The sequence below is a fragment of the Streptomyces sp. NPDC002640 genome, from assembly GCF_053592575.1.
Genome location: NZ_JBSFVZ010000003.1, coordinates 324482 through 380594, shown reverse-complemented (window position 1 = coordinate 380594; position 56113 = coordinate 324482). Strand labels below are relative to the sequence as shown.

Annotated in this window: 51 protein-coding genes, 1 tRNA gene and 2 pseudogenes (1 of these 54 only partly in view); 29 read left to right on the top strand and 25 right to left on the bottom strand. The window is 72.5% G+C overall.

Annotated features, from left to right (window positions below):
* Nucleotides 1–581, top strand: partial view of a CAF17-like 4Fe-4S cluster assembly/insertion protein YgfZ gene (gene ygfZ / locus ACWD3O_RS06405; RefSeq protein ID WP_451408335.1) — the 3' portion only. 385 nt of this gene lie to the left of the window's left edge; only the last 581 of its 966 coding nucleotides appear in the window; its start codon lies off the left edge, out of view; the stop codon is at nucleotides 579–581.
* Between the two features lie 55 nt (nucleotides 582–636).
* Here the strand turns inward: ygfZ and dtd are convergent, their stop codons facing one another.
* Nucleotides 637–1062 carry a D-aminoacyl-tRNA deacylase gene (gene dtd, locus ACWD3O_RS06400; protein ID WP_451415011.1) on the bottom strand — a complete coding sequence of 142 codons (426 nt, stop codon included), beginning with the start codon at nucleotides 1060–1062 and terminating at the stop codon, nucleotides 637–639.
* Nucleotides 1063–1298: 236 nt separating this feature from the next.
* Here dtd and ACWD3O_RS06395 point away from each other — a divergent pair, with 236 nt between their 5' ends.
* A complete protein-coding gene (locus tag ACWD3O_RS06395; protein WP_451408994.1) occupies nucleotides 1299–1880 on the top strand; it encodes an RsiG family protein in 582 nt (193 codons plus the stop codon).
* Nucleotides 1881–1954: 74 nt separating this feature from the next.
* On the top strand, nucleotides 1955–2938 hold the full coding sequence (locus ACWD3O_RS06390; protein ID WP_451408995.1) for an asparaginase: 984 nt from the start codon (nucleotides 1955–1957) through the stop codon (nucleotides 2936–2938).
* 409 nt (nucleotides 2939–3347) lie between these two features.
* On the opposite strand, the gene ACWD3O_RS06385 is transcribed toward ACWD3O_RS06390, so the two are convergent.
* The gene (locus ACWD3O_RS06385; protein WP_451408337.1) at nucleotides 3348–3539 is read right to left on the bottom strand and encodes a hypothetical protein; all 192 of its coding nucleotides are present in this window, start codon (nucleotides 3537–3539) and stop codon (nucleotides 3348–3350) included.
* 171 nt (nucleotides 3540–3710) lie between these two features.
* On the opposite strand from ACWD3O_RS06385, the gene ACWD3O_RS06380 reads away from it, so the two are divergent.
* The 5 genes from ACWD3O_RS06380 (at nucleotide 3711) to ACWD3O_RS06360 (ending at nucleotide 7258) form a co-directional block, all read left to right on the top strand.
* Nucleotides 3711–4616, top strand: coding sequence for a winged helix-turn-helix domain-containing protein (locus tag ACWD3O_RS06380; RefSeq protein WP_451408996.1), 906 nt, complete (start codon nucleotides 3711–3713; stop codon nucleotides 4614–4616).
* Nucleotides 4616–5347, top strand: coding sequence for an HAD family hydrolase (locus ACWD3O_RS06375; RefSeq protein WP_451415010.1), 732 nt, complete (start codon nucleotides 4616–4618; stop codon nucleotides 5345–5347). Before ACWD3O_RS06380 ends, ACWD3O_RS06375 begins: the two co-directional genes overlap by 1 nt.
* A 56-nt stretch (nucleotides 5348–5403) precedes the next feature.
* Complete coding sequence (locus tag ACWD3O_RS06370) at nucleotides 5404–5937, top strand: helix-turn-helix domain-containing protein (protein ID WP_451415009.1); 534 nt, start codon at nucleotides 5404–5406, stop codon at nucleotides 5935–5937.
* 23 nt (nucleotides 5938–5960) lie between these two features.
* Nucleotides 5961–6644 (top strand): hypothetical protein, encoded by a 684-nt coding sequence (locus ACWD3O_RS06365; protein WP_451415008.1) that lies wholly within the window; start codon nucleotides 5961–5963, stop codon nucleotides 6642–6644.
* A gap of 257 nt (nucleotides 6645–6901) precedes the next feature.
* The gene (locus ACWD3O_RS06360) at nucleotides 6902–7258 is read left to right on the top strand and encodes a DUF2516 family protein (RefSeq protein WP_451408341.1); all 357 of its coding nucleotides are present in this window, start codon (nucleotides 6902–6904) and stop codon (nucleotides 7256–7258) included.
* A gap of 136 nt (nucleotides 7259–7394) precedes the next feature.
* On the opposite strand, the gene ACWD3O_RS06355 is transcribed toward ACWD3O_RS06360, so the two are convergent.
* A complete protein-coding gene (locus ACWD3O_RS06355; RefSeq protein ID WP_451415007.1) occupies nucleotides 7395–8843 on the bottom strand; it encodes a SpoIIE family protein phosphatase in 1449 nt (482 codons plus the stop codon).
* A 280-nt stretch (nucleotides 8844–9123) separates the two neighbouring features.
* Nucleotides 9124–10353 carry an NlpC/P60 family protein gene (locus tag ACWD3O_RS06350; protein WP_451415006.1) on the bottom strand — a complete coding sequence of 410 codons (1230 nt, stop codon included), beginning with the start codon at nucleotides 10351–10353 and terminating at the stop codon, nucleotides 9124–9126.
* A 772-nt stretch (nucleotides 10354–11125) separates the two neighbouring features.
* On the opposite strand from ACWD3O_RS06350, the gene ACWD3O_RS06345 reads away from it, so the two are divergent.
* Nucleotides 11126–12580, top strand: a complete 1455-nt coding sequence (locus ACWD3O_RS06345; protein WP_451415005.1) for an FG-GAP and VCBS repeat-containing protein — start codon at nucleotides 11126–11128, stop codon at nucleotides 12578–12580.
* Nucleotides 12581–12693: 113 nt separating this feature from the next.
* Here the strand turns inward: ACWD3O_RS06345 and ACWD3O_RS06340 are convergent, their stop codons facing one another.
* Entirely contained in the window at nucleotides 12694–13455 is a 762-nt protein-coding gene (locus ACWD3O_RS06340; RefSeq protein WP_451408354.1) for a phosphoglyceromutase, read from the bottom strand.
* Nucleotides 13456–13599: 144 nt separating this feature from the next.
* On the opposite strand from ACWD3O_RS06340, the gene ACWD3O_RS06335 reads away from it, so the two are divergent.
* Nucleotides 13600–14907, top strand: coding sequence for an MDR family MFS transporter (locus tag ACWD3O_RS06335; RefSeq protein ID WP_451415004.1), 1308 nt, complete (start codon nucleotides 13600–13602; stop codon nucleotides 14905–14907).
* Between the two features lie 656 nt (nucleotides 14908–15563).
* Here ACWD3O_RS06335 and ACWD3O_RS06330 read toward each other — a convergent pair.
* A complete protein-coding gene (locus ACWD3O_RS06330) occupies nucleotides 15564–16058 on the bottom strand; it encodes a DUF2199 domain-containing protein (protein ID WP_451408998.1) in 495 nt (164 codons plus the stop codon).
* A gap of 200 nt (nucleotides 16059–16258) precedes the next feature.
* Here ACWD3O_RS06330 and ACWD3O_RS06325 point away from each other — a divergent pair, with 200 nt between their 5' ends.
* A complete protein-coding gene (locus ACWD3O_RS06325) occupies nucleotides 16259–16921 on the top strand; it encodes an HD domain-containing protein (protein WP_451415003.1) in 663 nt (220 codons plus the stop codon).
* Between the two features lie 26 nt (nucleotides 16922–16947).
* On the opposite strand, the gene ACWD3O_RS06320 is transcribed toward ACWD3O_RS06325, so the two are convergent.
* Together ACWD3O_RS06320 and mshA are read right to left on the bottom strand one after the other, a co-directional pair.
* Complete coding sequence (locus ACWD3O_RS06320) at nucleotides 16948–17433, bottom strand: YbjN domain-containing protein (protein WP_451408357.1); 486 nt, start codon at nucleotides 17431–17433, stop codon at nucleotides 16948–16950.
* A complete protein-coding gene (mshA, locus tag ACWD3O_RS06315; RefSeq protein WP_451415002.1) occupies nucleotides 17426–18772 on the bottom strand; it encodes a D-inositol-3-phosphate glycosyltransferase in 1347 nt (448 codons plus the stop codon). The genes ACWD3O_RS06320 and mshA overlap by 8 nt, the downstream gene beginning before the upstream one ends.
* A 193-nt stretch (nucleotides 18773–18965) precedes the next feature.
* Here mshA and ACWD3O_RS06310 point away from each other — a divergent pair, with 193 nt between their 5' ends.
* From ACWD3O_RS06310 to ACWD3O_RS06300, 3 genes are all read left to right on the top strand, one after another.
* Nucleotides 18966–19817 carry a class I SAM-dependent methyltransferase gene (locus ACWD3O_RS06310; RefSeq protein ID WP_451415001.1) on the top strand — a complete coding sequence of 284 codons (852 nt, stop codon included), beginning with the start codon at nucleotides 18966–18968 and terminating at the stop codon, nucleotides 19815–19817.
* 449 nt (nucleotides 19818–20266) lie between these two features.
* On the top strand, nucleotides 20267–24139 hold the full coding sequence (locus ACWD3O_RS06305; protein ID WP_451415000.1) for a metallophosphoesterase: 3873 nt from the start codon (nucleotides 20267–20269) through the stop codon (nucleotides 24137–24139).
* A 404-nt stretch (nucleotides 24140–24543) separates the two neighbouring features.
* Nucleotides 24544–25710: a HupE/UreJ family protein gene (locus tag ACWD3O_RS06300; RefSeq protein WP_451414999.1), complete on the top strand. Its 1167-nt coding sequence runs from the start codon at nucleotides 24544–24546 to the stop codon at nucleotides 25708–25710.
* A gap of 65 nt (nucleotides 25711–25775) precedes the next feature.
* On the opposite strand, the gene ACWD3O_RS06295 is transcribed toward ACWD3O_RS06300, so the two are convergent.
* On the bottom strand, nucleotides 25776–25931 hold the full coding sequence (locus ACWD3O_RS06295) for a hypothetical protein (RefSeq protein ID WP_356130147.1): 156 nt from the start codon (nucleotides 25929–25931) through the stop codon (nucleotides 25776–25778).
* Between the two features lie 137 nt (nucleotides 25932–26068).
* Nucleotides 26069–26746: a phosphate signaling complex protein PhoU gene (gene phoU / locus ACWD3O_RS06290; protein WP_451408362.1), complete on the bottom strand. Its 678-nt coding sequence runs from the start codon at nucleotides 26744–26746 to the stop codon at nucleotides 26069–26071.
* 288 nt (nucleotides 26747–27034) lie between these two features.
* Here phoU and ACWD3O_RS06285 point away from each other — a divergent pair, with 288 nt between their 5' ends.
* The gene (locus tag ACWD3O_RS06285; protein WP_451414998.1) at nucleotides 27035–28330 is read left to right on the top strand and encodes a sensor histidine kinase; all 1296 of its coding nucleotides are present in this window, start codon (nucleotides 27035–27037) and stop codon (nucleotides 28328–28330) included.
* Nucleotides 28327–29007 carry a response regulator transcription factor gene (locus tag ACWD3O_RS06280; RefSeq protein WP_356130141.1) on the top strand — a complete coding sequence of 227 codons (681 nt, stop codon included), beginning with the start codon at nucleotides 28327–28329 and terminating at the stop codon, nucleotides 29005–29007. Before ACWD3O_RS06285 ends, ACWD3O_RS06280 begins: the two co-directional genes overlap by 4 nt.
* 100 nt (nucleotides 29008–29107) lie before the next feature.
* On the opposite strand, the gene ACWD3O_RS06275 is transcribed toward ACWD3O_RS06280, so the two are convergent.
* Nucleotides 29108–29725: a DUF461 domain-containing protein gene (locus ACWD3O_RS06275; RefSeq protein WP_451414997.1), complete on the bottom strand. Its 618-nt coding sequence runs from the start codon at nucleotides 29723–29725 to the stop codon at nucleotides 29108–29110.
* A 689-nt stretch (nucleotides 29726–30414) separates the two neighbouring features.
* Between ACWD3O_RS06275 and ACWD3O_RS06270 the strand changes: the two genes are divergently transcribed.
* From ACWD3O_RS06270 to ACWD3O_RS06245, 6 genes are all read left to right on the top strand, one after another.
* Nucleotides 30415–30897 (top strand): CarD family transcriptional regulator, encoded by a 483-nt coding sequence (locus ACWD3O_RS06270; RefSeq protein WP_003953493.1) that lies wholly within the window; start codon nucleotides 30415–30417, stop codon nucleotides 30895–30897.
* Nucleotides 30898–31188: 291 nt separating this feature from the next.
* Nucleotides 31189–31941 carry a 2-C-methyl-D-erythritol 4-phosphate cytidylyltransferase gene (ispD, locus tag ACWD3O_RS06265; protein WP_451415048.1) on the top strand — a complete coding sequence of 251 codons (753 nt, stop codon included), beginning with the start codon at nucleotides 31189–31191 and terminating at the stop codon, nucleotides 31939–31941.
* A complete protein-coding gene (ispF, locus tag ACWD3O_RS06260) occupies nucleotides 31931–32497 on the top strand; it encodes a 2-C-methyl-D-erythritol 2,4-cyclodiphosphate synthase (RefSeq protein ID WP_451414996.1) in 567 nt (188 codons plus the stop codon). Before ispD ends, ispF begins: the two co-directional genes overlap by 11 nt.
* 69 nt (nucleotides 32498–32566) lie before the next feature.
* Nucleotides 32567–33967: a cysteine--tRNA ligase gene (cysS, locus tag ACWD3O_RS06255; protein WP_451408366.1), complete on the top strand. Its 1401-nt coding sequence runs from the start codon at nucleotides 32567–32569 to the stop codon at nucleotides 33965–33967.
* A 112-nt stretch (nucleotides 33968–34079) separates the two neighbouring features.
* Complete coding sequence (gene rlmB, locus ACWD3O_RS06250; RefSeq protein ID WP_451408367.1) at nucleotides 34080–35021, top strand: 23S rRNA (guanosine(2251)-2'-O)-methyltransferase RlmB; 942 nt, start codon at nucleotides 34080–34082, stop codon at nucleotides 35019–35021.
* Between the two features lie 201 nt (nucleotides 35022–35222).
* Nucleotides 35223–37244, top strand: a complete 2022-nt coding sequence (locus ACWD3O_RS06245) for a DoxX family membrane protein (protein ID WP_451414995.1) — start codon at nucleotides 35223–35225, stop codon at nucleotides 37242–37244.
* A gap of 134 nt (nucleotides 37245–37378) precedes the next feature.
* Here ACWD3O_RS06245 and ACWD3O_RS06240 read toward each other — a convergent pair whose 3' ends face one another.
* From ACWD3O_RS06240 to ACWD3O_RS06225, 4 genes are all read right to left on the bottom strand, one after another.
* Entirely contained in the window at nucleotides 37379–38026 is a 648-nt protein-coding gene (locus tag ACWD3O_RS06240; protein ID WP_451414994.1) for a dihydrofolate reductase family protein, read from the bottom strand.
* A gap of 189 nt (nucleotides 38027–38215) precedes the next feature.
* Nucleotides 38216–38947, bottom strand: coding sequence for a nucleotidyltransferase family protein (locus ACWD3O_RS06235; protein WP_451408370.1), 732 nt, complete (start codon nucleotides 38945–38947; stop codon nucleotides 38216–38218).
* 80 nt (nucleotides 38948–39027) lie between these two features.
* Nucleotides 39028–39483, bottom strand: a complete 456-nt coding sequence (locus ACWD3O_RS06230) for a hypothetical protein (RefSeq protein ID WP_451408371.1) — start codon at nucleotides 39481–39483, stop codon at nucleotides 39028–39030.
* 276 nt (nucleotides 39484–39759) lie between these two features.
* Entirely contained in the window at nucleotides 39760–40872 is a 1113-nt protein-coding gene (locus ACWD3O_RS06225; protein WP_451408372.1) for an ABC transporter ATP-binding protein, read from the bottom strand.
* Between the two features lie 192 nt (nucleotides 40873–41064).
* On the opposite strand from ACWD3O_RS06225, the gene ACWD3O_RS06220 reads away from it, so the two are divergent.
* Nucleotides 41065–41141 (top strand) — tRNA-Thr (locus tag ACWD3O_RS06220).
* Nucleotides 41142–41218: 77 nt separating this feature from the next.
* Here the strand turns inward: ACWD3O_RS06220 and ACWD3O_RS06215 are convergent.
* From ACWD3O_RS06215 to ACWD3O_RS06205, 3 genes and pseudogenes are all read right to left on the bottom strand, one after another.
* Nucleotides 41219–41702, bottom strand: a pseudogene (locus tag ACWD3O_RS06215) (tyrosine-type recombinase/integrase); the annotation flags it as partial.
* Nucleotides 41703–41999: 297 nt separating this feature from the next.
* Entirely contained in the window at nucleotides 42000–42707 is a 708-nt protein-coding gene (locus tag ACWD3O_RS06210; protein ID WP_451414993.1) for an SMODS-associated NUDIX domain-containing protein, read from the bottom strand.
* 92 nt (nucleotides 42708–42799) lie between these two features.
* Nucleotides 42800–44275: a reverse transcriptase domain-containing protein gene (locus ACWD3O_RS06205; RefSeq protein WP_451414992.1), complete on the bottom strand. Its 1476-nt coding sequence runs from the start codon at nucleotides 44273–44275 to the stop codon at nucleotides 42800–42802.
* A gap of 682 nt (nucleotides 44276–44957) precedes the next feature.
* Between ACWD3O_RS06205 and ACWD3O_RS06200 the strand changes: the two genes are divergently transcribed.
* Complete coding sequence (locus ACWD3O_RS06200; protein ID WP_451414991.1) at nucleotides 44958–45428, top strand: hypothetical protein; 471 nt, start codon at nucleotides 44958–44960, stop codon at nucleotides 45426–45428.
* A 1126-nt stretch (nucleotides 45429–46554) separates the two neighbouring features.
* Here ACWD3O_RS06200 and ACWD3O_RS06195 read toward each other — a convergent pair.
* Nucleotides 46555–47118, bottom strand: coding sequence for a GNAT family N-acetyltransferase (locus tag ACWD3O_RS06195; protein WP_451415047.1), 564 nt, complete (start codon nucleotides 47116–47118; stop codon nucleotides 46555–46557).
* A 15-nt stretch (nucleotides 47119–47133) separates the two neighbouring features.
* Between ACWD3O_RS06195 and ACWD3O_RS06190 the strand changes: the two are divergent.
* Together ACWD3O_RS06190 and ACWD3O_RS06185 are read left to right on the top strand one after the other, a co-directional pair.
* A pseudogene (locus ACWD3O_RS06190) lies at nucleotides 47134–48222 on the top strand (tetratricopeptide repeat protein); the annotation flags it as partial.
* A 1-nt stretch (nucleotide 48223) separates the two neighbouring features.
* Nucleotides 48224–48751, top strand: a complete 528-nt coding sequence (locus ACWD3O_RS06185) for an NUDIX domain-containing protein (RefSeq protein WP_451414990.1) — start codon at nucleotides 48224–48226, stop codon at nucleotides 48749–48751.
* Between the two features lie 171 nt (nucleotides 48752–48922).
* Here the strand turns inward: ACWD3O_RS06185 and ACWD3O_RS06180 are convergent, their stop codons facing one another.
* The gene (locus ACWD3O_RS06180; RefSeq protein WP_451414989.1) at nucleotides 48923–49858 is read right to left on the bottom strand and encodes an oxygenase MpaB family protein; all 936 of its coding nucleotides are present in this window, start codon (nucleotides 49856–49858) and stop codon (nucleotides 48923–48925) included.
* A gap of 166 nt (nucleotides 49859–50024) precedes the next feature.
* On the opposite strand from ACWD3O_RS06180, the gene ACWD3O_RS06175 reads away from it, so the two are divergent.
* Both ACWD3O_RS06175 and ACWD3O_RS06170 read left to right on the top strand, forming a co-directional pair.
* Nucleotides 50025–50480, top strand: a complete 456-nt coding sequence (locus ACWD3O_RS06175) for an N-acetyltransferase family protein (RefSeq protein ID WP_451414988.1) — start codon at nucleotides 50025–50027, stop codon at nucleotides 50478–50480.
* 10 nt (nucleotides 50481–50490) lie between these two features.
* On the top strand, nucleotides 50491–50991 hold the full coding sequence (locus ACWD3O_RS06170) for an N-acetyltransferase family protein (protein WP_451414987.1): 501 nt from the start codon (nucleotides 50491–50493) through the stop codon (nucleotides 50989–50991).
* On the opposite strand, the gene ACWD3O_RS06165 is transcribed toward ACWD3O_RS06170, so the two are convergent.
* The 4 genes from ACWD3O_RS06165 to ACWD3O_RS06150 all read right to left on the bottom strand — a co-directional run bounded on the left by ACWD3O_RS06165 (nucleotide 50945) and on the right by ACWD3O_RS06150 (nucleotide 54668).
* Entirely contained in the window at nucleotides 50945–52165 is a 1221-nt protein-coding gene (locus ACWD3O_RS06165) for an FAD-dependent oxidoreductase (RefSeq protein ID WP_451414986.1), read from the bottom strand. The two genes, ACWD3O_RS06170 and ACWD3O_RS06165, sit on opposite strands and share 47 nt — an antisense overlap.
* 262 nt (nucleotides 52166–52427) lie before the next feature.
* Nucleotides 52428–52928 carry a hypothetical protein gene (locus ACWD3O_RS06160; protein ID WP_451414985.1) on the bottom strand — a complete coding sequence of 167 codons (501 nt, stop codon included), beginning with the start codon at nucleotides 52926–52928 and terminating at the stop codon, nucleotides 52428–52430.
* Nucleotides 52929–52940: 12 nt separating this feature from the next.
* On the bottom strand, nucleotides 52941–53975 hold the full coding sequence (locus tag ACWD3O_RS06155) for a GNAT family N-acetyltransferase (protein WP_451408385.1): 1035 nt from the start codon (nucleotides 53973–53975) through the stop codon (nucleotides 52941–52943).
* Nucleotides 53976–54092: 117 nt separating this feature from the next.
* Nucleotides 54093–54668 carry a TerD family protein gene (locus tag ACWD3O_RS06150; RefSeq protein ID WP_451408386.1) on the bottom strand — a complete coding sequence of 192 codons (576 nt, stop codon included), beginning with the start codon at nucleotides 54666–54668 and terminating at the stop codon, nucleotides 54093–54095.
* Between the two features lie 202 nt (nucleotides 54669–54870).
* Between ACWD3O_RS06150 and arfB the strand changes: the two genes are divergently transcribed.
* Nucleotides 54871–55305, top strand: coding sequence for an alternative ribosome rescue aminoacyl-tRNA hydrolase ArfB (gene arfB / locus ACWD3O_RS06145; protein WP_451414984.1), 435 nt, complete (start codon nucleotides 54871–54873; stop codon nucleotides 55303–55305).
* A 49-nt stretch (nucleotides 55306–55354) separates the two neighbouring features.
* On the opposite strand, the gene ACWD3O_RS06140 is transcribed toward arfB, so the two are convergent.
* Nucleotides 55355–55864, bottom strand: coding sequence for a flavin reductase family protein (locus ACWD3O_RS06140; RefSeq protein WP_451414983.1), 510 nt, complete (start codon nucleotides 55862–55864; stop codon nucleotides 55355–55357).
* Between the last annotated feature and the right edge of the window lie 249 nt (nucleotides 55865–56113).

Below are 56113 nucleotides of genomic sequence, written 5' to 3'. Positions count from 1 at the left end.
TCGCCGACCGCACCGGCGACCACGCTGTCGTGCACCTGCCGGCCGGGTCGATCGCGGCCACTCCGGAGGGCGTCGTCGCCCGGGAGACGCCCTACGGGCGGGACCTGTTCCTGCCGCGCGAGCGGCTGGAGGAGTTCGCCGAGGCCCACGGCCCGGCGGCGGGCCTCCTCGCCCTGGAGGCGCTGCGGGTGGAGGCCCACCGGCCGCGCCTGGGCTTCGAGACGGACCACCGCACCATCCCGCACGAGCTGGGCTGGCTGGAGAGCGCCGTGCACCTGCAGAAGGGGTGCTACCGGGGCCAGGAGACGGTCGCGCGCGTCCACAACCTGGGGAAGCCGCCGCGTCGGCTGGTCTTCCTGCACCTGGACGGCAGCGAGGTGCACCTGCCCCCGCCGGGGACCGCGATCCACAACGCGGACGACGGGCCGGACGGCCGGAAGCTGGGGTTTGTGACCACCTCGGTGCGCCACCACGAGCTGGGGCCGGTGGCGCTGGCCCTGGTGAAGCGCAACGTGCCCGTCGACGCCCGGCTGATGGCCGGTGACACGGCGGCGGCCCAGGAGGTCGTGGTCGAGCCGTAGGCGCCGCCGCGCGCGCCCGTGCCGCGCCCGTGCCCTTCGGGGCGCGGGCGCGGACTCACATCTCCAGCAGGACCGTGAAGGGGCCGTCGTTGGTGAGGGAGACCCGCATCTCGGCCCCGAAGCGGCCGGTGGCCACCGTGGCTCCCAGGGCGCGGAGCCGCGCGACGACCTCGTCGACCAGCGGCTCGGCCACCGGGCCGGGCGCCGCGGCGTTCCAGGTGGGCCGGCGACCCTTGCGGGCGTCCCCGTAAAGGGTGAACTGGCTGATCACCAGAAGCGGGGCGCCGACGTCGCTGCAGGACTTCTCCTCGTGCAGGATCCGCAGCGACCAGAGCTTGCGGGCCAGCTGGGCCGCCTTCTCCGGGGTGTCGTCGTGGGTCACCCCGACGAGGACGCACAGCCCCTCACCAGTGATCTCTCCGACCGTCTCGCCCTCGACGACGACGCTCGCGCCGTCCACCCGCTGCACCACCGCTCGCATGCGTCCCATCATGCCGTGCCGCCGAACGGTGGTTCCGCACGGCCCCCAGGGGCCCGGAGGGGATTGCGGCCCACCTCATCAGGGGACGATCGTGGACACTCGCGCACATTGCGGCCACCTGGGGTGGCACGATGCACGTGCACAGGCCGGTCGAGGGCGCCAAGGAGATGCTGGAGCAGATGAGGACACCGGGAACGCACATCGGAGGGCGGGCCGCCGCGCCGGACGGGCAGGCGATGGCCGGCCGCGCCTTCGCGCAGCGGTCGCCCTCGCACGACATGGCCGCCGCGGCGCCGGGGGCAGCGGCGCCGGGGGCCGCGGCCACGGGGACGGCGGCAGGCACCCCGGTCTCCGGGCTGCCGATGGCGGACATCCGCGCCCTGCGCCGCCGCACCCAGCGCCAGGAGGCCGACCTGAGCTACCTGCGGCGGCTGCTCCAGGGCCGCATCGACATCCTGCGCGCCGAACTGTCCCGCAGGGGACCGGCGGGGCAGAGCCCGGTCATGGAGCGGCTGCCGGAGATCCTCCGGGACGCCCCGGCCCGGCATCCGTCCTCGGCCCGGCACGTGACCCTCTCCGCCCCGCGGGACGAGGAGTGCCGCCGGCTGGCGGCCGGGATGCTGGACGAGGTGGGGCTCTCCGACCTGGCCGCGCGGACGGACGTGGAGCTGCGGGTGGCGCTGGCGCGCCTGGTGCGGCACGAGCGCGAGGTGTCCTCGCGGCGCCAGGAGCTCCAGCGGTCCGCCGACGCGTGCGGGGCGGAGCTCGCGCGCAGGTACCGTGAAGGAGAAGCACAGGTGGACGACCTGCTTCTCTGAGCACTCCCGAAAGGCCCCCGCACGTGTCCGAGCCGACCCGCGTCCCCGCCGCCGACCGCCCCTCCCGGGCCTCCCTGGCATCCAGGGCGGGCGCTCCCGCCCCCGTCACCGCCGCCGTCGAGGCGGTTCCGCTGGCCGAGGTGGTGCGCTCGGGGTTCGTGGAGGGGCGCCACCGCGGCCACCTGGTGCTGCTGGCCGCGGACGGCTCGGTGGAGTTCGCGCTGGGCGACCCCGCCACGGCGGTCTTCCCGCGGTCGTCCAACAAGCCGATGCAGGCCGCGGCGGTCCTGCGGGCCGGGCTGGCGCTCAAGGGCGAGCGGCTGGCGCTGGCCGCGGCCAGCCACTCCGGAGAAACGTTCCACCGCCGGCTGGTCGGCGAGATGCTGACCGAGTTCCGGCTCACCGAGGACCAGCTCCGGTGCCCGGCCGACCTGCCGCTCGACCCGGTCGAGGCCGAGGCCTACCTGGCCGCCGGCGGCGTCCGCGAGCGGATCGTCATGAACTGCTCCGGCAAGCACGCCGCCATGCTGGCCGCCTCCGCCCTCAACGGCTGGCCGCTGGAGAGCTACCTCGACCCGGAGCACCCGCTGCAGCGGCTGGTGCACACGGAGGTCGAGAAGGCGGCGGGCGAGCCGGTGGCCGCGGTCGGCACCGACGGCTGCGGGGCCCCGCTGATGGCGATCACCCTCACCGGGCTGGCGCGGGCCTTCCGCTCGTACGTGCTGGCGGAGCCGGGCAGCGTGGAGCGCCGGGTGGCGGACGCGATGCGGGCCCACCCGGAGTACGTGGCCGGAACCCGCCGCCCGGACACCTGGCTGATGCGTGAGGTGCCGGGGACGCTGTCGAAGATGGGCGCCGAGGCGGTGCAGGCCGTGGCCCTGCCCGACGGCCGGGCGCTGGCGTTCAAGGTCGAGGACGGCGCCACGCGTGCCCTCGGTCCGGTGCTGGCGCGTGCGCTGCGGCGGGCCGGGGTGGACTCCCCGGTGCTCGAGCGCATCGGCCACGCGCCGCTGCTGGGCGGCGGCCGCGAGGTCGGCGCGATCCGCGCCGCGTTCTGAACCTGGGCCTCCGGGCCACGGGGGCCGAGGGGTCGCAAGGGCCTTTGGGGCCGCTGGGGTCGCAGGGGCCGCAGGGGCCCCGCCCGGTCGGGCGGGCGCCCTGCCGTTGATGCTCCTGGTCGGGCTCCTTCCTGTACGTCGTGCCGCGGGTTCCGTCCGCCGGTCGTAAGGGTGGTGCGGGTGGTGCATCCGTAGCGTGCTCTTCAGTTGTGGTGGTGCCGCGCTCCCGGCTCCCCTCCGGAGAGGAGCGCTGTCCTTCCGTGCGTCGTGTCGCCAACCCCCTGGACGTTCGGCCAGGTTGGAAGAGTTGGCGACCAACTTATCTCTAGGTGTATCCATCTCGCCCTACGCGGTAACCACCATTACGTGAACTCCCGCGAAATGGCGCGAAGTTGTAGGCTTGGCCGGGTCAGACCGCCGGCGAGGTGACGGTCACGGCGAGCACCACCGCCCCCGCGGAGCTGCACGTCGGGCTGTTGGCCTTGTGGCCGACGGTGAGGAGCAGCAGTCCGACGAGTCCGGCCGTGCCGTACCTCATCTCGACGTACCGCTCGACCAGGACGAAGGTGACGGCGGCGGCGAGGGCGGCAAGGGCGGGCACGGTGCCTCCAAGGGGTCGTGGTAGCTGGGGTGTCCGGTCTGTGGTTCTCTCCCGGTGGTGGTAGTGCAGCCAACTCGGTCCAACTTTGCCAAGAGTCCAAGTTGGTTGCAGTTATGTCCAGTTGGCGGTTCGTGAAACCAACATCCGTCATCCGTGCTGAAGTTGTACCGTTTGGTCGTGACCCAGGAGAGCGTGGCAGTGACTGGCAGCAGGAGACTCTCGTCCCAGGAGATCGCCGAGGTACTGCGCGACCGCATCCAGGCGGGCGAGCTCAGGGCGGGTGACCGCCTGCCCACCCAGGCGGAGCTGGCCGAGGAGTTCGGCGTGGAGCGCGGCGCGGTGCGTCAGGCGCTGCGCACCCTGCAGGAGCTCGGCCTCCTGACCAATGTGAGCAAGGGCAGCCCGCCGCGGATCGCCGAGCGCCGCCCGGTCTCGGGCGAGCCGCGCCCGGCCATGGTCGGCCTGGCGCCCCGGCTGGTGCAGGCGTTCCAGGAGCCCGCGGTGCGGATCGACGCGGTGTGCCTGACCGCCGAGACGCTGATGCTGGCGCTCGCCGAGCCGCTGCGGATGGTCCACGAGGGCCGGGTCCGCCCGGAGTCGATCGACGTGCGGATCCTGGTGCCGTCGCGGAGCATCAACCTGGCCTTCCCCGTCCCGGTCGAGGGGCGCCGCAAGCGCGCCGACGGGGACGTCGAGCCGCCCGACCCGGTCCACGAGTGGTGGCTGGCGCAGCGCAACGCCCAGGGTCACGTCCTGCGCCACAACCTGCGGATGCTGCGCCACTCGCACGGCGTGGACGTCCGGGTGACCTTCCGGGCGCTGCCGTTCACCCCGCCGATGAAGCTGTACCTGCTCAACGGCTCCGAGGCGCTGATGGCCTACTACATGATCACGCGGCGCGAGGAGACGGTCGGTGAGAGCGAGGCCGTGGAGGTCTTCGACGGGATGAGCGCGGAGTCGCTGCTGTTCTCGTTCGAGCGCGCCGGCGCCTCGCGCGACGCGGCGTTCGTGGAACAGTCGCAGAAGTGGTTCGACGCCCTCTGGGAAACCATCACCAGTGACCTGACACTGTCCTGATGGCCCCTCATGTGATGACCGACGAGGCGGACCGCCTCGTCTCCCGCGCCCGTGTCGTGCTGCTCGCCCTGGACGGCCCCCTGTGCCGGCTGTTCCCGCCCGGGGGCGAGGAGGAGCGCCGGCTCGCCGACGAGCTGCTCGCCCTGGCCGACGCCTCGCCGGGGGCCGCACCGCTCCCGGAGGCCGTGCGGGCCGCGCGTGACCCCTACGCGGTGCTGGCCGCGCTGGCGGAGGGACGGGACGCGGACCTCGCGGCCGCCGTGCGCGAGCACCTCACCGCGGCCGAGCTGCGCGCCGTTCCGAAGGCCGTGCCCACCCCGTGGGCCGACCCCCTGGTGCGCACCTGGGCCGCGCTGGACGCGCGCACGGTCGTGGTGACCCGGCACGCCGCCGAGGTGGCGAGCCGCTACGTCGCCGGGCGCGGGCTGGCCGAGGCGCTGCCCCGCGTGTGCGGCCGGGGCACCGGGCACCGGGGCGAGTTCGCCCACACGCTGACGGGGGCGCTCGTCTCGCTGGGCGCCGCGCGCGAGGAGGCCCTGTTCGTGGGGGAGTCCCCGGCGCACCTGGAGGCGGCCCGCGCCGCGGACATCACCTTCCTCGGGCACGCGCGCGGCGACGCGGGGGAGCGGCTGCTGCGCGAGGCGGGCGCCGGCCACACGGTCGGATCGCTGAAGCTCGTGCTCCACGCCCTGCTCGCCCGCCGCGGAAGGCTCTGCGCGCCCCCCTGCTAGCAGGGTGCTTGCCAAAGGCGCTTGCAAAAGTTAGCGCACGGTGGCACCGTGTGGCCATGGCATCGCTCAACGTCGGTGGTCTCGGGGAGTACCTGCGCGAACAGCGGCGCGGCGCGCAGTTGTCGCTGCGTCAGCTCGCCGACGCCGCCGGGGTGTCGAACCCGTACCTGAGCCAGATCGAGCGCGGCCTGCGCAAGCCCAGCGCCGAGGTGCTGCAGCAGGTCGCCAAGGCCCTGCGGATCTCCGCCGAGACTCTTTACGTCCGGGCGGGCATTCTCGACGCCGAACGGGGCAGCGGCTTGGCGGACGACGGGACGAGCGGCCCGGACACCCGGGCCGTGATTCTCGACGACCCCGCGCTCACCGAACGTCAGAAGCAGGCGCTGCTCCAGATCTACGACGCGTTCCGCCACGAGAACGGCGCCGGCCGCCCCGCGAACGGCACCGGGACCGTGGCCGCTGCCGGAACCGGCACCGCTGCCGGCACGGGCACCGGGACCGGGACCGGCGGTGGCCGTCCGGCCGACGGCGAGTGCGCGCCAGACCCAGACCCGCAGGCCGACCGTCAGAAGCACCACCCGCAGCAGTAAAGCGATCCGGGAGGACCATCCTCATGGCCATCACCGACGACCTCCGCAAGACCCTGAGCGACCCCACCCCCCTCTACTTCGCCGCCGGAACGGCCGACCTGGCCCTGCGGCAGGCCCGGAAGGTGCCCGCCCTCGTCGAGCAGCTGCGGACCGAGGCCCCGGCCCGGATCGAGGCCGTGAAGGCCGCCGACACCAAGGCGGTGCAGGAGAAGGCCGTGGCCCGCGTCAAGGAGACCACCGAGGTCGTGCAGGCCAAGGTCTCCGAGGTCGTGGCCGGCCTCGAGCCCGACCTGAAGAAGCTCGGCGAGAGCGCGCAGGGCCTGGCGCTGCGCGGCGTGGGCCGGGCGCTGGAGTACGCGGTCAAGGCCCGCGAGACGTACGAGCGGGTGGCGGAGCACGGCGAGCAGGCGGTCCGCGTCTGGCGCGGCGAGGCGGCGGACGGCATCGTCGACGCCGCGGCGGCGGTCGAGCCGCGGGCCTCCCGCCCGGCCACCTCGGTCACCCCGGTGGCCGAGCCGCCCGCCCCGGCGGTGACGGAACCGGACGCGAAGGCCGCCGGGACCACCGCGGCCACGGAGGCCGGGGAGGCCGCCGGGCCGGAGGCCGGGGCCGCCGACGCGGCGCCCGGTGCGGGGGCGAAGAAGCCCGCCGCGAAGAAGGCCCCCGCGCGGCGGACCGCGAAGAAGGCCGCTCCGCCCGCCGAGTGAGCGCTCCCGGCCGCCCTGGCGCCGCCCCGTCGGCGCCGCCCTCTCCGCGCCGCTCCCTCCGCGCCGCCCTCCCGTACCGCCGGTGCCGGCCGGCGGTACGGTCGTCGGCGTGAGGGCCGGGCGGCCGGGGGTGCCCGGCCCACCGGCCGGGTAGGGGAGCACGGACAGCCGAGCGGGGCCATGGGCGGGGACGACGAGTACCGTGGCTGACAGGACCTCCCCCAGGACCCCTCCCGGGCCCGGGCGACCTGAGACTGGTGGTGGACGTTGTGCTGATGCAGGGCTTCAGCAACCTGATGTATCTGCTGAACCTGGCGCTGATCGTGTTCAGCGGGTTCGCGCTGGTGGACGCGGCGATCCGCCGTGAGGACGGCTACCGCGCCGCCGACAAGCAGACCAAGCCGTTCTGGCTGATCATCCTGGGGCTCGCCTTCCTGGTGAACCTGATCTTCCCGATCCTGTCGTTCCTGCCGATCATCGGCCTGATCGCGACGATCGTGTACGTCGTCGACGTGCGGCCCGCGCTGCGGAGCCTGCCGGGCGGCGGCAAGGGCCGCACCCGCGGCGGCTCCAGCAGCGACGGCCCGTACGGCCCGTACAACGGCGGCCGCTGACCGGCGCGCGCCACGCCCGTCGTCAGGCATCTCCGCCCGCTCGGGGCGCCGCTCAGGCGGCTCCCGGGCGGGCGGCGCCGTGCGTGGGGGCGGCGGGTGCGGCGGCGGGCACGGTGACCGCGGTGGCGGCGTCGGGTCAGCCGCGCTCGAGCAGCAGGACGGCCACGTCGTCGGTGAGCTCGCCCCCGTTGAGGGCCCGGACCTCCGAGAGCGTCTCGCGCAGCAGCGGCTCGCCACTCAGGCCCGCCGCCAGATGGTGGCGCACCAGGTCCGCCATGCCGTCCTCGCCGAGCCGCTCGCCCCGGCCGTTGCCCTGGCGGCCCTCGATCAGGCCGTCGGTGTAGAGCATCAGGCTCCAGGCGTCACCCAGCCACATCTCGGTGCGCGGCCAGCGCGCGTCCGTCAGCAGGCCCAGCGCCGGGCCGTTCTCCTCGTAGGGCAGCAGGTGCGCGCCCTCGCCCGGGCGGGCGATCAGCGGCGGCGGGTGCCCGGCGAGGCACACCCCCGCGCTGCGGCCGTCCGGGGCGATGTCGACCTGGCAGAGGGTCGCGAAGGTCTCCTCGCTGTGGCGCTCGTGCTCCAGCACCTTCTGCAGCGTGGTGAGCAGGTCGTCGCCGCTGAGCCCGGCGAGGGTCAGGGCGCGCCAGGCGATGCGGAGCTCGACGCCCAGTGCCGCCTCGTCGGGGCCGTGACCGGCGACGTCGCCGATCATCACGTGCACCGCCCCGTCCGGGGTGCGCACCGTGTCGTAGAAGTCGCCGCCCAGCAGCGCGCGGGAGCGGCCGGGGCGGTAGCGGGCCGCGAAGCGGAGCGGCGAGCCGTCCAGGATGGGCGTGGGCAGCAGGCCGCGCTCGAGGCGGGCGTTCTCCTGGGCGCGCAGCCGGGACTCGGTGAGCCGCCGCTCGGCGGTGTCGGAGCGCTTGCGCTCCACCGCGTAGCGGATGGCACGGCGCAGCAGCCGCCCGTCGAGCTCGTCGCGGACCAGGTAGTCCTGGGCGCCGACGCGCACCGCCTCGGGGCCGCGGCGCTCGGCGTCGCCGGAGCTGGTGAGGGCCAGCACCGCGTGCCGGGGCGCGATCCGCAGCACGTGCTTGAGCACGGCCAGCTCGTCCTCGGCCGCGCCGTCCTCCGACGGGGCGGTCCGGCCGGGGGCGGGGAGGTCGAGATCGAGCAGGATGCAGTTCACGTCGTCGGTGAGGAGACGCTCCGCCTCGGTGAGGTTACGGGCGGTGCGGACCCGCACGGGCCTGCCGTCCGATTCGCGCAGCTCGGTCACGACGGTCGAGCCGCCCGGTTCGGCCTCGATCAGCAGCAGCGTCAGCGGCGCCGGGACGGCCGCCTTCTCGGCGACCGGGGCGCTGGACGCGGGATTCTCCGGCGAGGCGTGCTCCTCCTGGTTCGGGCCGGCCCGGTGCGGGCCGTCGGCCGACGTGGTCGCCGGTGCCACGGAGGGGGCGGCGTCGGCCGTCTCCTGCGGGCGCGGGGCCTCCTGGGCGGGGGCGCCGTACATCCAGCCACCGGAGTCCGGTTCCTGGTCACGCTCCACGGGCGGGACTGCCCGGGGCCGCGGTATGGGCATCGGCATGGGTTCGGTTTCCTTCCCTCCCCCCGAGACGGCGGGAGTCGAGAGGGTTCGACGCCCACCGACTGGGGACCTTAGCGGCTCACAAGGGCACAACGGAATGCCGGACAGCCCTCGGTCAGGACTGTCCGGCAGAGTCAAATGCCGCGTTCAGGAGCGCTTTTGGACAGGTCGACGGCTTCGGAGGGGATGACGAACGTCACGCGCCCGCGGCCGCCGGGAGAGGGGGCGGGTGGAATGCGTCACTCCGTCCGCCGGTCCCGGAACGTGCCGTTCCGGTGCCTTAGTCCTTCTTCCCGCCCTTGTCGTTCTTCGCGTCGGCCCCGTCGCTGCCGCTGTTCCCGCCCTTGTCGTTCTTCCCGTCGCTCGCGCCGGCGGTGTCGGCCTTGACGCTGGGGCGCTGCGGGTCGGGGCGGACCACGCCCAGGATCGGCATCGTGCCGGCGCCGGCCACGGTCACCGAACGGCCGGGGCGCGGGGCGTGGATCATCAGGCCGTCGCCCACGTATATCGCGACGTGCGTGGCGTCGCTGTTGTAGATGATCAGGTCGCCCGGACGCATCTGCTGGACGGGCACCCGGTGCAGCTGGCGCCACTGCTCCTGCGAGGTCCGCGGGATCGGGTAGCCGGCCTTCGCCCAGGCCTGGGAGGTCAGGCCCGAGCAGTCGAACGAGTCGGGCCCCTCGGCGCCCCACACGTACGGCTTGCCGAGCTGCTCGGTGGCGTAGCCGATGGCGCGGCGGGCGGAGGCGGAGGTGGCGTCGTCCAGGCCGGTGAGTATGCCCGAACCGACCCAGTCGGCCTGGGCCTGGCGGGCGGCCTCGGCCTCCAGCTCGGCGAGCCGTTCCCGCTCCTCCTCCTCCAGCTCCGACTCGAGCTTCTCGGCCTCCGCGATCTGCTTCTCGATCTTCTCGCGGGCCTTGTCCTTGGCCTTGCGCTGCTTCTCGAGCTCCTTGAAGCGGGTGGACGCCGCCTGCTCCAGCTCCTTGAGCTCCGTCCGCGAGGCGGTGAGGTCGTCGAGCAGGTTCTTGGCGGCCTTCTCGCCCTCCTGGACGCGGCGGGCACCGTCGAGGAAGTCCTCGGGGTCGTCGCTCAGCCAGAGCTTCGCCTCCGGCGGCATGCCCGCCCCCCGGTACTGGGCGCGGGCGGCCGCCCCGGCGCGGCGGCGCAGGTCGTCCAGCCGCTCCTGGACGGCGTGGACCTGGCCGGCGATCTCGGCGATCCTCTTCGACTGCTGCTCGGCCTTCTCCTCCGCGGCGTTGTACGCCTCGGTGGCGCGGGCCGCGTCCCGGTAGAGGGCGTCGAGCCGGCCGCGGACCGTCTCGAGCTCGGCGTTGGACGCCGGGGCGGGTGCCGGTTCGGCGGGGGCGGACACCGAGGAGGGCGCATGGGTGCCCGCGAACGCCGTACCGGACGTGCCCAGTGCGGTGATGGCGCAGACCAGGGCCACCGCCGTGGCGATCAGTCTCCGGCGGCGCGGGCCGCTTCCGCCTCTTGCTCTGCTTGCTGCCATGGGTCGCCTCCCACCTGCCTTACCGTCGGTAACTTCGACTCTCCCGGGGGATGCTGCCATGCCCGGCGGGCAGAGCGACAGGGGTCGTACCCGGTTGCCCCGAGTCGCACCCGCCCGCCCGCCGCTCCGAGCGGCCGCATCCCGGCCGCCTTCCCGCACGGCCACTGCCCAGGGTGGCAGCCGTGCATGACGATCTCTCAGGGATGTGACGAACGACGCAGAACGATCGTTCCCGTGGCGCGCGTCCGATCGGGTGACGTTCGTTCAGGAAGCGGATCAGGCGGGACGACGCGCTGCCGGTGGTGCGCCACGCGTCCACCCGGTCCGACACGGAGGGGCGGCCACCGGTTGTACGCCGCGACGTCACTCAACGGTCGCCGCACCAGCACCGCACCAGCACCGCACCCGCGCCGCACCCGCGCCGCACCCGCACCCGCGCCGCACCCGCGCCGCACCCGCACCCGCGCCGCACCCGCACCCGCGCCGCGCCGCACCCGCGCCGCGCCGCACCCGCGCCGCGCCGCGCCGCACGGCGTGGCCCGCCCGTGCCCGGCGGACTTTCGGCGACGGAGGGCGAACCGTGGCCACGGCCGTACAACCCTGTGTGGCGCTCGCGCGTCGTAACACCCGACCTCAGCCCGCGCGTTGCCGCCCCTGTCGGCTCCACGCAGCACGCAGCACGCAGCACGCAGCACGCAGCACGCAGCACGCACCAAGCACCACGCACCGCACACCCCGCATCACGCACCCAGCCCCATCCGATGGAGTCCCTTTGCGCCCCTCCCGCTCCCTCGCCGTCGCGGCCGTCCTCGCGGCGGCGGTCACCGGCCCCTTCGTGATCGCCCAGCCCGCGCTGGCGGCCCCGGCCAAGCTGTCCGACGACTTCAACGGCGACGGCTACCGCGACCTCGTCCTGCTCGGCGGCCGGTACAAGACCGACTACCGGGTCGACGTCGTCTACGGCACGTCGAGCGGCCCGGGGACGCGCGTGCAGACCATCCACCAGAGCCAGGCCGCCATCCCCGGCACCGCGGAGGCGGAGGACTCCTTCGGGATGGCCGCCACCAGCGCCGACCTCGACCGCGACGGGTACGCGGACCTGATCGTCTCCTCCCCCTACGAGAGCGTCGGCGACATCCAGTACCGGGGCGGGCTCACCGTCGTCTGGGGCGGGGCCAAGGGCCTCGGCACCGGCACCGTCATCCACTCGCCCGTTCCCGCCGAGTACGAGGGCCAGGGCGACCGGTTCGGGGAGGACGTCGTGGCGGGCGACTTCGACGGCGACGGTGACCAGGACCTCGCGGCCACCAGCGCCAGCCAGGCCGGCGGTGTCGTGCTGCTCGAAGGCCCCTTCACCCGGACGGGCGGGTACCCGGAGTCCCAGACGCTCGGCTGGAACTACGACTACCTCGCCCCCGACAGGCTGGTGGCCGGCAAGGTCAACGCCGACGGCGCCACCGACCTCTACATCCTCGGCCAGGACCTCGGCGACTCGGACATGGACGTGCGGGCCTACTTCCACCGCGGCGGGGACACCTTCGCCACCCGGGCCGCCGCCGTCCGGATCCCGGACCCCAACCCGATGGAGCCGCAGGGCAACGGCCCCTACGGCATCGCCCTGGGCGACTTCGACAAGGACGGTTTCGGCGACCTGGCCGTCGGCCGCGGCGCCGAGGAGGAGGACTCCAACCGGGGCTACGTCGTGGTCCAGTACGGCGGCGCCAACGGCCCGAACACCGGGCGCAAGCCGGTGAAGTTCAGCCAGGCCACGGCCGGTGTCCCCGGAGCGTCCGAGAGCGACGACCTGTTCGGCTACTCCCTCGCCGCCGGCGACGTCAACGGCGACGGCTACGCGGACCTGGCCGTCGGCGCTCCCGGCGAGGACCTCGCGGACCGGCGCGACGGCGGCTCGGTCACCGTCCTGCTCGGCCGCGCCGGGGGCCTCTCCGGCACCGGCGCCAAGTCCTACGACCAGAACACGTCCGGTGTCGCCGGCGGCATCGAGGCCGACGACAACTTCGGCAACGACCTGCGGATGGCCGACTACACCCGCGACGGGCGCGCCGACCTGATGGTGGAGACCGACGAGTGGGCGGGTGACACCCTCGGCATGGCCCACCTGCTGAAGGGCTCCTCCACGGGCATCACCGGCACCGGCTCCAAGAGCTACACGGTCAGCTCCCTGAACCTCCCCTACGACACCGTCGGCGGCTGGTTCGCCAACTGACCCCAGGCCCCGCCCCGACGGTCGGCACCCGCCGGTCACGCCCGGTCGCACGCAAGAAATCGCCCCCTGCCCGCGGATGCGCCGCGGGCAGGGGGCGATTTCGTGGGCGGAAGTTACTTCTTCTTGCCCTGGTTCTTCACGGCCTCGATGGCCGCCTTCGCGGCGTCCGGGTCGAGGTACGTGCCGTGGGCGACCAGCGGCTTGAACTCGGCGTCGAGTTCGTAGGAGAGCGGGATGCCGGTGGGGATGTTGAGGCCGGCGATGTCGGCGTCGGAGATGCCGTCGAGGTGCTTCACCAGCGCACGCAGCGAGTTGCCGTGGGCGGCGACCAGGACGGTGCGGCCGGTCAGCAGGTCCGGGACGATGCTGTCGTACCAGTACGGCATCATCCGGTGGACGACGTCCTTCAGGCACTCGGTCTGCGGGCGCAGCTCCGGCGGGAGCGTCGCGTAGCGGGCGTCGTTGTACTGCGACCACTCGGCGTCGGCGTCGAGGACCGGCGGCGGGGTGTCGTAGGAGCGGCGCCACTGCATGAACTGCTCCTCGCCGAACTGCTCGAGGATCTCCGCCTTGTTCTTGCCCTGGAGGGCGCCGTAGTGGCGCTCGTTCAGCCGCCAGCTGCGGTGGACGGGGATCCAGTGCCGGTCGGCGGCGGTCAGGGAGAGCTGGGCGGTGCGGATGGCACGCTTCTGGAGGGACGTGTGCACGACGTCGGGGAGGAGCCCGGCGTCCTTCATCAGCTCACCGCCGCGGATCGCCTCCTTCTCGCCCTTGTCGGTCAGGTCCACGTCCACCCAGCCGGTGAACAGGTTCTTGGCGTTCCACTCGCTCTCGCCGTGGCGGAGGAGGATCAGCTTGTACGGTGCGTCGGCCATGGCACCCAGAGTAATCGGAGGTGTTCGAGCCCCGCGCGCCCCGTCCACAATGCGGTGGCTCCCTCGGCGACGGCGGGAGTAACATGCGGTGTCCCTCTGCGCCGCTTACACCGGCCGTTCGCCCGCCCCTTGCGGAGGCCCCCCTTGCTCCTCGCCTCGCTGATCCGCGCCCTGAGGGCGGCCGTCTCCGGGCTTCCCCGCGAGTTCTGGTGGCTGTGGACCAGTTCGCTGGTCAACCGCCTGGGCGCGTTCGTCGCCACCTTCATGGCGCTCTACCTGACGATGGACCGCGGCTACTCGGCCTCCTACGCCGGTCTGGTCGCCGCGCTGTACGGCCTGGGCGGCGTCATCTCCTCGGTGGGCGCCGGCGTGATGACCGACCGGCTGGGGCGCCGGCCCACCATGCTGATCGCGCAGCTCTCCACGGCGGTCTCGGTGGCGGCGCTCGGCTTCGTGGTCGACCCCGTGGCCATCGCGGCCGTGGCCTTCCTGGTGGGCATGGCGTCCAACGGCTCCCGGCCCGCCGTGCAGGCGATGATGGCGGACATCGTGCCGCCGCAGGACCGGGTGCGGGCGTTCTCCCTCAACTACTGGGCGATCAACCTGGGGTTCGCGGTCTCCGCGGTCGGCGCCGGGTTCGTCGCCGAGGTCAGCTACGTCGCCGGGTTCCTGATCGAGGCCGGGATGACGCTGGCCTGCGCGGTGCTGGTCTTCGTGAAGATCCCGGAGTCCCGGCCCGAGGCGCCGACGGCCCCGGCGGGCGGCGACGGCTCCGGCGCCGGCGCCGGCCCGGAGAAGGCGATCGGTCTCGGCACGGTGCTGCGGGACGGGCGCTTCATGTCGATGGTGGGGCTGTCGTTCCTGGTCGCGCTGATCTTCCAGCAGGGGTACGTGGCCCTGCCGGTGGCCATGGGGCAGCAGGGGTTCAGCCCGGCGGACTACGGCCTGGCCATCGCCGTCAACGGCGTGCTGATCGTCGCCGTGCAGATCCCCGTCACCGGGCTGCTCCAACGCCGGGACCCGCGGCGGCTGCTGGTGGTCTCCGCCCTCCTGGCGGGCTACGGCTTCGGACTGACCGCCTTCGCCGGATCGGTCGGCGTGCTGGCCCTCACCGTGTGCGTGTGGACCATCGCCGAGATCATCAACGCGCCCACCCAGTCGAGCCTGGTCGTCCGCCTCTCGCCGGTGCAGGGGCGCGGGCGGTACCAGGGGATGTACTCCGTGTCCTGGGCCCTGGCGGCGCTGGTCGCGCCGCTGGTCTCCGGCGTGGTCATCCACGCGTACGGCCCGGACCTGCTGTGGGCCGCGTGCGCGGTGATCGGCACGGTGGCGGCCGTCGGCTACGCGTTCCTGATGCGCACGCTGCCGCCCGATCCGGAGGCCGCGTCGCCGGTCGTCTCCGCCGGTACGCCCAAGCCGGTGGCGGAGGCCGCCGGGGGTGCGACGGCCTGAGCGGAGGCCTCAGCGGCCCCGGGGCAGGAGCCGTGTGGGCCCCGGCCCGGGCCAGGAGCCGTACCGGCCGGGACGGCTGTGCGGGCCGTGCGGCCCCGGGTTGGGGCAGGGCTGGCCGGGTCAGGGGCCTGCGGGCAGGAGCCGTGCTGGCTGTGCGGGCCGGGTCAGGGGCCGTGCGGGCCGGGTGGCCCGGCCAGGCACCGTGCGGGCCGGGGCAGTGGCCTGCGGGCCGTGCGGCCTGAAGCCGGAGCTCGTGCTGGCTGTGCGGGCCGGGGCAGAAGCCGTGCGGGCCGTGCGGCCCCGGGTTGGGGCAGGGCTGGCCGGGTCAGGGGCCTGCGGGCAGGAGCCGCGTTGGCTGAGCAGGCCGGGGCAGGCGCCCTGCGGGCTGGGCGGCCCGGCCAAGAGCCGCGCTGGCCGTGCGGCCCGGGGCAGCGGCCGTGCTGGCCGTGCGGGCCGGGGCAGGGGCCTGCGGGCCGTGTGGCCTGGAGCCGGAGCCGTGCTGGCCGTGCGGCCCGGGGCAGGCGCCGTGCGGTCCGGGCGGCCCGGCCAAGAGCCGTGCTGGCCGTGCGGGCCGGGGCAGGCGCCGTGCGGCCTGAGCCGGAGCCGCGCCGGCTGTGCGGGACAGGCCAAGAGCCCTGCGGGCGGTGCGGTCCGGGTCAGCGGTTGTGCGGGCCGGGTGACCCGCCCCGGCCGGGCGGGCCGTCCGTGCCGTGCAGGACCGCCTCCGCGATCTCCCGCACCCGCGCCAGCGTGATCCCCTCGCGCTGCTCCACCGCGAGCGGATGGTCCGTCGGCTCCAGCTCGACGAAGGGTCTTCGGCCCACCTCACGGGTGTGGACGTTGGTGCGGAGGTTGAGGGTGCTGGGGGAGTACAGGGGGAGCTCGGTGGTCAGCCAGCCGAAGTACGGCGGCTCCGCCTCCCGCCCGGGGGTCTCCCACAACTCGTCCGCCCGCCGGAAGTTCTGGGCGCTGAGTGAGACCCAGACACCCCACTCGAAGCTCTCGCCGGTCTCGCGGACCGGGATCTCGATCAGGCCCTTCACGAAGAAGTGCTCGCCCTTGATCACGCACTGGTCGGGGGAGAGGACGCTGTCCTCGCGGTCGGCGTAGCGCGGGTCCCAGACGTCGGGCGCCTCGGTGGAGTAACCCAGGGGGAGGCCCGCGTGGTGCTCCCCGCACCGCGAGCAGACGAAGCCGGGTTCCTCGTGGCCGGGTTCCTCGTGTGTCATGTCCCGAGGGTAGTGGCCCCCTCCGACGGTCACGACGGAACCGTCGGACACGGCCGTTTCCGCCACGCGTCCCCCACAATGTCGTCTCCGCCGCCACCCGGTCGGCGGGACAGGAGGTCCGCATGCGCCCCAACCCTGTGCCCGGCCACGCCCGGAGACCGGAGGCCACCGGTCCCGATCTCCTCGCGCGGGCCCTGCACGGCCCGTCCGACCCGCCCCTGCTCCCGCTGCCGGACCGTGCGGCCGGGCTGCTGACCGCCGTGGACTGCCCGCCGCGCCTGGCGGCTCACCTGCGCGCCGTGCACGACGTGGCACACCTGCTGGTGGACGGGCTGGTGGACGGACTGATGGACCGGCTGGAGCGCGACCGCCCCTCCGTGACCCTCGACCGGGAGGCGGTGCTGTTCGGGGCGGCCACGCACGACATCGGCAAGGTCCTCCACCCGGGCGAACTCACCGGCCCCGGCTCCGCCCACGAGGAGGCCGGCCGCGGCCTCCTCGTGGACCACGGCGTCCCGCCCCGCCTGGCCCGCTTCGCCGCCACCCACGCCTCGTGGTCCGACCCGGGTGTCGTCCTGGAGGACCTGGTCGTGTCCCTGGCCGACAAGGTGTGGAAGGGCAGGCGCGTCGCGGACCTCGAGGACCTGGTGGTGGTTCGGCTCGCCGCGGCGACCGGCCGCCCGGCCTGGGAGGAGTTCGCCGCACTCGACGACCTGCTGACCGCCCTCGGCGAGGACGCCGACGCCCGCCTGAGGTTCCAGGCGTCCTTCCCCGTCCACCCCTGAGCGACGGACCGCCGCTGCGAGGGCTGCTACTCATCCTCGATGAGGCGGGAGAAGGCCTCCAGGTTCCGGGTGGACTCGCCGCGGGAGACGCGCCAGGCGTACTCCTTGCGGATGGAGGAGGCGAAACCCAGCTCCAGCAGCGTGTTGAAGGCGCCGTCGGCCGCCTCCAGGACCTGGCCGAGGAGGCGGTCGAGCTCCTCCGCGGTGATGGAGGCCAGCGGCAGGCGCGCGGTGACGTACACGTCGCCGTGCGGGTCGACGGCGTAGGAGACGCCGTACAGCTTGAGGTTGCGCTCCAGGAGCCAGCGGTGGACGCCCGCCTCGTTCTCGTCCGGGTGACGGATGACGAAGGCGTTCAGGGAGAGCGAGTGGCGGCCCGCGATCAGGGAGACCGCCGTGGAGAGCTTTCTGGTGCCGGGGAGCGTGACGACGTACTTGCCCGGCCCCGGGGACTCCCAGTCCAGCTCGGCGTCCCGCAGGAACTCCTCGATCACCTCTCGCGCGTCAGCCATGGGCCGAGCGTACGCGACGGCGGTGGGCGTGCAGGGCGGCCGTGTACACCTCGGTGGTCGCCGCGGCGGCGCGGTCCCAGCCGAAGCCCTGGGCGTGGCGGGCGGCCTGCGCGCCGAGGCGGGCGGTGAGGGACGGGTCGTCGGCGAAGCGGAGCAGCACGCCCGCGTAGTCGGCGGGGTCGTGGCCGCGGACCAGGTAGCCGGTCTCGCCGTCGCGGACCGCCACCGGCAGCCCGCCCACCGCGGCGGCCAGCACCGGCGTGCCGGTGGCCTGCGCCTCGATGGCGACCAGGCCGAACGACTCGCTGTAGGACGGCATCACCAGCACGGAGGCCGCCCGGAACCAGTCCGCCAGCCGGTCCTGCCCCACCGGCGGGTGGAACCGCACCACGTCGCCGATGCCGAGCCGCGCCGACAGCTTCTGCAGCCGCTCCGGCTTGGCCAGCCCGCTGCCGCTGGGGCCGCCCACCACCGGCACCACCAGCCGGGACCGCAGCTCGGGCCGCCGCTCCAGCAGCACCGCCACCGCGCGCAGCAGCACGTCGGGGGCCTTCAGCGGCTGTATCCGCCCGGCGAAGAGGGGGATCAGGGCGTCCTGGGGGAGGCCCAGACGCGCGCGGGCCGCGGCCCGGCCGTCGGCCGGGCGGAAGCGGTCCAGGTTGACGCCGGGATGCACGATCTCGACCTTCGCGGGGTCGGCCTCGTAGTGGTGGACCAGGTCGGCGGCCTCGTCGGCGGTGTTGGCGATCAGCCGGTCCGCCGCGTCCACGATCTGGGTCTCGCCGATCACCCGGGCCGGCGGCTCGGGCGTGTCGCCCTCCGCGAGGGAGGCGTTCTTGACCTTGGCCATGGTGTGCATGGCGTGCACCAGCGGCACACCCCAGCGCTGCGCGGCCAGCCAGCCGACGTGGCCGGAGAGCCAGTAGTGCGAGTGCACCAGGTCGTAGTGGCCCGGCCGGTGGCCCGCCCAGGCCTGCATCACGCCGTGGGTGAAGGCGCAGAGCTGGGCCGGCAGCTCCTCCTTGGCCAGCCCCTCGTACGGCCCGGCGTCCACGTGGCGCACCAGGACGCCGGGGGCCAGTTCCACGGACGGGGGCAGGGAGGCGGCGGTGGCGCGGGTGAAGATCTCCACCTCCACGCCCTGCGCGGCGAGCCGGCGGGCGAGCTCCACGATGTAGACGTTCATGCCCCCCGCGTCGCCCGTACCGGGCTGGTGCAGCGGCGACGTGTGCACGGAGAGCATGGCGACGCGGCGCGGACGGCGCGGGCTCCCCGGCAGCCTCAACCGCGGCGGCGACGCCGGGGAGAGACGCCCGAGCCTGGTCACGTACTGGCTCACGTGGCAGTCCTCCATGGGTGTCGGGTGGGTGCGCGGCCTGGAACCCCTCCAGGGGCGGAAACACCGGAGGGGCGTGCGCCATTTCGACTTTGCCAAAACGTTACGCCGCGCGACCGTTCCGTCGCCGTGATGTGAACGGCGCCTCACGGGCCGCGCGGGGGCCCGCACCCCGCGCTTCCGTACCCTCGTATCCATGACGACCCGCCCCGCGACCCTTCCCCACCCGCGGTCCCGCCGGGGCGGGAGCACCGCCGTGGTGGGCACGGTGACGCGCGGGACGACCAACCCCAACCGGCTGCGCCGGATGGACCGCTGGATCGCCGCCACCCACGGGGCGGAGCTGCGCCGCGCGGAGCGTCCGGTCGCCGTGGACCTCGGCTACGGGGCCGCCCCGTGGACCGCGGTCGAACTGCTCGGCCGGCTGCGGACCGCCGCGCCGCGGACACGGGTGGTCGGCATCGAGATCGATCCCGCGCGGGTCGCCGCGGCCCGCCCCTACGAGCGGGAGGGGCTGGAGTTCCGGCACGGCGGCTTCGAGGTGCCGCTCGCTTCGCGGCCCCAGCTCATCAGGGCCGCGAACGTGCTGCGCCAGTACGACGAGGAGCAGGTCGCCGAGGTGTGGTCGCGGCTGTGCGCCCGCCTCGCGCCGGCCGGCCCGCACGGCTTGCGGGGCGGGCTGCTGGTCGAGGGCACCTGCGACGAGATCGGACGCCGCCACGTGTGGGTCGCCCTCGGTCCCGAGGGGCCGCGCACGGTCACCTTCGCGACGCGGCTGGGCTCGCTGGACCGGCCGTCCGACCTGGCCGAGAGGCTGCCCAAGGCGCTGATCCACCGGAACGTCCCGGGCGAGCCGGTGCACGCGTTCCTCCGCGACTTCGACCGGGCGTGGGCGGCCGCGGCGCCGTACGCGGCCTACGGGGCGCGGCAGCGGTGGATCCGCGCGGTGCGGGACCTCGGCGCCGACTGGCCGGTCGTCGACGGCCCCTCCCGCTGGCGCCAGGGCGAACTCACCCTCCCCTGGCCGGCCCTCGCCCCCCGCCGCTGACCGGACCCTCGCCCCGCCCGCCGCTGACCGGGCGTTCGCCCGCCGCTGACCGTGCGTTCCCCCGCCGCGGCCAACCGTGCCGCCCTGGCCGCGCGGCGAACGGTACGCCCCACCCCGGCAGGCCGACGGCACCGTATGCCGCGCGCCCGCAGGGGGGCGCCCCGCGTGACACCGCGCGGGGCGGAATGACGCGGGAGTGGTGAGTTCTGCCCTGTGTCGCCGTGTCATCGCGCTCCGTTCACCTCCCCTCCCCACCATCGGCATGGGCATGCTGCGCCCGCTCCCCCACAGCCGACCGCCGCGTGCCCTTCGACGTGGACGGACGAGGGAAGGGACGGCGGCCGATGCAGCCGACAGTGCCGCGGGCGCGGCGACGAAGAGCGGGGCAGGGGAGGAGGGCCGCGGCGACGGCCCTCGCCGTGCTACTGCTCGCCGGAGGGAACACCGCGGTGGCGTTCGCGGACGACGGTGACCGGGCGGCCGCGGGGGACCGGCCCACGCCCGACCCGGTGGACGCCACCAGCCTCCCGACGCTGACCCCCGCCGAGGGGGCCTACCTGGAGGGCACCGAGAAGGTCGCCGCCACCCCCACGCTGGCGGGCGACTCCGTCACCGGGCTCGCGGTCGACGGGGAGGCGATCGACGCGGACCGCACGGTCGGGACCTCCCGGCTCAGCTTCGACGTGGGCTCCAACTCCACCGAGGCCCGCTACGGCAACCACATCGTCGTCAACGGCGGCTTCCGGATCGACATCGGCGACCGCGTCGGCGAACGGGTCACCCTGGAGATCCCCGACGAGCACCTGGTCAAGGGCGAGAACAAGGTCGAGATCCTGGCCGGCACGGTGGAGAGCGCCTGCGGCGTCAACTACGACGACTTCGTCCTCTCCGACATCACCCTCGAACTGCTCGGCGAGGTCGCCGACGGCGAGGAGAACGAGTACACGTACTCCTTCGGCGACGGCAGCTGCGGCTCCAACACCTCGCTGCGCAAGCAGGCGGCGCTGACCTTCTTCGTGCTCGGCGAGCCCGGCGCCACCACCGGCCTCGCCGCCGGCCTGGACACCACGCGGCTGTCCAACGGCGAGCATGCGATCAGCGCGCGGACCACCTCGGGCAGGACGGTCACCCACCGGGTGACCGTCAACAACGCCCCGCCCGGCGCCCCCCGCGTCACCCCCGTGGACGGCACGCTGACCCGCCGCACCCAGAGCGTCTTCGCCGCCACCCCGGCCGGCGCCGAGGGCACCGGCACCACCGGGCTGACCGTCGACGGCAAGGCCCCCGCCACCCGGGCCACCCTGGGCAACGGCGCGGCGACGTTCTCCTTCGACGTCGGCTCCAACTCGCTGGACGACAAGTACGACAGCCACCTGCTGGTCAACGGCAAGCGGATCGACCTCGGCGGCACCTGGGTGAGCCGGCGCGTCGACATCGCGATCCCGGCCCGCCACCTGGTGCCCGGCGAGAACACCGTCACGGTGGTCGCCGGTCCGTACAAGGAGAGCTGCGGCGACAACCGCGACGACTTCGACATCGCCGGCGTCGCCCTCACCCTGGACGGCGCCACCGTCACCGGCCACGACATCGCCGACGGCTACGCGATGGGCGACGGCAGCTGCGGCTCCAGCACCACCCGCCTGCGCGAGGCCGACCTGCGCTTCACCGTCGACGCCCCCGCCGTGCACGTCCCGGAGACCCTGGGCCACGGCGACGCCACCCTGGCCTTCACCGTCGGCTCCAACTCCATCGAGGCCCGCTACGGCAACCACCTGCTGGTCAACGGCCAGAAGCGGGTCATCGAGAGCGACCTGGCGGGCGAGCGCGCGGAGCTGACCTTCCCCAACGAGTGGCTGGCGCCCGGCTGGAACACCGTCGACCTGGTCACCGGCACCTTCGCCACCTCCTGCGGCGACAACCGCGACGACTTCGCCGTCTCGGACATCACCCTCACCCCGGCCGCCGGCACCGCCGCCGGCCGCATGGTCAAGGGCTCCTACGGCCTGGGCGACGGCAACTGCGGCGACAACGTCAACCCGCTCACCGAGATCGACCTGCAGTTCTACGTCGACGCCCCGGCCCAGGGCCTGCGCGCCGACCTGGACACCACCACGCTCGACGACGGCCCGCACACCCTGGCCGCCGTGTCGAAGGCGGGGAAGACCGCCACCCGCACCCTGGTCACCGACAACTCCGCCCCGAAGGTCGCCACCAGCGTCCCCGCCGCCGGGCAGCGGCTCACCTCCGCGGTGACCCTGGACCTGCGGGTCGAGGACCTCTCCGGCGTCGTCGACGGCCCGCACGTCGAGCTGGACGGCAAGCGGATCGCCCTCGGCGACCCGGTCGGCCCCGGCCTGAAGGCGGGCGCCCACACCTTGACCGTCACCGCCACCGACGGCCTCGGCAACACCGGCGAGCGCACGGTCGCGTTCACCTCCGCCGGCATCCCCGACGTCCCCGCCGACCTGGCGCCGGCCTCCGGCTCCACCGACGAGGGCCGCACGGTCACCCTCTCCGCCAAGGTCGCCGAGCCCGACGGCGGCAAGGTCACCGCCACCTTCTCGGAGGCGGAGATCCTCGTCCCGCACCAGGTCTGGGAAGGCACCGCCTCCGCCGTCCCCACCACCCTGAAGGTGGCAGGCGAGAAGCAGGTCAGGGCCAAGGGCCTCGCCCCCGCCGACGGGAAGCTGCTCGAGGCGCCGTCCGCCCAGGACGTGACGTTCCAGCGGTTCGACGTCATGGTGAAGGGCCGCGTCGACGCGCCGGTCCTGCGCTGGGAGGGCGTGGTCGACCCCGAGCGCCTTGCCTCGCTGCGGGTCTGGAACACCCGGAACGAGGCCTGGGACACGCTGGCGAGCGCCCGCGGCGCCGTCACCGGCGAGACCGTCCTCACCTCCGTGGTCGACCGGCGGTACGTCGACGGCCAGCGGGTCCACGTCATGGTGACCGGCGAGGACCCGTTCGCCGACGACATCGAGGCCGGTGACCCGGACTCCTTCGCCGACCCCTCGACGTACGACTTCTCGATGGTCCACTACACCGACACCCAGTACCTCTCCGAGGGCGCGGTGGAGCAGGAGACCGCCGAGGAGAGGGCGGTCTGGGAGAGCGCCTACGGCGACGTGATGCGCTGGATCGCCGAGAACAAGGACGCCCGCAAGATCTCGTACGTGGCGCACACCGGCGACATCACCGAGAACAACATCCGGGCACCCGCCACCGAGGACATGCAGCGCCAGGTCGTCGGCGAGATGGAGATGTCCTCCCGGCAGCAGAAGATCATCGACGACGCGGGCGTGCCCAACGGCGTCGTCGCGGGCAACCACGACAACCGGTCCGGCACCGAGAACGGCCCCACCGCGCTCTACAACCGGTACTACGGCCCCGACCGCTACGAGGCGGCCTCCCGGAACTGGGAGCACGCCTCCTACGGCGGCCCGTGGCGCGAGGGCGACAACCAGAACCACTACGACCTGTTCTCGGCCGGCGGCCTGGACTTCGTGGTGGTCGGCCTCTCCTACGGCGTGACCCGCGAGGAGGCCGAGTGGGCGGACGGGATCTTCAAGCAGTACCCGGACCGCAACGGCATCCTGCTCTCGCACGACTACCTGGCCCCGAGCACCAGCCCGGACGGCCGCGGCGCCGGGTTCTCCGCGCCGGACGGGTCGATGCTCTACAAGACCGTCGTCGAGGACAATCCCAACGTGTTCCTGATTCTCGCCGGCCACGAGCACGGCGTGGGCACCAACATCAAGCCGCGGGTCGGCGAGATCGAGCACGGCGTCGTCGAGCTGCTGGCGGACTACCAGTTCTACACGGTGTCCGCGGACCGTCTCGGGCTCACCGAGGTCGGCGGCTACCGGCCCGACGAGCAGCTGCGGTTCGGGGCGAGCTTCTTCCGCATGCTGCAGTTCGACGTGGACCGGTCGGAGCTGATCGTCGACACCTACTCGCCGCTGCTGGACGACTTCGGCGCGACCGAGTACGACACCGACCACCGCTACGACGGCACCGAGGACAACATGGTGCTGCCGGTGGACCTCAGCAGCCGGACCACCACCTTCAGCACCGACTCCGTCGCCCTCTACGACCCGGTGGGCGTCGTCGGGACGGACCGGGCGGACTCGGGCGGCACCGCCGAGGTGACCTGGAAGGGCCTGAGGCCGGGCACCACGCACGCCTGGTTCGTCACCGCCCGCTCCGCCGGGGGCGGTGTGAGCGTCTCCGAGCCGAGCGTCTTCGTGACCAGGGACGAGCGCGGCCGGCCGGGCACGGCCGACCCCGGCCTCGCCCCCTGGTTCGCCCCGGCCCCCGGGCGCTGACGCCCCCCACCCCCACGGCCCCTGGGCGTTGACCCCCCACCCCACGGCCCCGGGCCCGGTGAGCTCCCCCCACCGGCCCCGGGGCCCACGCCCTTCCCACGCCCTTCCCGCGCCTGATCCCGCGTCGCTCCCGTGCTTGATCCCGCGTCGCTCCCGTGCTTGATCCCGCGTCGCTCCCGTGCCCGCTCCCGCGCCCGACCCGCTCCCGCGCCCGACCCGCTCCCGCGCCGCTCCCGTGCCCGACCCGCTCCCGCGCCCGACCCGCTCCCGCGCCGCTCCCGTGCCCCGCCCCGCCCCCTGCCCCGTTCCAGCAGCCCCGCGGCCCTCCCGTTCCCCGCCCCGCGGCCCTCCCGTTCCCCGCCCCGCGGTCCGACCGTTCCCGACCCCCGCCTGGAGCCCGCCCCATGCCCCGCCTCCCGCACCGGCTCGCCGCCCTGCTCGCCCTGGTGGCCGCGCTGTTCGCCACCGGCCTGCTGAGACCCGCGCCCGCCGCCGCGCACGACGCCACCACCACCGCCTACGCCGAGGTCACCGGACCGGGACCCGGCGGCCGGGTCACCGCCGTCCTCGACCTCGAGTACGACCTGCTGATGAAGTCCGCCTGGCTCTACGCCGAGGCGTACGAGGCGAAGGGGCGCCAGGAGCAGCTCCGGCAGCTCGCGCTCCACGCCGACGCCGTGCACGGGTACGTCACCCAGCGGTTCACGCTCGCCCGCGACAACCGTCCCTGCGCCGTCACCCCGGCGGGTGAGGCCGATGTCCACAGCCGCGGCGGGCGCGCCTTCGCCCTGCTCACCCTGGCGTACAGCTGCCCGGCGCAGGACGGCCCCTACACGGTCACCAGCGCGCTCTTCCCGGACGCCGAGACCTTCGTCCACAGCACCGAGACGGTCGTCCGCCTGGACCTCGCGGGCGAGACGGACTCCCGGCTGCTGACTGCGGCCGAGCCCTCGCTGCGGGCCGGGGGCGGCTCCGACGGCGGCACCGCGCGGCAGATCGGGGAGTTCTTCGTACTGGGCGCCGAGCACCTGCTGCTGGGGCCGGACCACGTGCTGTTCCTGCTGGCGCTGCTGCTCGGGGCGCGCGGCCTACGGGACGTGCTCCTGGCGGCCGGCGCCTTCGCCGCCGCGCACAGCGTGACGTTCCTGCTGGCGTCGACCGGGACCGTGACCGTCCCGGCGGCGGTGGTCGAGCCGGTGATCGCGGGCTCCATCGCGGTGGTGGCCGTCGTCGACGTGGCGCTGCTGCGGGCCGATCCGGCCGGCGCCCTCGCCCGGCGGGCGGCGCGGTGGCGGCTGCCGGTGGTGTTCGTCTTCGGCCTGGTCCACGGGCTCGGCTTCGCGGGGGCGCTCGGCATCGACGAGAGCTGGTCCTGGGAGCTGCTGCTGTCGCTGCTGAGCTTCAACGTGGGCATCGAGGCGGCGCAGCTGCTGGTGATCGCCGTCGCGTTCCCGCTGCTGGCGCTGGTGCGCCGCACCCCGGCCCACCGCTGGGTGCTGCCCGCCCTGGCCGTCCCCGTGACGCTGACGGCCCTGTACTGGCTCACCACCCGCGTCGCGGGCATCGCCTGAGACGCACGGGAGCCCCGCCCCCGGGAAGGGGAGCGGGGCTCGACGTGGTGGGTGGGGCGTCGGTGTCAGCCGCACTGACAGGGGGCGCCGGACTGGCAGCCGCAGCCGCAGCCGGAACCACAGCCGCAGGCGGCCAGCAGCGGCAGGGCACGCGGCGCGGGCGCCTCCTCGGTGTCGGCGGCGCGGGTCGGGTCGTCGTCCGTGCGGGGGGCCTCGGCCATCTCGGGTCCATCCCTCCAGTGGCGTGCGAACAGAGCACGGGGTACCTGTGGTCCTCCCCATTGCACCGCCCGCGCCCACGGCGCATCAACGGCGCACGGAGGCGCCGGGCCCCGGGCGCCGCCCGCGGGCATGGGCCTCAGGCGCCGCCCACGCCGCCCTCCGCGGAGAAGTCACCCGGGTGCTCACCGGTGACCAGGAACACCACCCGCCGCGCCGCGGACACCGCGTGGTCCGCGAACCGCTCGTAGTAGCGGCCGAGCAGCGTGACGTCGACCGCCGTCTCGATCCCGTGCTCCCACTTGTCGTCCATCAGGTGCTGGAAGAGCGTGCGGTGCAGGGTGTCCATGGCGTCGTCGTCCTGCTCCAGCTGGAGCGCCAGCCGGACGTCCTGCGTCGCCAGCACCTCGGCCGTCTTGGCCATCAGCCGCTGCGCGAGCTGGCCCATCTCCAGGATGGTGGCGTGCAGGTCCGAGGGGACCGCCTGCTGCGGGTAGCGCAGCCGCGCCAGCTTGGCCACGTGCTTGGCGAGGTCCCCGGACCGCTCCAGGTCGGCCGAGATTCTCAGCGAGGTCACCACCGTCCGCAGGTCGGTCGCCACCGGCTGCTGGCGGGCCAGCAGGGCGATCGCCCGGGCCTCCAGGTCGTGCTGCTTCTCGTCGACGTCCCGGTCGGCCTCGATCACCCGCTCCGCGAGCGAGAGGTCGGCGTCCAGGATGGCCGTGGTCGCCCGGCCCATCGCCGAGCCGACCGTGCGGGCCATCCCGACCAGCTCCTCGGTGATCGAATCCAGCTCCTCGTGGTACGCGTCACGCATCTGTTGTTCCCCTTTTCGGATGACGGACGGTCCCGGGCGGATCCCGGGTGACTTCCCCGGGCGGGCCGATCACGTGTTTCCACGTGGGGTCGGTCCTACCCGCCCACGGCGACCTTAGGCAACCGGAAAGCGTGCCCCCCGTTCCGCCGCCGTTCACGCGGCTCCGGGCCGCCGTCGGCCAGCGGGAGTGAACCGACACGAACCGGAAGGTGAACTCTGGGCGACCAGTGCGCCAGGTCTCTCTCCGGAGGCTGGGGAGCAGGCCCTCACCCCACCTAACCTGGAGGCATGGACGTGAACGCGGCGGTCGCCGCAGCGGCGGCGATCGCAGGTGTGCTCACCGGCGTCATCGCCATGCTGGCGTTCCGCTGGAGCGAGAGCGACCTGGAACGCCCGAGCCGTGCCTCCGCGCACGCCGAGAGCCCGCTCCCCCGGGGGGTGGACACCGTCCTGTCGGTGCTCCGCTCCTCGGCGGTGGTGCTGGACGAGGCGGACGCGGTGGTCAAGGCCAGCTCCGCCGCCTATGCGCTGGGACTGGTCCGCGGCGGCAGGCTCGCCGTGGAACCGATGCTGCAGATGGCCCGGGACACCCGGCGGGACGGCGAGATACGCCAGGTCGAACTGGAACTGCCCCGACGCGGCACCGGCCGCGGCGAACCCCTGGCGGTCTCCGCCCGGGTGGCCCCGCTCGGCTCGCGCCTGGTGATGCTGCTGGTCGAGGACCTCACCGAGGCCCGCCGCATCGAGGCCGTCCGCCGGGACTTCGTCGTCAACGTGTCGCACGAGCTCAAGACCCCCGTGGGAGCGCTCTCCCTGCTGTCGGAGGCCGTGATGGACGCCGCCGACGACCCGGAGGCGGTTCAGCGGTTCGCCGGACGCATGCAGATCGAGGCCACCCGCCTCACCAACCTCGTACAGGAACTCATCGACCTCTCCCGGATCCAGAACGACGATCCGCTGGAGGACGCCGAGCCGGTGAAGGCCGAGGTGCTGGTCGAGGAGGCCATGGACCGCTGCCGCCAGCAGGCCGGCTCCAAGAACATCACCATGGCCGCGGCCGGCGCCGAGGGGCTGTACGTCTGGGGCAACCGCGGCCAGCTCGCCGCCGCCCTCGGCAACCTCGTCGAGAACGCGGTCAACTACTCGCCCGCCCAGACCAAGGTCGGCATCGCGGTCCGCCAGGTGGCCGGCCCGGGCGGCGACATGATCGAGATCGCCGTCACCGACCAGGGCATCGGCATCTCCGACCGCGACAAGGAGCGCATCTTCGAGCGCTTCTACCGCGTCGACCCGGCCCGCTCCAGGGCCACCGGCGGCACCGGCCTGGGCCTGGCCATCGTCAAGCACGTGGTGGCCTCGCACGGCGGCGAGATCACCGTCTGGAGCACCGAGGGCCAGGGCTCCACCTTCACCATCCGGCTGCCGGAGGCCCGCGCGACGCGTGAGCGCGGCGACGGGTCCGCGGCCGCCGCCCCGGACATGACCGGCGCCACCGCGGCGCCCGCCACCGGCTCCACCGCCGTACCCACCCCTTCGCCCGATTCGCGACCCGATTCGCTTCCCGCTCCGGAGGTCCGCCCGTGACCCGTGTGCTCGTCGTCGAGGACGAGGAGTCCTTCTCCGACGTCCTGTCGTACATGCTCCGCAAAGAGGGCTTCGAGGTCGCCGTCGCGGCCACCGGCCCCGACGGCCTCGAGGAGTTCGAGCGCAACGGAGCCGACCTGGTTCTGCTCGACCTGATGCTGCCCGGGCTGCCGGGCACCGAGGTCTGCCGTCAGCTGCGCAACCGCTCCAACGTCCCGGTGATCATGGTCACCGCCAAGGACAGCGAGATCGACAAGGTCGTCGGGCTGGAGATAGGCGCCGACGACTACGTCACCAAGCCGTTCTCCTCCCGCGAGCTGGTGGCCCGCATCCGCGCCGTGCTGCGGCGCCGGGGCGAGCCCGAGGAGACCACCCCCACGGCGCTCGAGGCCGGTCCGGTCCGCATGGACGTGGACCGCCACGTCGTCACCGTGGACGGCGACAAGGTGGACCTGCCGCTCAAGGAGTTCGACCTGCTGGAGATGCTGCTGCGCAACGCCGGGCGCGTGCTGACCCGGATGCAGCTCATCGACCGGGTGTGGGGCGCGGACTACGTGGGCGACACCAAGACCCTCGACGTCCACGTCAAGCGGCTCCGGGCGAAGATCGAGCCCGACCCGGGCGCCCCGCGGTACCTGGTCACGGTCCGCGGCCTGGGCTACAAGTTCGAGCCGTAGGCCGGCCCGGACCCACACACGCCGAAGGGGCGGCTCCCCGCGGGGAGCCGCCCCTTCGGCGTGTGCGCGCCGCGGCGGGCGTGTGACCCGTCCGCCGTCGTCAGTGGCCGGCGTCGCCCTCGGGGGCGGAGGCGGAGGCGTCCGCCGCGCCGGGCTCCGTGGCGGAACCGGACGGCGAGGCCGAGCCGGAGGGCTCGCCGGCGCCGGGGACGGCGCTCGGGCCCCAGTCGGAGAGGTAGCTGTCGGCGGGCAGTACGAGCGCTTCCAGGGAGACCCGGCCGGTCTCGCTGAAGGTGAAGGTCACCTTGTGGTTGTCGCCGTCCCGCACGGCGTCCCGGCCGCCGGAGACCGTCGCGGTCGCGTCCTTGTCGCCGCCGATCACCAGCCGGCCGCCGGCCGGAACGGTCAGCGTGCCGCCCTTGGCCGGCTCGAGCTCCACGGTGTGGCCGCCGTCCAGGGTGATGGAGTCCAGCGTCTGGTCCTTCGTGCCGTCGTTGAAGACGGTCGCCATGACGGCGGCGGGGCCGGTGGCCTCGGTGTCGGGCTGCGTGAGGACGGCGACGTTCTGCACCTTGATGTCGCCGACCGCGACGCCCGCCAGATCCGGCTTGATCTGCAGGGTCTCGGCGTTGTTGCCGGCGCCGCAGGCGGCGAGCGAGGCGATCGAGAACGCGATGGCGGCGGCGGCGAGGGCGCCGCGTCGAAGGCTGCTGCTCACGGCGGCGGCAACTCCTTAACGTGGGCGAAGCGGGACGGCGGTGACGCCGCCGGCTCCCAGGGACGGGTGAAGCGTTGGCGCCCCAAGATTACCGAGCCGCCTCTTCCCGGCCGCACCCGACCCACCCGAGGAGAACCGCGCGCTCACCCGGTGTGAACCGCCCGTCCGCGGGCACCGGGACGTCACCCTTCCGCTTGACGTTCGTCACAACAACATAGGTCTTCACCCCCGAAGGCGCCTCGAACCCTTGTCGGGCGCCCGTGGATTCACGTGCCGTCGGCTCGGCTTTCGGATAACTGCGGGCTGTTATTTCCGCAGGCCCGGAATGCCGTTGGCGAATTTTGATCAGGGGGTGCATCGGGTGCCCGGTGATCAATTTCCGATTGCCTCCGCGCGTCACCCGGCAGCCGGATGGCCCGCTCGAACGGAGTAGCGGAGTTCGTTCACTTGGAATCGGACATTCTGGGGCGTAACGTCGTTGTCGCGAGGCCTCGAAGGGGTGTAACGTCCGCGTTTCGCACGGCCGGGAACCCCCCTCCGACCTGCGAATACCCCCTTCCGCTCCCCTTCCGAAGCATGTACCCGCTGGAGTTGTCAAGCCCCGAGATATGCCCTGACCTGCGAAAACGCCATTCAGAACACGCCCAATCCGTGTTACCCTGGATAGCCACGGAAGGGGTACCTGTCACATGACGTTCAAGGTTGGCGACACCGTGGTCTATCCCCATCACGGGGCCGCGCTGATCGAGGCCATCGAAACTCGCCAGATCAAAGGCGTGGACAAGACCTATCTGGTGCTGAAGGTCGCCCAGGGCGATCTCACGGTGCGCGTGCCGGCGGACAATGCGGAGTTCGTGGGCGTGCGTGACGTGGTCGGTCAGGATGGACTGGACCGGGTCTTCGAGGTGCTGCGCGCGCCGTACGCCGAGGAGCCCACCAACTGGTCACGCCGTTACAAGGCAAACCTGGAGAAGCTGGCCTCCGGCGATGTCATCAAGGTCGCCGAGGTCGTGCGCGACCTGTGGCGTCGTGAGCGCGAGCGGGGCCTGTCCGCCGGTGAGAAGCGCATGCTCGCCAAGGCCCGCCAGATCCTGGTCAGCGAGCTCGCTCTCGCGGAGAACACCAACGAGGACAAGGCCGAGGCGCTCCTCGACGAGGTGCTCGCCTCCTGATGTTCATCCGGACGCGCCCGCGCGGCCTCGCCGAGCGCGACCGGATCTAGGACAGTCGCTGCCGCAGTGCCCGATGATGCGAAAGCATTGCCGGGCGCTGCGGCATGTCCAGGGACGGATCGGCCGTCACGCCGGCGGCAGGTCCTCGCCCGGCCTCTCCGTACCCGTGATCCTCCGCGCCGCCCGTTTGTTACGGAAGGGCCGGCCGGCGGCGGAGCATGCGGTTCGGTGAGGCCATACCCATCCGCGCGGAGCACACAAACCTGACGGGAACCGATGTCTGACGCAGCCTTGTCCCGAGACGAGCGCCCCTCCTCCCCGCCGGCCGGCACCGCCGTGGTGATCCCGGCCGCCGGCCGCGGAGTACGGCTGGGCCCCGGCGCCCCCAAGGCGCTGCGGACGCTCGGCGGGACCCCCATGCTGATCCACGCGGTGCGCGCCATGGCCGCGTCCCGCCATGTCTCCCTGGTCGTGGTGGTGGCCCCGCCCGACGGCGCCGCCGAGGTGCGGTCCCTCCTCGACTCGCACGCCCTGCCGGAACGCACCGACTTCCTGGTGGTCCCCGGCGGCGAGACCCGGCAGGAGTCGGTGCGGCTCGGCCTGGAGGCGCTGCCCTCCGGCCACGAGGTGGTCCTGGTCCACGACGCGGCCCGGCCGCTGGTCCCGGTGGACACCGTGGACGCGGTGATCGAGGCCGTGCGCGACGGCGCCCCGGCCGTGGTCCCCGCGCTGCCGCCGGCCGACACGGTCAAGGAGGTCGAGCCGGCCGCCGTCACCGGGGAGCCCGAGCCGGTGGTGGCCACCCCGGACCGGGCCCGGCTGCGCGCCGTGCAGACCCCGCAGGGGTTCGACCGGACGGTGCTGACCCGCGCCCACAAGGAGGTCGAGGGCGACGTCACCGACGACGCGAGCATGGTCGAACGCCTCGGCCTGCGGGTCGTCACGGTGCCCGGGCACGAGGAGGCGTTCAAGGTGACCCGCCCGCTGGACCTGGTCCTGGCGGAGGCGGTCCTGGCCCGCAGGAGGCGCAACGATGGCTTCTGAGCAGCCCGCGGCAGCGGTGGCTTCCGAGCAGCCCGCGGCAGCGCCGGCTTCCGAGCAGCCCGCCGTCCCGTACCCGCTGCCACGGGTCGGCATCGGCACCGACATCCACGCCTTCGAGGAGGGCCGCGACCTGTGGTGCGCGGGCCTGAAGTGGGAGGGGGAGGGTCCCGGACTGGCCGGGCACTCCGACGCCGACGTGGTCGCGCACGCCGCATGCAACGCGCTCTTCTCCGCCGCCGGACTCGGCGACCTGGGGCAGCACTTCGGCACCTCCCGCCCCGAGTGGTCCGGCGCCTCCGGGGTCACCCTGCTCACCGAGGCGGCCCGGATCGTCCGTGCGGCGGGCTTCGTCATCGGCAACGTCGCCGTGCAGGTCGTCGGACCCCGGCCGAAGATCGGCAAGCGGCGCGACGAGGCGCAGAAGATCCTCTCCGAGGCGGCGGGCGCTCCGGTCTCCGTCTCCGGCGCGACCACCGACGGCCTCGGCTTCCCGGGGCGGGACGAGGGGCTGATGGCCGTCGCCACCGCCCTGGTCGTCCGCGAGGCCGGACGGTAGCGGCAACCGCCGGTGGCCGCTTGTGGTAGTGGGCGTGAGGCAGTGGCCCGCGCCCACTACTCTTGAGGCGTGACTATTCGCCTGTACGACACCAGCGCCCGGCAGATCCGTGACTTCGTCCCGCTCACGCAGGGCTGTGTCTCGATCTACCTGTGTGGTGCCACCGTCCAGGCGCCCCCGCACATCGGGCACATCCGCTCGGGCCTCAACTTCGACGTGCTGCGCCGCTGGTTCGCCCACCGCGGCTACCAGGTGACCTTCGTCCGGAACGTCACGGACATCGACGACAAGATCATCGCCAAGTCGGCCGAGCAGGGCCGCCCCTGGTGGTCCATCGGCTACGAGAACGAGCGGGCCTTCACCGCCGCCTACGACGCGCTCGGCTGCCTGCCGCCGACGTACGAGCCGCGGGCCACCGGCCACGTCACCGAGATGGTCGAGATGATGCGGGGCCTGATCGAGCGCGGCCACGCCTACGAGGCGGACGGCAGCGTCTACTTCGACGTGCGCTCGTACCCCGACTACCTCTCGCTGTCGAACCAGGACGTCGACGACCTCCGCCAGCCCGACGAGGGCGTGGCGGGCAAGCGGGACCCGCGCGACTTCGCCATGTGGAAGGCGGTCAAGCCGGGCGAGCCCAGCTGGGACACCCCGTTCGGCCGGGGCCGCCCCGGCTGGCACCTGGAGTGCTCGGCGATGGTCCACAAGTACCTGGGATCCGCCTTCGACATCCACGGCGGCGGCCTGGACCTGATCTTCCCGCACCACGAGAACGAGATCGCCCAGTCCAAGGCGTTCGGCGACGAGTTCGCCCGCTACTGGATGCACAACGCCTGGGTGACGATGAGCGGCGAGAAGATGTCCAAGTCGCTGGGCAACTCGGTGCTGGTCTCCGAGATGGTCACCCGGTGGCGGCCCATCGTCCTGCGCTACTACCTGGGCACCCCGCACTACCGGTCGATGATCGAGTACAGCGAGGAGGCCCTGCGCGAGGCCGAGTCGGCGTTCGCCCGGATCGAGGGCTTCGTCGAGCGCGCCGTGGAGCTCGCGGGCGGGCCGGTCGAGCCCGCCGCCGAGGTCCCGCCGGCCTTCGCCGAGGCGATGGACGACGACCTGGGCACCCCGCAGGCGCTCGCCGTGGTGCACACCACGGTCCGGCAGGGCAACAGCGCGCTGGCCGCCGACGACAAGGAGGCCGTGGTCGCCCGTCTGGCCGAGGTCCGCGCCATGCTCGGCGTGCTCGGCCTCGACCCGCTGGACGCACACTGGTCCGGCGGCGCCCAGGGCCGCGGCGAGGAGCTCGAGGGCGTGGTCGACGGGCTGGTGCGGCTGGTGCTCGAGCAGCGCGAGGCCGCCCGCGCCCGCAAGGACTGGGCGACCGCCGACGCCATCCGCGACCAGCTCGGCCGCTCCGGCCTGGTCGTCGAGGACAGCCCGCACGGACCCCGGTGGTCCCTCGGCGGCCGCTGACCTGACCTGCGCGAGTGTGCCGCCCGGGCTTCCGGGCGGCACACTTGCACTTCCAGACGTATCCAGACGTACAGACGTACACACCCCCCAGCTTCACGGAGACGATCAGCTCATGTCCAAGGACCGCCGCGCATCGAGTAAGAAGGGCGCGCAGGTCGGCAGTGGCGGCCAGCGACGCCGGGGTCTCGAGGGCAAGGGACCGACCCCGCCCGCCGAGATGCGCAAGGGGCACGCCAAGCAGCGTGCCGCCAACGCGAAGGCCCGCCGCGCCCAGGGCCGGCCCACCGCCGCCCGGCGCGGCGGTGGCCGCTCCACCTCCGAGCTGGTCGTCGGCCGCAACCCCGTCGTCGAGGCGCTCCGCGAGGGCGTGCCGGCCAAGACGCTCTACGTGCAGCAGTTCATCGACAGCGACGAGCGGGTCCGCGAGGCGCTGCAGCTCGCGGCCGAGCGCGGCGGCATCAACCTGATGGAGGCGCCGCGCCCCGAGCTGGACCGGATGACCAACGGCCTCAACCACCAGGGCCTGGTGCTGCAGGTCCCGCCGTACGAGTACGCGCACCCCGAGGACCTGGTCGCCGACGCCGCCGACGCGGGCGAGGACCCGCTGATCGTCGCCCTGGACGGGGTCACCGACCCGCGGAACCTCGGCGCGGTGGTCCGCTCCGTCTCCGCCTTCGGCGGCCACGGCGTGGTCGTGCCGGAGCGCCGCGCGGCCGGCATGACCGCGGGCGCCTGGAAGACCTCGGCCGGTACCGCGGCCCGCACCCCGGTGGCGCGGGCCACCAACCTGACCCGGGCGCTGGAGCAGTACAAGAAGTCCGGCGTGGTCGTCGTGGGCCTGGCGGCCGACGGCGAGCACGAGATCGGGGACCTGGAGGCGCTCTCCGGCCCGGTCGTCGTCGTGGTCGGCAGCGAGGGCAAGGGCCTGTCCCGCCTGGTGGGCGAGACCTGCGACTTCCGGGTCCGCATCCCGATGCCGGGCGGCGCCGAGTCGCTCAACGCCGGTGTGGCGGCGGGCATCGTGCTCTACGAGGCGGCACGCCGCCGGGTGTGACCGCCGGGCCCGAGCGCCGGGCCTGACCGCCGGGCCTGACCGCCGGGTCCTGCGGGACCCGGCGCGGCACCCGTTCCGTCTCGAACAGGTGTGCAGAAATTCGCCCACGCGGGGTGTTTTGGGGGCGACTGCCGAGCTTGACGTGCTTCGGACAGATCGGGGCGCTCGGGGCAGTGTCCTTACGTGTCGTCACTCGGTTAGATGAGTGTGGACACCAGAACACCCCGCACACCTACGGGGGACCGTCCGTCGGGCTTCGACGACACCCCCGCGCTGAGCATGGTGAAGGTGCCCTGCGATCCCGCGCAGGTCATCGTCAATCACGCGAGTTTCCGCGTGCAGTTGGGCGCCTCGGCGCGGCGGGCCAGGTCGACGCGGATCGCCGGGCACGTGAGAGCCACCGAGGACACGACGCCGATCCCCGTCGTCGCGCAGCCGGGTGCGGCCGCGGCCGGGAAGAAGCGGCGTCCGGTCGTCTGGAGCGGGCGTTCCGCGCCGGACGACACGGGGGCGCACCGCCTGCTGCAGGCCGTGCGGGGTGCCCAGCTGGGCGGCCTCGCCCAGGCGCCCGCCGCGCCCGCCGCACCGGTGTCCCCCACGCCCTCTCCCGCGACGACCCAGACCATCCCGCGGCTGCCGGACCCCGGCGCGGGCTACGGCGGCGGCTTCGGCGAGGGCTTCGACCGGGGTTACGACGGCGGTGTGGCCGCCGGCTACGCGGGCGGGCGCGAGGAGAGCGCGACGGAGCGCACTCTCGAGACGCCGGTGATCGGCGAGGGCACCCGCCTCCTGCCGCCCATGCGGTCGGTGGGCAGCGCCTTCGAGGAGCCCGGCTATCTGGCGCCGGGCGCGTACGAGACCTACGCCGACGAGTACGGCTCCGACACCTCCGGCTACGGCCGGACGGGCGCGTACGGGGACACGGGGGCGCGGTACGGCGGCTACGGCCCGGACGGGTACGCGGGCGGCGGCTACGGCACGGACGGCCACCGTCCCGACGTCTACGGTCCGGACGTCTACGGTCCGGACGGTCACCCCGCGGACGCCTACCGCCCCGACGGCTACGGTCCGGACGGCTACGGGCCCGACGGGTACGGCCCGGACGGGTACGCCGCGGACGGCTACGGCGCCGAGGCGCTCGCGGCGGAGGCCGGGGCGGAGGAGGGCCGCGGGGGCCGGCGGGCGACGGAGAAGCACGCCTACTACCCCGGCCGCCGGATGAACCTGGGCGTGGTGCTGCTGCCGCTGCGCGTCTTCCTCGGCTTCGTCTCCGTCTACGACGGCATGGGCAAGCTCTGCGACCCGGTCTACTTCGACGGCGGCGAACGCGGCTCGATGACCCGGCTGCTGCACGCCCTCGAACCGGGGGGCATCGGCGAACCGCTGCACGGCTTCGCCCTCCAGCACCCGGTGGGCTCCGGCCTGACCGTGGCCTTCCTGCAGGTGCTCGTGGGCGTGCTGACCGTCCTCGGCCTGTGGCAGCGGGTCGCGGCCGGGGTGGGCGTGCTGCTGGCGGCGACGCTGCTGATGTGCGTGAGCTGGCAGGCCGTGCCGGTGTACGAGATGGCGGACGTGGTCTACCTGGCCGCCTGGTCGCCGCTGGTGATCGCGGGCGCGCCGGTCTACTCGGCGGACGGCGCGCTGGCCGGGCGGGCCTGGCGGCGGCTGGGCCCGCGGGCCCCGCTGTGGGACCTGCGCCGGTACGTGCTGAAGCGGGGTGCGCTGGCGGCGGGTGTCGTCGCGGGCCTGACCCTGCTGGTCGGGTCGCTGCTCGGCGCGGCGGTGCGGGACGCGGACCGGGTGGTCGTGCCGCGCCCCGGCGAGCCGCCCCGCAACGCGCTGCCGGGGTCGCCGCTGCCGGGTGACACGGTGCCGGGAAGCCGGTCGCCGTCCGAGTCGGCCTCGGGCGAGCCCACGGCCGGGTCCGAGGGCACGGCCTCCGAGCCGACCGCGGGCACGGCGGGGGCCCAGGAGCGCACCGCCGGCACGGAGGCCGACGCGGGCGAGGACGCCGCCGGGACGGACACCGGGGACGCCGGTGACCCCTCGGGCGGGCGGCCCAGCGAGTCCGGTCAGGCACCGCCGGTGGAGCCCGCGCCCGAGGAGGCGCCGGCGGGGGCCGGCACGTCGGACGGCGCCCCCTCCTCCGGCAGCCCTTCCGGCGGCGGCTCCCCCGACGAGTCCCCGCGCAACCCCGGCCTCGTCGGCGGCCTCTTCGGCTGACCGGCACGAGCCGGACGGAGATCCCGACGGAGATCCCGACGGGAAGGCCCGACGGGAAAGCCCCCGGCCCTGGTGCGGGCCGGGGGCTTTCCCCTTGCCGGGGTGTGGTCCCGTTGGCGGGGACCCCGGTGGTGTCACCTGCGCCAGAAGAGGTGGTGGGTCACGCCGCTCGGGCTGGGCACGACCTCCAGGTGGTAGCGGTCGAGCAGCTCGTCGGGCGACTCCCACAGCCGCAGACCGGAACCGAACTCCACGGGACAGACCGCGACGTGCAGCGTGTCGACGAGGTCCGCCTCCAGGAACTGCCGCACGGTGGAGACCCCGCCGCCGAGCCGGACGTCCTTGCCCCCCGCCGCCTTCCGCGCCTGTTCCAGGACGGCCGCGGGGTCGCCGTCGACGAAGTGGAACGTGGTGTCGGAGAGCGTGAACGACGGACGCGGGTGATGCGTCATCACGAACACCGGGGTGTGGAACGGCGGTTCGTCGCCCCACCAGCCCTTCCACTCGTGGTCCGTCCACGGCCCGCGCTGCGGGCCGAACTTGTTGCGGCCCATGATCTCGGCGCCGATGTCGTGCGAGAAGTCCCGCGTGAAGTAGTCGTCGAGGCCGCGGCTGCCGCCGGGGTCGGTGCGGTTGGGCCAGCTCGCCGTGGCGCCCGCCCAGGCGAAGAGCGTCGCCGGATCGACCGCGAGACCGAACGGGTTCTCCAGGCTCTGGTCCTCGCCCGCGCCGACCCCGTCACGCGAGACGGTGAAATTCTGGACCCTCAGCAGCTGCGGCACGCGGTTTCCCCTCTGTCGCCCTGGCGGCCTGTCGCCCCGTCGCCCTGGCGTCCTGACGCCCTGGCGCGGTGACGGTGGCCAGACCCTATCGGCGGCGGGACCGCATTGGCGGGCTCCCGGGCGTACGATGGCGCGTCGCGCCGTCGGCCCGCCGGGGCCTCCGGAGCCGGTCGCGGGCCGGGCCGGGCGTCAGCCGTTGAGGGCGGCGAGCTCCTTGGCGGCCTCCGTGAGGTCCTTCGCCGTGTCGATGGCCCGCCAGTACGCCCCGTGCGGGATGGAGAACCCGGCCAGCCGCCGCTCCCGCGCGAGCCGGGGGAACGTGCTCCGCTCGTGGTCCCCGCGGTCCGGCAGGAGCTCGGCGAACTCCGGCGAGAACGCGTACACCCCCGCGTTGATCTCGAAGGTCGACGGCGGCGCCTCGATGAAGTCGTTGATGTACCCGAACCCGTCGGTCCGGACGGCCCCCCACGGCAGCCGGGGCCGCGCCAGCGCAAGCGTGGCCACCGCGCCCCGGCCGGTGTGGAAGTCGGCCATGTCGCGCAGCGAGAACCGCGTCCAGATGTCCCCGTTGGTGGCGTACCAGGCACGGTCGGGGTGCGGCAGGTGCGCCGCGGCGTACTTCAGCCCGCCGCCCCGCCCCAGCGGCTCCGGCTCGACGACGGTGGTGACCCGGGCCGGCAGATCGGCGGAGTCGAGCCACTTCTCCAGCACGTCGGCGAGGTGCCCGCAGCTGACGACCACGTCGGTCACCCCCTCCTGGGCGAGCCAGGTGATCTGGTGGCCGATGATCGGCGTGCCGGTGCCGGGGATCTCCACCATCGGCTTGGGCCGGTCGTCGGTGTACGGGCGCAGGCGGGAGCCCTGGCCACCGGCCAGGATGACGGCCTGGACGGGGCGCGCGGCGGCGTTCGGATCGGTCATGGACCGCACTGTACGTGCGCCCCGCGCGCCACAGGGCGAGGAGGGGTGTCGTGCGGGAACAGGCCCTGGCGGTGTAGTGCCTAGCGGCCCGCCGCGGCCACCCCGGTGGCGAAGGCGGTGTCGCACACCGGGCGGGAGTAGGACTGGGCCTTCACCGGACCGTGGACGCGGACCGCCGCCCGGCCGAGGGCGCGGGCGATGGACGCGCAGTGCCGTGCCAGCGAGGGCTGCTCGTCGACCGCTTTCTGGAGGTGGGTGAGGGCGACGCCCGGGTCCTTCTCCTGCAGCTCGGTCAGCAGCCGGTCGCGCAGCACGTCCTGCGGGGCGGGGCGGGTCTTGCCGGAGACGCCCGCCGGAGCCCCGGCGTTCGCAGCGGCGAGCACCGGGTCGGAGGGCTCGCCCGACCAGTTCACCCGGGTGACCGCGAGCGTGCCGGAGAGGACCAGGACGACGGGGAGGACGAGGGCGAGCGTGCGGCCGATCCCGCGGGCGGGACCGCGGCCGGCGCGCGTCTGCTGGTTCGTGGTGTGCTTCACGCGAGTGAGGGTAGCGGGCGGTAGTTGTTTGGCGACATTTGGTAACCCTGATGGGTGACCTTTCGGTGGAGCATTCGAGTAGCCGTGTTGACGCCGCCCTGTGCCGCGGTGCGGCCCTTGCGGTGCGTGCGGCCGTGCAGAGCGGCCTGTCGAGGCGCAGCCAGGGCCGGTGTGTCTCCCCGGCGTCGCCGGTCGCCCGGGAAACGGGGACGGGCCCCGCGGCGCGAAGCCGCGGGGCCCGTTCCGACGCCGGCCGGTGCCGGTGCCGGCTCCGGATCAGTCGGAGAGACGCTCGCCGGTGGAGGTGGAGAAGACGTGGGTCTCGCCCGCCTTCGGCACCACGTGCAGCTTGGCGCCCTTCTCCGGGACCTGGCGGCCGTTGACGCGGACCACCAGGTCCTTGTCCTCGCCGCCGACGCGGGCGGTGCCGTAGACGTAGCCGTCCGCGCCGAGCTCCTCGACCACGTTCACCGAGACCTCGAGGCCGGCGTCCTTGGCCAGGCCGGCGCCACCGAGCTCCACCACCTCGAAGTGCTCGGGCCGGATGCCCACGGTGACCGTCGTGTCGCCACGGCTGGAGGCCGCGGAGAGCGCCTCACGGCTGACCGGCACCACGCTGTTGCCGAACTTCACGCCGCCGTCGGTGATCGGCACCTCGACCAGGTTCATCGCGGGCGAGCCGATGAAGCCGGCCACGAAGAGGTTGGCGGGGCGGTCGTACATGTTGCGCGGGGTGTCGACCTGCTGGAGCAGACCGTCCTTGAGCACGGCCACCCGGTCGCCCATGGTCATGGCCTCGACCTGGTCGTGGGTGACGTAGACGGTGGTGATGCCGAGGCGGCGCTGCAGCGACGCGATCTGCGTACGGGTCGAGACACGGAGCTTGGCGTCCAGGTTGGACAGCGGCTCGTCCATGAGGAAGACCTGCGGCTCACGCACGATGGCGCGGCCCATCGCCACACGCTGACGCTGACCGCCGGAGAGCGCCTTCGGCTTGCGCTCCAGGTACTCGGTGAGGTCGAGGATGCGCGCGGCCTCCTCCACCTTCTGGCGGATGACGTCCTTCGGCACGCCCGCGATCTTGAGCGCGAAGCCCATGTTCGCGGCGACCGTCATGTGGGGGTACAGCGCGTAGTTCTGGAACACCATGGCGATGTCCCGGTCCTTGGGCGGCAGGTGGGTGACGTCGCGGTCGCCGATGCGGATCGCACCGCCGTTGACGTCCTCCAGACCCGCGAGCATGCGCAGGGAGGTCGACTTGCCGCAGCCGGACGGGCCGACGAGGACCAGGAACTCGCCGTCCTGGATCTCGATGTCGAGCGCGTCGACGGCGGGCTTGGTGCCACCCGGGTAGATGCGGGTCGCCTTGTCGAACGTAACAGTGGCCATGGTGATGGGCCCCCTTCACCGGCAGGAACGTGCCGGACGATCCGTAGTGGAAGGTGGTGATGTCCGGTCCGGTGAACCGGACTGCAGGGACGTTAACCCGCGTGGCCCCCAAAGTCAGCAGAGTCCGGCGGAGAAGTTCGCAACAATTCCCGACGAGGCCCCCCGGCGCGGTGGGTACACTGCTCGGGCAACGCCTCCTTAGCTCAGCTGGCCAGAGCACCGCTCTTGTAAAGCGGGGGTCGTCGGTTCGAACCCGACAGGGGGCTCCAGGCAAGACACGGCGAAGGCCCCGGACCGATCATGGTCCGGGGCCTTCGACATCCACGCCTGACATCAACGAGGGCGGTCACTCACGGGCGGGCCGCCGCTTCAGCAGCCGGTCCATGTGGCTGATCGCCTCCCGCTGCGTGTCCTGCACGACGTGCGTGTAGACGTCCATGGTCATGCTGATCTGGCTGTGGCCCAGGATCTCCATGACGACGCGGGGCGCGACCCCGGCCGCGGTGAGCAGGGGTGGCGCAGCCGTGCCGGGCGTCGTGCAGCCGGACGGGCCGGAGGCCGGCAGACTCGCTGACGCGGACGAAGGACCGGTGCACGTTCCGCGGCTCGATCGGCCGCCCTGTGCGGGTCGCGAAGACGTAGCCCTCGGGAACCCAGTCGATGCCGGCGGCCGCGTACGCCGACCGCTGTCGCATCCGGTGCCAGCGCAGCGGGGCGATACAGATGGCCGGCAGGGGGAGGGCACGCGAGCGGCGCCCCTTGGTCTCGTCGTTGTGGAGCACCCCGCGTCGACGCTGCACCTGCTGGCGGACCAGGAGGACGCGGTTCTCGAATGGCGGGGGCGCCGCGGGCGAGTGCCGGTCGAAGGTGGCGGGCGTGAGGGCTCGCATCCCGTCTGCCGTCGACCCACACATCGTGGAGCAGACACAGCACCGGGCGTCCAGGTCGTTCGTACAGTGGCGCGCTCCACCTGGACGCCCGGCACTGCGCCCGCTCCACGATGTGTGGGTCGACGGCAGACGGGATGCGAGCTGGGGTGAGCAGTGGCTGGGAGAATTGGCCGCTTACCGTCCTCGGCGGAGACAGTGTCCAGCTACTTTGGGCTCTTCGCCGGCCCGATGCTCCCCTCACAGAAGTCGTTTGGCATGCTCCGCGATCTCGATACTGTGCGGCTGACCGGGAGTAGCTCCCCGACGTTGAATCTGGGAAGGCGTAACCCAAACTAGATCCGGGTGTCCCATTTGCGCGATTTGACGCAAGGCGATTTCTTGTTCCGGTGTTGGGATTAGCTCATATATATCTGCTACCAATATTTCGGGGGAATCCGCCCACGGGCTGTACCTGATTTTGTCTACGTCTCGACGTACGTAATTGTGCATGATGTGTGGGAATTTGTCAGCAGGCAACATCCCAGATGCTAGCAGCTCCTCCTGAAACTCACGCCAAGGGGAGTCTTCTCTCCCTTCGCGAGAGTCAAACCATCGAAAAAATTGCACAATCCTCTTGCCGGGGACTCGCACACGAATATCTCCGTCACTGCTTGGGTCTACCGGAATCAGGTCGTCACCCACAACATTCATAGTTGATAGTGCCGTGCTTCCCTGCGGAGACACTTTGTGTACGCCGCCCACAGGTTGGAACTGATTAGGGTACCGAGAGCCGCGGATCAATAGATATTTGCCGTCAATCACGATCCGGAAGAGGTAAGACGTTGATACTCTGATCGACCTGCTTCGATAACGCAGTGAGTACCAGATGTGTCGAAGTTGCTCCCAGTTCTTGCCGATCTCGTCGACAACGGGAATCAACATTCCCATACTGAAGCCCGCGGTCATGTTGATAACCGTGGAGTTCGATATGAAAAAACTAACGACTCCTGATGAGACCGCGAGGAGTGCGTAAATCAACAATCTTCCCATTACTTCTCCTAGCGAGGTACGGGTACGTAGGGATCTTTAAGTAGGTACCGGCTCACCCAAGAGAGTTGCGAACCGGAGGAAGCAAGGCTCCTTAGCAGCCCTCTCGAAACCGATCTGGCCTCGTACATTGCAATCAGCAAGGCCCGTCGTACGTTGACATTTTCCTCGTCCTCGTACTGCCTTCTCAGCAGTTGCCCGTCAGCGACCGTGCTATTGCGCCCCAAATATCTGGCGGCAAACTCGCGTGGAAGGTTTGTCTTGTTCTTATTCTGCAGGATCGCCCAAGCCATATCTCTAAGCACTGCCGAGTGAACACGCTGACGAGTAGCCGCTTGGAGAATGCGCTGTTCGAGGTGGTCGTACTTGTGATCGGCGATTAGGCGCATTGCCGAAATGAAAGCCCGGCCAGTCGCTATCCTTCTGTCGGGAAAGCACTCAAGATACTGCAAGAGTTGACTGGCTAGGTGGTGATTGTCTTTCAAATTCCGAAGCGCCCACGGAAGTGCCCTGTCATCCTTCAGGCGTCCCATGCGGAACAGAGCAAACTTCACGTCCCTGTCTTTTTGCGTTCCTTCGATCGCTTCAGTAAACAATTTGTACAGGCGTTCACCGGCATCCGGCTCACCAATCTTGATACCGTAGTTGATCGCATCCTTTTCTAGATCCTCAAGCTGGTTCATCGATTCAGGGTGATCGAAAATCTTGGTCTTTGTTCCAGACATGGAAAGTCGGCGGGAGCGCAGGATGGAATTGATTTCCAGCAGGGCGTTGCGTAGAGATTCCCTGTCGGTGTCGAATAGCATCATGTCGTCGGAGTAGCGTAGATACTGGAATCCTGCTCTGTGTACGAATTCATCGATCGGCAGAAGGTATATATTGGCTAGGATGCCCGAAGCGTCAGGCCCTTGCGGTATTCCCCACGCGTGGCTCGATCGCTGAAACATCTGGAGGTATCGAACCAGTCTTTCCGTGACTGCCGCGCTTGCCCCTACCGCCTGGATGTCGATAGCCAGTGTGCTTACGTCGATGTGTTCATAAAACGAGACAATGTCTGTGCGTGCCAATTGAAAGGGATTGTCGCTTATTATTTCAACCCCGCGCTGCTGCATGGAGACCCATGAGTTGACTGGACTCCAAAATTCTTCGCCATTTCTTCCCCAGCGAGCGCTAAAAACGCTCTCGCGAAGCTGTGTCTCGATTAGATCGGCGATGGCGAAAACCAAAGTGTCATACACTAGCCGATCGTGCACGTTCAAGCGAGCGATGGGGCGCACTGCAAAAGGGTTCTTTGGGGCGTCGAGAATTTCGACGTAGTCGGGGCCGACCTGCCCGCTCCGCAGGCTTGCCCTGACGTTAGCGCGAAAATCCGGCCACGAAGAATTGACGTCTGCCAAGTTTATTACGTCCGGAATTTCTGATTGTCCGCGCCCTCTGTAAAGACGATTCCAGGCTTTATCAAGATAGGGCACGACCGAACGGGCCATTACGTCTATCTACCCCCGTGTTGCGACCCGGAGGACCTTCCTCGGCGGGATCAAGTGAGACAGCGATCCAGAGTAGGACAAGGTGCCCTCCGCAGGTAAGTTCCTGACCCAACAACGCTTCACGCCAAGGGCCCCCGCGTCCTGGCGCCGATGCAGAGCAGGGGCTGTCATCTGCGCACATCTGGCGGTGACCAGTGTCGGCAGCTACCGACAGTTCAGATGCTGGTAGCAAGTCACGGCAGGCGGTGATCAGTTGCGGCTGAGCTGTGCTCCGATCAGTGTGCGGGGCTGCCGTAGCAGAGGGGACACCAGTTGCGGCATGCTCAAGACATGGATTTGGAGGGGATCGGTGCCATCTCGGCTGCAGCTGTGGCGGCGTTGGGAGTCTCAGCCGCTGTCCTCGTTGGCCGTTGGCAGATGCGCGCCGCGTTGCGAGTAGCTGAGGAGACTGGTCATGCCGGCATAGCCCAGGCCGAGTCGACCTATAGGGCTGCTCTCGATGCCGTTCGTAGCGAGGCTGACGCAGCTCATCAGCAGTGGCGACGGGGCATTCAACGTGATGCGTAGGCCGGTTTCCTTCTAGCAGTGACGCGCTGTGTACAGGCCGCTGAGGCCCTGCCCCGAGCACTACCGGTGGCGCCCCAAAGCCTCGATGCTGCCGTAGACGAACTCACTCGGGGACATGAGCGCGGCGCTATGGGTGGTGAAACTCGAAGGACCCGCGGTTGTCGCCGACAGGGCTGGGAGTGTGTCGTCACTCGCCCTCGAAGTCGCGGGAGCACTAGCCCGGAGGGCTGAATATCATCGTGCGACCGGCGCTCTTAATCACCTGAGCCTGTCGGATCCCGTTGCTGCTGAACTAGAGACCGCGTTGAGGGCTTTGTCCGTGGTGGTGAGTGAGACGGCGTATAACGCGCAACCAGGAGCGCGACAGATGCCGCCTCAGGAAGTCGTAGATGCCGTCGAGCGCGCAAGGGAGTTGCATGACCAGATGTCGGACCATATAGACATCGCTGACTGGGTCGCGCTGCTCAACGGAGCGCTCAACTTCTTCCCGGACCCCGAGGCACTCAATCGGCAGCTCTCAACGACTGTGGAGCAGCTTCTCTCCTCCTGCCGGCAAGCTCTAGATGCCCGATCCGATCACTGCTGATCTCTCCCGGCGGCAGGTCTTTGACATCCACTGCTGACATCAACGACCTCAGACAGAGGCGGCTGCGTGCGTTCCTGCCCGGCCACGGCAATGCTAGGCCACGCCACCGTGCCAGTTGCAGGCCGAACTTGTAAAGCGGGGGTCGTCGGTTCGAACCCGACAGGGGGCTCGGAGAAACACCAGCTCAGGGGCTCTTCCGTCCATCGGACGGGAGGGCCCCTGAGCTTGCGGCACACATATGGCATACATGCCGCCGCGGCAGAGAGCTGGGGAGCCGCGCGATGCCCGCGAAGGACGAACTGGCCCGGTGCCGACACGAGAAGCTGGTCGACCGGCTGGAAGCGCTGATAGGGCCGCCCTGAAGCCACAGTACGAGGGCTACTACGGGCAGCTAATCCTGACCAGCGACGACCTCACCGGGATGGGAGAGCTGAGGGTCGTACGCCAGGCCGCCCGGGAGGCCGGACGACGCCTGGGCTGGAAGACCAACACTCGCCTCGCCTGCGGCCGGCTCTTCGCGCCCTCGTCCACCTCCAGATCGCGTACGCGCAGGTCGCCGTCCCGGTTCTGGACAGTTTCGCCCGGCGTACGCCCGGTCCCCGGACCAAGCAGCGCTATGCCCGCCACCTCCAGCATGCCGTCCCTGAGCACGCCGACCGCATCCTCCAGGCCCCGACCTGGGATGCCCTAGCACAGTTCTCGCCGCCGCGGAGGCATCTGGCCACAACCCGGTCACGCTCCTACACCAGGCCCTCCACCAGCGCGCACCTTGGACGACGCCCGCAACCCCGCCCGTACCCTGACCTGGCGCATCCACCGCCTCGGCCAACGCCACACACCCAGCCCCCGCGCCCAGGCAGCTCGCGTCCGCAGCATCACCCGGCTGCCCGCCCCGACCGGGGCCACGCCGACGCGCGCGCCGCAACCGCCAAGCGCACCCCGGCGCTGTACTCCACGTGCTTGAAGAAGACCATCTTGGGAGAATGGCGTCGGCCGACCCCGCCAGCTCTGGGGTTGGCCCGATCCCCTCGAAGCACACCGAGTTGATCAGACTCTCTACCGCCCTGGATGGAAGCTGGCCTCGAGCGGCAAGAGCTTGTCTCGGCTGCCTGCCTGGCGTTCTGCGTCAGTCATTGGGCGTTGGGAGACCTGCCCACTCGCGGTCGAGGACGGCGTGGACGACGGAGTCTCGCCAACTGCCGGCCTTGTGGATGTGCTCGCGGATGATGCCCTCTTCGACCATGCCCGCGGCCGCCATGCTTCTGGCGGACGCCTCGTTGAGAGGCGAGCGCCCGCCCCAGATGCGGTGGAGGCCGAGGTCCTCGAAGCCAAGGCCCAGGAGGAGCCTCACCGTTTCCAGGCCGTAGCCGACGCCCCAGGCTTCGGGGTTGAGGGCGAAGCCGAAGGTGGCTCCGCGCTGCTGGTGCGGGTCCAGGGCGAGGCGGCCGAACCCGATCAACCGGCCGGTGTCGTTCTCCACGACCGCGAGCGCGTACTCCGTGCGTGGAGTCACCTCGGCGGAGGCGATGGACCTCGCGACGATTTCGGCGACCTGCTCACGGCTGCGCGGCTCGAACGACAGGTGCTCCGTGGCCTTGGGGCTGCCGTAGATCGCGTACACGGTGTCGACGTCATCGGCGGTGAGTTCGCGTAACACAAGGCGCGGGCCCGTGCGGTTGATCGGGTACATGGCACCGGACTCGTCGAGGAGTCGGCAGAGCACGACCCGGTCCTCGTGGTCACCGACCTGGGCCGCGCCGACGTCGAGCGCCGCCGCTTCCTCGCCATCGCGGCCTTCACCACCGCCGGCGTCGCCATGCCGCTCAGTCACGACCACGAGGCCGCCGCCCGCATGCTCCGCGCCCGCACCGGAACTTCCCTGGTCGGCGCGGAGGACGTGGACGTCGTACGCCAGATCACCGCAGCCTTCAGTGCCGCCGACGAACGCCTCGGCGGCGGACACGGCCTGACCACCGTCACCGCCTACCTCGCCGACACCGCCGCCCCCATGCTCCGTGGCCGCTTCCCCACCGAAGCCCTACGGCAGGCTGCCTTCGGTGCCGTCGCCGAACTCGCCTACCTCGCCGGCTGGAAGCACCACGACCTCGGCCAGGAAGGCGCCGCCCAGCGCTACTACCAGGTCGGCTACCAACTCGCCTGCGAAGCCGACCCGCACGGCCACGCCGCCTGGATGATGCGCGCCCTCGCCCACCAGGCCCTCAGCCTCAAGCAACCCCACCACTGCGTCGACCTCGTCGAAGGCGCCCTGGGCCGCGGCCTCGGCCACGTCGACGGCCAGACCGAAGCCCTCCTCCATATCGCCCACGCCCGTGCCTACGCCGCCGTCAACGAGAATCCGCTGGCCGCACGTGCCCTCCTCGCCGCCGAAAACGCCCTCCTACGGAACGACGGCCCCCAGCCCAGCTACTCCCGCGTCAGCGGCCCCGCCGCCGGCACTGTGGCCAGCCATACCGCCCGCACCCTCACCGACCTCGCCGACCACATCGGCACCGAACAGCAGCACCGCGACGCCCTCACCCGCTGGGACCCCGCAAAGTACAAGCGCGTACACGCCCTCACCCACGCCGACCTCGGCGACAGCCTCGCCGCCCAGGCCCGCGCCGACGAAGCCGTCGCCGCCTGGACCCAGGCCCTCGACCTGATGCAGGGCATGACCTCCGACCGCACGCGCAAGGCCATCACCTCGATCCGTTCCACCCTCGCGATCTACCAGCGCCGCAAGGTGCCGGGCGCAGCTGATCTCGCCCGCCGCGCCCGCGAGGCCCTCGCCTAACATGCCCAACAACCCGCCCGACGAAGGGAACACCGTGGCCCAGCAGACCGACGACCGCTCCCCAGTCCTGAAGCCGGCGCTCGCATCCATGACCCTGCTGGTCGCAGCCGTCATCGTGCACGACAAGGCCACCAACCGCGTCGTCCTCCTCCAGCGCAGCGAGAACGCCAAGTTCGCTCAGGGCATGTGGGACCTCCCCGTCGGCAAGAGCGAACCGGGCGAGCCCATCACGGAGACCGCGGTCCGTGAGCTCTACGAAGAGACCGGCCTTACCGTGAAGCCCGAGGCACTCAAGGTCGCCCACATCATCCACAGCGCACGGGGAGTCGAAGCCCCCAACGGCTTTCTCACCGTCGTCTTCGCCGCCGACGAGTGGACCGGAGAGCCGGAGAACCGCGAACCCCGCAAGCACTCCCAAGTCCGCTGGGCCGACGCCGCCTCCATCCCCGAGGCGTTCGTGGACACCACTGCCAGCGCACTTCACCACTACCTGAACAACGGCTCGGGGGTCTCGCTGAACGGCTGGTAGGCAGCGCGACGTCACCATGCGGGGCGTCGGCGCCCGCTTGGCTATGTGCCTTCGCGGGCAGCAGTGGCGAGGATGCCCACCCCGACGAGCGCGAGGAACGAGGAACTGACCAATTCCAGAGCCCGTGCCACCCGAGGGCGATTGAGCCATGCCATGCGACGACGGCCGTGGTCAGTCGACCGGGTCGGGGGTGGGGCGGTCCGGGGCGGGGCGGTGCTGGTGGGGGATGGGGCAGCCGCGGAGGCCGGGGGTGGGGAAGGTGCCGAGGTCCTCGAGGCGGTAGCCGGTGGGGTAGCCCGGGTAGCTCTTGATCTCCGGGTTGTGGCGGGCGTGGTGCGGGCGGCGTCGCGGCGGCAGGAGGCGGACGACGCGGGCGCGCAGGCGGAGGAGGCCGTGCACGAGGGCGCGGACGCCGGGGCGGGGCCGGGGGTAGCGGAAAGCGCGGCGCAGCGGCTCGTCGAGGAGGGCGAGGGTGCCGGCGCGCAGCAGCGGGGCGAGCGGGCGGGGGTACCAGGAGGCCATCAGCGCGAGGGTGGCGTCCGAGACCTCGCGGGAGCGCGCGTCCCAGGCGAAGTGGGCGGCCTCGTAGGAGTCGAGGAACTGCTCGAACTCCTCGTAGCTGCGCGGGATCTCCTTGATGCCCATGTGCTTGCCGAGCGTGCGGTAGTAGGCGGCGGTGGCGCGGCGCTCGTGGTCGCTGAGGGGGCGCCAGCCGAAGGAGTCCAGCCACCGGACGGGGACGACGACGAAGGTGCACAGCACGTACCGCATGTCGTCGTCGGAGATGTCGTAGCTGCGGTGCATGCCGTTGATGCGGCGGATGGCGGTGCGGCCGGCCTCGCTCTCGAAGCCGTGCTCGACGACGGCGTCCAGCAGGAGCGAGGTGTCGTCGTACCGCTTCTGGGGGCGCTCGGTCATCTCCGCCGTCTCGGCCAGCAGGCGGCCGATGGAGGGGACGGCGTAGGTGCGGTAGAGGGCCAGTTCCAGTGCCCGGGTGTGGTCCCAGGGGAACTCGTAGGTGGCGGTGAGGCGGTAGATGGTGAGGAAGTCCCGCTCGGGGTCGAGCCGTTGGATCTCCTTGAGCCGGTCGTAGCGCTTGCCGCCCACTCGGTCACCCCTTCGTCGCCGTGGCCCGACTGTCAACTGTAGGGAGCGAGGGAGGGATTGGAACCCCCTCCGGTGCCTTTCAGCCTTCGGGTGGGGGTGGGGAGAGGGAGGAGGGGGGAGCGGAAAGCGGTTGACGGGGCGGGGTGGGGGCCGGTGTGCTGCCGGTATGTCCGCCCTACACGTCCGGCAGCCGGAGGACGACGCCACGCTCGAGCAGTGGCGGTCGGTCCACAACACGATCATTCCCGCACACCTGTTGACCCTGGAGGAGGTGCGGGAGCGGGCGGGGCGCCATCGCCTGGAGGTCGCGTACCTCGGGGACGAGGTCGTGGGCTGCACCACGGTGCGGGCACCGTCGGACGACACCCGGACGGCCACGGTGATCGCCCGGGTGCTGCCCGCCTTCCGGGGGCGCGGGTTCGGCGCGGAGCTGTACCGGCGCGGGCTCGGGCAGGCGCGGGAGCTGGGGGCCGCGGTGATCGAGACGGTGGTGCTGTCGTCCAACGAGGACGGGCTGCGGTTCGCGCTGCGGTACGGGTTCGTGGAGATCGACCGGTACCTGCTCGACGGGGACACCGTGCCGTGGATCGATCTGCGGCTCGCCGAGGACGCGGCCGTGTGAGGATGAGCGCATGATTCGACCCGCCGTGCCCTCCGACGTCCCCGTCGTCCACGCCATGATCCGTGAGCTCGCCGCGTACGAGAAGGCGCCGGACGAGGCCGTGGCCACCGAGGCGCAGCTGGCGGAGGCGCTGTTCGGGGAGCGGCCCGCCGTGTTCGCGCACCTGGCGGTGGACGACGTGACGGGGGAGCCGGCCGGGTTCGCGCTGTGGTTTCTGAACTTCTCCACCTGGCGCGGGGTGCACGGGATCTACCTGGAGGACCTGTACGTCCGGCCCTCCGCGCGGGGCGGCGGGCACGGGCGGGCGCTGCTCACCGAGCTGGCGCGGCTCTGCGTGGAGCGCGGCTACCAGCGGCTGGAGTGGTCGGTGCTGGACTGGAACGAGCCGGCGATCGGCTTCTACCAGGCGCTGGGCGCCCGGCCGCAGGACGGGTGGTCGGTGTTCCGGCTGACCGACGAGGCGCTCACCGCGCTGGGGAGCCGACCGCGCTCCGCGGCGCCGGCGGCCTGAAGCCGGGGACCGGGCGGAACCGGCCGAGCGCCTGCGACACCACCTCGAGCGCGGCGGCGCAGGCCACCGCGGACAGCACACCCGGCGCGGCGACCTGGTCGCCGGCCAGGTGGACGCCGCCGCCGCGGTCCACCGCGGGACGGTCCCGCCAGGTGGTGCCCGGCGGGTCCACGGCTCCGGTGCGGCCGTCGGCCAGCGCGTCGCGGCGGTGGGTGGCGCGGTCGCGCCAGTCGGGCAGGCCGAGGTCCAGCAGCACGTCGCCGTGGGCGAGGGCTTCGTCCCGGGGCGCGCCGGGGGCCAGCGGGACCTGGGCCTGGACGAGTTGCTCCCCCGGGGGCGCGAGGGTGGGGTCCTGGGCGGTGAAGCGTTCGAAGTAGCCGGGGACGTCGAGGTCGGAGAGGGCGAGGGCGTCGCGGGGGTCCTCGCGTACCGCCAGGTCGATCAGGAGGGTGCGGCCGCTCGGCCAGGTCAGCGAGGGGTCGTCGAGGATGCCGCGGGCGGCGGCCAGCGAGGTGGCGACGATCACCGGGCCGGTGCGGGTCCCGGTCCCGAGGTCTGCCAGGGAGTGGATCCGGGAGCCGGTCTCCACGCGGACGCCGAGGTTGCGGGCGCGGGCGGCCATCCGGTCGACGATGGTCTGCCAGCCGCCGCGCGGGTAGCGGACCTCGGGCGGGAAGCCGGTGATCCGCAGGAGCCGCTCCTGCACGAAGCGGGCGGAGAGCGCGCCGGGGTCGTGGTGGAAGCACACCACGGCGGTGAGGTTCGCGGTGGCGCGGGCGGTCTCCTCGCCGATCCGCCACGACGCCCAGCTGAGGAAGTCGACGTCGGCGGGCACGTTCTCCGGGGCGGACCGGAGCAGCCGCAGCAGGCCGAGCGGCGGGGTGCGGCGCAGGGCGCCGTGGTGGTGGAACCGGATCCCGCGGACGTCGCCCGGCCGCAGCGGGGGCACCGGGCCGACCAGGCCGCGGTCGTTCAGCCAGGTCCAGTGGGGGCTGCGGGTCAGGAAGGCGTGCGGGCCCTCGTTGGTGCGGTAGGGGGCGGCGGCGGTGCGGGCTCGGCCGCCGAGGTCGTGGTGGGCCTCGTGCAGGGTGACGTCGGCGCCGCGTTCGGCGGCGGCGATGGCGGCGGTGAGTCCGGCGAGGCCGCCGCCGACGACGGTGACGGTGCGGGGCATGGCTCTCTCCCTCCCCCGCGGGGCGACGCGGGGGCGTCGCCGGGACGCCGCCCCGGGGCGCTGCGGTTCGCCGGTGCGGGGTCGTACGGGTCCGTGCGGGTCGTTCGGGGTCCGAGTCCCCGCTTACGGGGCATCGACGCGGGCGGTCGCATGCCACCTGGGCGGACGGGGGGGAGGTGCGGGGCGTGGGGGTGCGCGTCGCCCTGCGGGGAGCGGGACGGGGAGCGGGGTGCAGACCGCGGGGCGCGGTGGGGGCGTGGGGTTACGGGAGGCGGGGGTAGCGGGCCTGGAGGGTCCAGATGGCGGGGTTGTCGGCGAGGTCCTCGTGCAGGTCGCACAGGTCCGCGACCAGATCGTGGAGGAAGTCCCGCGCCTCACGGCGGAGTTCCGCGTGCGAGAACCGCAGCGGCGGCTCGTCGGTGGTCATCCAGTCGGCGTCGATCTCGACCCAGCCGAAGCGGCGCTCGAAGTAGAGCCGGTCGGTGGACTCGGTGAAGTCCAGCTCGGCCCGCTGCGGCCGGGCGGCGCGGGAGCCGGCCGGGTCGCGGTCGATGTGCTCGGCGATGTCGCAGAGCGCCCAGGCGAAGTCCAGCACCGGCACCCACCCCCAGGCCGTGGAGATCTCCTCGTCCTTCTCGGTGTCGGCGAGGTAGACGTCACCGCAGAACAGGTCGTGGCGCAGCGCGCGGACGTCGACGCGCCGGTAGTCGGTCTGCGGCGGGTCCGGGAAGCGGTTGGAGAGGGCGTAGCCGATGTCGAGCACGTGTCGATGGTGTCATGCCCCGGCCGGGCGGCCCTCCTGCGACGGGAGGCCGGCCGGTGGCGCGAGGCCGGCCCGGGCGGCGAGGGCGGCGGCCACCAGGGGGGCGAGGCGGGGCGGCCAGATCGTTTCCGCGGTGGCGGCGAGTTCCTCGAGGGTCCACCAGCGCCAGGCGAGGATCCCGTCCGCGCCGTGCGCCTCGGCGAGGTCGCCGGCGAGGTCGCGGCGCGGGGCGCGGGCCAGGTAGACGTGCTCGTGCTGGCGGACCGGGACGCCGTGGTACGTGAAGTCGTGCTCCCAGACGCACAGCAGCGCTCCGGGGGTGACGTCGCTCCAGCCGGTCTCCTCGCGGACCTCGCGGGTGGCGCCCCGCAGGGGGCTCTCGCCGGGCTCCAGGCCGCCGCCGGGGAGCGCCCAGTAGACCCCGTCGTCGGGGTTCTCGTAGCGGAACAGGAGCACCGGCCGGTCGGGGTCGGGGCCGACCACGGCGACCCGGGCGGCGGCCCGGGGCATGCGGGGCGTGCGCGGGTCCTGGAGCGGCTTGCGCAGCACCGAGCACGGGCGGTGGAACTGGCGGTCCAGGCGGTGGCCGATCACCTGGTAGCCCAGGGCGGTCCAGAAGGCGAGGGAGTCGGGCGTGCTGTCCAGCACCGCGAGGCGGACGGCGGTGCGGCCGGCCGCGAAGAGGCGGGCCTCCACCGCGGCGGCGACGCGGCGCCCGTAGCCCTGGCCGTGGACGGACGCGTCGATCATCAGCAGCCCGATCCACGGGTCGGGGTCGACCGGATCGGGGTGGTGGGCGAGGGTCACGGCCAGGCCGACGAGGCGGCCCGAGCTGCGGGCCAGAAGCACCTCGATGTCGGGGTTGGCGAGCTCCTCGGCGAGGGCAGCGGCCACCTGTTCGGGCCGGATGTCGTCCGGGTCCGGGAACTCGTCGCCCCCGCTCAGCGCGTGGAAGTCGCGGTTCGACGCGTACAGGGCGGTGAGCTCGGTGAGCAGCGGGCCGGGGATGTCACGGTCCGGGGTGAGGGGCAGCGGCTCCAGGATCATGCGCCGCACGCTAATCCACGGGACGGGTGCGGCGCCGTCCGTGCGGGGAACCGCGCGGACGGCCGGGGTGCCGCCCCGCACCGGGAACGGTGCGGGGCGGCACGGGCCGGATCCGGGTCAGACGTTGACGCCGAAGTCCTGGGCGATGCCGGCGAGGCCGGAGGCGTAGCCCTGGCCGACCGCGCGGAACTTCCACTCCGCGCCGTGCCGGTAGAGCTCGCCGAAGACCATCGCCGTCTCCGTCGCCGCGTCCTCGGAGAGGTCGTAGCGGGCGATCTCGGCGCCGCCGGCCTGGTTGAGCACGCGGATGTACGCGTTGCGGACCTGGCCGAAGTTCTGCGAGCGGTTCTCCGCGTCGTAGATGGAGACCGGGAAGACGACCTTGTCGACCTCGGCCGGCAGACCGGCCAGGTTCACGTTGATCGCCTCGTCGTCGCCCTCGCCCTCACCCGTGCGGTTGTCGCCGGTGTGGACGATGGACTGGTCCGGCGTCGCCTTGTTGTTGAAGAAGACGAAGTACGCGTCCGCGTGCACCCGGCCCGCGGCCGTGACCGCGATGGCGGAGGCGTCGAGGTCGAAGTCCGTTCCCGTGGTGGTGCGGACGTCCCAGCCCAGGCCCACAGTGACGGCGGTCAGGCCCGGAGCCTCCTTGGTGAGCGAGACGTTGCCGCCCTTGGACAGGCTTACAGCCATGGTGGGAGTCCCTTTCTTCTTCGTTGTGTGACTGACGGGCTTCGCACTGGGGGCGAACCTACCGTCGCATCGTTCAACGCCGGGAGAGGTCCGAGAGGTTCCGCCTGCCTTTACCTTTTTTACCGTTCACCCGGACAGCGGGACGGTGACCGGCGGGAAAACCCGGGTGACTGCGGCGCCCGGGGCGGGGGACGATGGGGGCATGTCCGGTCGCCCTCTCCTCATCCGCGGCTCCGTGCCTCTGCCCGAGGCGGAGCTCAGCTGGCGCTTCTCCCGTTCCGGAGGACCGGGCGGACAGCACGTCAACACCAGCGACACCCAGGTCGAGCTGCGGTTCGACGTGGCGGCCACCGAGGCGCTGCCGCCGGGGTGGAAGGCGCGGGCGCTGGAGCGGCTGGGATCGCGGCTGGTGGACGGCGGCGTGCTGGTGGTGCGGGCCTCGGAGTTCCGCTCCCAGTGGCGCAACCGCGAGGCGGCGATGGAGCGGCTGACGGCCCTGCTGGGGGAGGCCGTGGCGCCCCCGCCGAAGGTCAGGCGGCCCACCCGCATCCCGCGCGGCATCAACGAGCGCCGCCTGCAGGAGAAGAAGCGCCGGGCCGACACCAAGCGGGGACGCAGCCCGCGCACCTGGGACTGACCCGAGCCGCCCCGCGGGCCCCGCGCGGCGGCGGGACCGCGCCGTACGTTCAGCTCAGGTGGCGGTACCGGCTGCGGAAGTGGAGCAGGGGTCCGGCCTCGCCCGGCCCGGTGGTGGCCGTCAGGACGCGTCCGACGATCAGCGTGTGGTCGCCCGCCTCCACCCGCTGCTCGGTGCGGCACTCCACCGAGGCCAGCGCCCCGGCGATCAGCGGCGCCCCGCTGGCCTCGCCGTGCGTGTGCGGGATGTCCGCGAACAGGAGCCGGTCGCTGACCCGCCCCTTCATGGCGAACCGCCCGGCGATGTGCCGCTGGTCCTCGGCGAGGACCGACACCGCCCACAGCGGCTGCTCGGCGAGCAGGTCGTCCATCCGGGAGCCGGTGCGCACGCTGATCATCGCCAGCGGAGGGTCGAGCGAGACCGACATGAAGGCCGTCGCCGTCATCCCCGCGTCCTCGCCGGCCGGGCCGTCGGGGTCGAGCTGGGGCTCGTGCGCGGTCACCAGGACCACGCCCGAGGCCAGCCGGGACATGGCTGCGCGGAATTCTTCGTCGTTCACCCCTTCAGCATGCCCCGGCCCCCGAGCGGCATGGGCCGCGGGGGCTGCCGGGGCCGAGGGGCCGGAGGAGGTGTGAGGGGCACGGGGGGAGGAAAGGGTCGCCACATGAACGACGCTAGGCGCCGCCACGCCTGCCGCGCATCGGCCCCGGGCCGCATCCGCCCCCCGCTCCCGGACCTAGGTCCACCACGCGCGGGCCCGGGTCCCCGTCTCCCGGACCTAGGTCCACCACGCGTGGACCTGGGTGCA

Bases quoted from the DNA above. Each gene is read 5' to 3' on its own strand.
- dtd (WP_451415011.1), bottom strand. From the start codon at position 1,062: ATGCGAGCGGTGGTGCAGCGGGTGGACGGCGCGAGCGTCGTCGTCGAG.
- ACWD3O_RS06395 (WP_451408994.1), top strand. From the start codon at position 1,299: ATGGCCGGCCGCGCCTTCGCGCAGCGGTCGCCCTCGCACGACATGGCC.
- ACWD3O_RS06375 (WP_451415010.1), top strand. From the start codon at position 4,616: ATGGCCCCTCATGTGATGACCGACGAGGCGGACCGCCTCGTCTCCCGC.
- ACWD3O_RS06370 (WP_451415009.1), top strand. From the start codon at position 5,404: ATGGCATCGCTCAACGTCGGTGGTCTCGGGGAGTACCTGCGCGAACAG.
- ACWD3O_RS06365 (WP_451415008.1), top strand. From the start codon at position 5,961: ATGGCCATCACCGACGACCTCCGCAAGACCCTGAGCGACCCCACCCCC.
- ACWD3O_RS06355 (WP_451415007.1), bottom strand. From the start codon at position 8,843: ATGCCGATGCCCATACCGCGGCCCCGGGCAGTCCCGCCCGTGGAGCGT.
- ACWD3O_RS06350 (WP_451415006.1), bottom strand. From the start codon at position 10,353: ATGGCAGCAAGCAGAGCAAGAGGCGGAAGCGGCCCGCGCCGCCGGAGA.
- ACWD3O_RS06340 (WP_451408354.1), bottom strand. From the start codon at position 13,455: ATGGCCGACGCACCGTACAAGCTGATCCTCCTCCGCCACGGCGAGAGC.
- ACWD3O_RS06325 (WP_451415003.1), top strand. From the start codon at position 16,259: ATGCGCCCCAACCCTGTGCCCGGCCACGCCCGGAGACCGGAGGCCACC.
- ACWD3O_RS06320 (WP_451408357.1), bottom strand. From the start codon at position 17,433: ATGGCTGACGCGCGAGAGGTGATCGAGGAGTTCCTGCGGGACGCCGAG.
- ACWD3O_RS06310 (WP_451415001.1), top strand. From the start codon at position 18,966: ATGACGACCCGCCCCGCGACCCTTCCCCACCCGCGGTCCCGCCGGGGC.
- ACWD3O_RS06300 (WP_451414999.1), top strand. From the start codon at position 24,544: ATGCCCCGCCTCCCGCACCGGCTCGCCGCCCTGCTCGCCCTGGTGGCC.
- ACWD3O_RS06295 (WP_356130147.1), bottom strand. From the start codon at position 25,931: ATGGCCGAGGCCCCCCGCACGGACGACGACCCGACCCGCGCCGCCGAC.
- phoU (WP_451408362.1), bottom strand. From the start codon at position 26,746: ATGCGTGACGCGTACCACGAGGAGCTGGATTCGATCACCGAGGAGCTG.
- ACWD3O_RS06285 (WP_451414998.1), top strand. From the start codon at position 27,035: ATGGACGTGAACGCGGCGGTCGCCGCAGCGGCGGCGATCGCAGGTGTG.
- ACWD3O_RS06270 (WP_003953493.1), top strand. From the start codon at position 30,415: ATGACGTTCAAGGTTGGCGACACCGTGGTCTATCCCCATCACGGGGCC.
- ispF (WP_451414996.1), top strand. From the start codon at position 31,931: ATGGCTTCTGAGCAGCCCGCGGCAGCGGTGGCTTCCGAGCAGCCCGCG.
- rlmB (WP_451408367.1), top strand. From the start codon at position 34,080: ATGTCCAAGGACCGCCGCGCATCGAGTAAGAAGGGCGCGCAGGTCGGC.
- ACWD3O_RS06245 (WP_451414995.1), top strand. From the start codon at position 35,223: ATGAGTGTGGACACCAGAACACCCCGCACACCTACGGGGGACCGTCCG.
- ACWD3O_RS06235 (WP_451408370.1), bottom strand. From the start codon at position 38,947: ATGACCGATCCGAACGCCGCCGCGCGCCCCGTCCAGGCCGTCATCCTG.
- ACWD3O_RS06225 (WP_451408372.1), bottom strand. From the start codon at position 40,872: ATGGCCACTGTTACGTTCGACAAGGCGACCCGCATCTACCCGGGTGGC.
- ACWD3O_RS06210 (WP_451414993.1), bottom strand. From the start codon at position 42,707: ATGACCGCGGGCTTCAGTATGGGAATGTTGATTCCCGTTGTCGACGAG.
- ACWD3O_RS06205 (WP_451414992.1), bottom strand. From the start codon at position 44,275: ATGGCCCGTTCGGTCGTGCCCTATCTTGATAAAGCCTGGAATCGTCTT.
- ACWD3O_RS06200 (WP_451414991.1), top strand. From the start codon at position 44,958: ATGAGCGCGGCGCTATGGGTGGTGAAACTCGAAGGACCCGCGGTTGTC.
- ACWD3O_RS06195 (WP_451415047.1), bottom strand. From the start codon at position 47,118: ATGTACCCGATCAACCGCACGGGCCCGCGCCTTGTGTTACGCGAACTC.
- ACWD3O_RS06185 (WP_451414990.1), top strand. From the start codon at position 48,224: ATGCCCAACAACCCGCCCGACGAAGGGAACACCGTGGCCCAGCAGACC.
- ACWD3O_RS06175 (WP_451414988.1), top strand. From the start codon at position 50,025: ATGTCCGCCCTACACGTCCGGCAGCCGGAGGACGACGCCACGCTCGAG.
- ACWD3O_RS06170 (WP_451414987.1), top strand. From the start codon at position 50,491: ATGATTCGACCCGCCGTGCCCTCCGACGTCCCCGTCGTCCACGCCATG.
- ACWD3O_RS06165 (WP_451414986.1), bottom strand. From the start codon at position 52,165: ATGCCCCGCACCGTCACCGTCGTCGGCGGCGGCCTCGCCGGACTCACC.
- ACWD3O_RS06155 (WP_451408385.1), bottom strand. From the start codon at position 53,975: ATGATCCTGGAGCCGCTGCCCCTCACCCCGGACCGTGACATCCCCGGC.
- ACWD3O_RS06150 (WP_451408386.1), bottom strand. From the start codon at position 54,668: ATGGCTGTAAGCCTGTCCAAGGGCGGCAACGTCTCGCTCACCAAGGAG.
- arfB (WP_451414984.1), top strand. From the start codon at position 54,871: ATGTCCGGTCGCCCTCTCCTCATCCGCGGCTCCGTGCCTCTGCCCGAG.